Annotated in this window: 42 protein-coding genes and 1 pseudogene (1 of these 43 running past the window's edge); 26 read left to right on the top strand and 17 right to left on the bottom strand. The window is 63.2% G+C overall.

Features of this window, described 5'->3' with window-relative positions; translation table 11 throughout:
- Together VMJ11_RS06630 and VMJ11_RS06625 are read right to left on the bottom strand one after the other, a co-directional pair.
- On the bottom strand, positions 1-369 hold the 5' portion of the coding sequence (locus tag VMJ11_RS06630) for an AraC family transcriptional regulator (RefSeq protein ID WP_325618158.1). 243 nt of this gene lie to the left of the window's left edge; 369 of the gene's 612 nt are visible here — the first part of the coding sequence; its start codon is at positions 367-369; its stop codon lies off the left edge, out of view.
- A 6-nt stretch (positions 370-375) separates the two neighbouring features.
- The gene (locus VMJ11_RS06625) at positions 376-3,189 is read right to left on the bottom strand and encodes a 2-oxoglutarate dehydrogenase E1 component (RefSeq protein ID WP_325618157.1); all 2,814 of its coding nucleotides are present in this window, start codon (positions 3,187-3,189) and stop codon (positions 376-378) included.
- 493 nt (positions 3,190-3,682) lie between these two features.
- On the opposite strand from VMJ11_RS06625, the gene VMJ11_RS06620 reads away from it, so the two are divergent.
- Together VMJ11_RS06620 and mug are read left to right on the top strand one after the other, a co-directional pair.
- A complete protein-coding gene (locus VMJ11_RS06620; protein WP_325618155.1) occupies positions 3,683-4,711 on the top strand; it encodes a GlxA family transcriptional regulator in 1,029 nt (342 codons plus the stop codon).
- A 4-nt stretch (positions 4,712-4,715) separates the two neighbouring features.
- Positions 4,716-5,273 (top strand): G/U mismatch-specific DNA glycosylase, encoded by a 558-nt coding sequence (gene mug / locus VMJ11_RS06615; protein WP_325618153.1) that lies wholly within the window; start codon positions 4,716-4,718, stop codon positions 5,271-5,273.
- Positions 5,274-5,323: 50 nt separating this feature from the next.
- On the opposite strand, the gene VMJ11_RS06610 is transcribed toward mug, so the two are convergent.
- Entirely contained in the window at positions 5,324-6,262 is a 939-nt protein-coding gene (locus tag VMJ11_RS06610) for a LysR family transcriptional regulator (RefSeq protein WP_325618151.1), read from the bottom strand.
- Positions 6,263-6,881: 619 nt separating this feature from the next.
- Between VMJ11_RS06610 and VMJ11_RS06605 the strand changes: the two genes are divergently transcribed.
- From VMJ11_RS06605 to VMJ11_RS06580, 6 genes are all read left to right on the top strand, one after another.
- Entirely contained in the window at positions 6,882-7,556 is a 675-nt protein-coding gene (locus VMJ11_RS06605; protein WP_325618149.1) for an antibiotic biosynthesis monooxygenase, read from the top strand.
- 163 nt (positions 7,557-7,719) lie between these two features.
- Positions 7,720-9,348, top strand: a complete 1,629-nt coding sequence (locus tag VMJ11_RS06600) for an MFS transporter (protein ID WP_414694315.1) — start codon at positions 7,720-7,722, stop codon at positions 9,346-9,348.
- A gap of 12 nt (positions 9,349-9,360) precedes the next feature.
- Entirely contained in the window at positions 9,361-10,437 is a 1,077-nt protein-coding gene (locus VMJ11_RS06595) for an HlyD family secretion protein (RefSeq protein ID WP_325618147.1), read from the top strand.
- Positions 10,434-11,972, top strand: a complete 1,539-nt coding sequence (locus VMJ11_RS06590) for an efflux transporter outer membrane subunit (RefSeq protein WP_325618145.1) — start codon at positions 10,434-10,436, stop codon at positions 11,970-11,972. Before VMJ11_RS06595 ends, VMJ11_RS06590 begins: the two co-directional genes overlap by 4 nt.
- Positions 11,973-12,027: 55 nt before the next feature.
- Complete coding sequence (locus VMJ11_RS06585; RefSeq protein WP_325618143.1) at positions 12,028-13,023, top strand: hypothetical protein; 996 nt, start codon at positions 12,028-12,030, stop codon at positions 13,021-13,023.
- 435 nt (positions 13,024-13,458) lie between these two features.
- Positions 13,459-14,976, top strand: coding sequence for a CoA-acylating methylmalonate-semialdehyde dehydrogenase (locus VMJ11_RS06580; protein ID WP_325618141.1), 1,518 nt, complete (start codon positions 13,459-13,461; stop codon positions 14,974-14,976).
- Between the two features lie 670 nt (positions 14,977-15,646).
- On the opposite strand, the gene VMJ11_RS06575 is transcribed toward VMJ11_RS06580, so the two are convergent.
- Entirely contained in the window at positions 15,647-16,621 is a 975-nt protein-coding gene (locus VMJ11_RS06575) for an LLM class oxidoreductase (RefSeq protein WP_325618139.1), read from the bottom strand.
- Between the two features lie 254 nt (positions 16,622-16,875).
- Positions 16,876-17,775 carry a LysR family transcriptional regulator gene (locus VMJ11_RS06570; protein WP_325618137.1) on the bottom strand — a complete coding sequence of 300 codons (900 nt, stop codon included), beginning with the start codon at positions 17,773-17,775 and terminating at the stop codon, positions 16,876-16,878.
- A 209-nt stretch (positions 17,776-17,984) separates the two neighbouring features.
- Between VMJ11_RS06570 and VMJ11_RS06565 the strand changes: the two genes are divergently transcribed.
- The 10 genes from VMJ11_RS06565 (at position 17,985) to VMJ11_RS06520 (ending at position 31,012) form a co-directional block, all read left to right on the top strand.
- Complete coding sequence (locus VMJ11_RS06565; protein WP_325618135.1) at positions 17,985-19,187, top strand: MFS transporter; 1,203 nt, start codon at positions 17,985-17,987, stop codon at positions 19,185-19,187.
- A gap of 76 nt (positions 19,188-19,263) precedes the next feature.
- On the top strand, positions 19,264-22,455 hold the full coding sequence (locus VMJ11_RS06560) for an efflux RND transporter permease subunit (protein ID WP_325618133.1): 3,192 nt from the start codon (positions 19,264-19,266) through the stop codon (positions 22,453-22,455).
- Positions 22,445-23,623, top strand: coding sequence for an efflux RND transporter periplasmic adaptor subunit (locus VMJ11_RS06555; protein WP_325618132.1), 1,179 nt, complete (start codon positions 22,445-22,447; stop codon positions 23,621-23,623). The genes VMJ11_RS06560 and VMJ11_RS06555 overlap by 11 nt, the downstream gene beginning before the upstream one ends.
- Positions 23,616-25,040 carry an efflux transporter outer membrane subunit gene (locus VMJ11_RS06550; RefSeq protein ID WP_325618131.1) on the top strand — a complete coding sequence of 475 codons (1,425 nt, stop codon included), beginning with the start codon at positions 23,616-23,618 and terminating at the stop codon, positions 25,038-25,040. The genes VMJ11_RS06555 and VMJ11_RS06550 overlap by 8 nt, the downstream gene beginning before the upstream one ends.
- A 248-nt stretch (positions 25,041-25,288) precedes the next feature.
- Positions 25,289-25,477: a copper chaperone gene (locus VMJ11_RS06545; RefSeq protein WP_414694314.1), complete on the top strand. Its 189-nt coding sequence runs from the start codon at positions 25,289-25,291 to the stop codon at positions 25,475-25,477.
- Between the two features lie 312 nt (positions 25,478-25,789).
- Positions 25,790-27,655: a biosynthetic-type acetolactate synthase large subunit gene (gene ilvB, locus VMJ11_RS06540; protein WP_414694313.1), complete on the top strand. Its 1,866-nt coding sequence runs from the start codon at positions 25,790-25,792 to the stop codon at positions 27,653-27,655.
- Positions 27,656-27,768: 113 nt separating this feature from the next.
- A complete protein-coding gene (locus VMJ11_RS06535; RefSeq protein ID WP_325618127.1) occupies positions 27,769-28,473 on the top strand; it encodes a glutathione S-transferase family protein in 705 nt (234 codons plus the stop codon).
- 272 nt (positions 28,474-28,745) lie between these two features.
- Complete coding sequence (locus VMJ11_RS06530) at positions 28,746-29,387, top strand: DsbA family protein (RefSeq protein WP_325618125.1); 642 nt, start codon at positions 28,746-28,748, stop codon at positions 29,385-29,387.
- A 44-nt stretch (positions 29,388-29,431) separates the two neighbouring features.
- Positions 29,432-29,896, top strand: a complete 465-nt coding sequence (locus VMJ11_RS06525; RefSeq protein WP_325618123.1) for a nuclear transport factor 2 family protein — start codon at positions 29,432-29,434, stop codon at positions 29,894-29,896.
- 126 nt (positions 29,897-30,022) lie between these two features.
- On the top strand, positions 30,023-31,012 hold the full coding sequence (locus VMJ11_RS06520) for an LLM class oxidoreductase (protein WP_325618121.1): 990 nt from the start codon (positions 30,023-30,025) through the stop codon (positions 31,010-31,012).
- 45 nt (positions 31,013-31,057) lie between these two features.
- On the opposite strand, the gene VMJ11_RS06515 is transcribed toward VMJ11_RS06520, so the two are convergent.
- From VMJ11_RS06515 to VMJ11_RS06505, 3 genes are all read right to left on the bottom strand, one after another.
- On the bottom strand, positions 31,058-31,522 hold the full coding sequence (locus VMJ11_RS06515) for a RidA family protein (protein WP_325618119.1): 465 nt from the start codon (positions 31,520-31,522) through the stop codon (positions 31,058-31,060).
- 198 nt (positions 31,523-31,720) lie between these two features.
- Positions 31,721-32,428 (bottom strand): SDR family oxidoreductase, encoded by a 708-nt coding sequence (locus VMJ11_RS06510; RefSeq protein ID WP_325618117.1) that lies wholly within the window; start codon positions 32,426-32,428, stop codon positions 31,721-31,723.
- Between the two features lie 229 nt (positions 32,429-32,657).
- Entirely contained in the window at positions 32,658-33,686 is a 1,029-nt protein-coding gene (locus VMJ11_RS06505; protein WP_325618115.1) for a GlxA family transcriptional regulator, read from the bottom strand.
- Positions 33,687-34,226: 540 nt separating this feature from the next.
- Between VMJ11_RS06505 and VMJ11_RS06500 the strand changes: the two genes are divergently transcribed.
- Entirely contained in the window at positions 34,227-34,886 is a 660-nt protein-coding gene (locus VMJ11_RS06500; RefSeq protein WP_325618113.1) for a response regulator transcription factor, read from the top strand.
- A 93-nt stretch (positions 34,887-34,979) separates the two neighbouring features.
- On the opposite strand, the gene VMJ11_RS06495 is transcribed toward VMJ11_RS06500, so the two are convergent.
- Complete coding sequence (locus VMJ11_RS06495) at positions 34,980-36,578, bottom strand: FAD-dependent monooxygenase (RefSeq protein ID WP_325618112.1); 1,599 nt, start codon at positions 36,576-36,578, stop codon at positions 34,980-34,982.
- A 364-nt stretch (positions 36,579-36,942) separates the two neighbouring features.
- Here VMJ11_RS06495 and VMJ11_RS06490 point away from each other — a divergent pair, with 364 nt between their 5' ends.
- The gene (locus VMJ11_RS06490) at positions 36,943-37,287 is read left to right on the top strand and encodes a response regulator (protein WP_325618110.1); all 345 of its coding nucleotides are present in this window, start codon (positions 36,943-36,945) and stop codon (positions 37,285-37,287) included.
- A gap of 50 nt (positions 37,288-37,337) precedes the next feature.
- Here the strand turns inward: VMJ11_RS06490 and VMJ11_RS06485 are convergent, their stop codons facing one another.
- A complete protein-coding gene (locus VMJ11_RS06485; protein WP_325618108.1) occupies positions 37,338-42,830 on the bottom strand; it encodes a trifunctional serine/threonine-protein kinase/ATP-binding protein/sensor histidine kinase in 5,493 nt (1,830 codons plus the stop codon).
- Positions 42,831-43,229: 399 nt separating this feature from the next.
- Positions 43,230-43,910 carry a type 1 glutamine amidotransferase domain-containing protein gene (locus tag VMJ11_RS06480; RefSeq protein ID WP_325618106.1) on the bottom strand — a complete coding sequence of 227 codons (681 nt, stop codon included), beginning with the start codon at positions 43,908-43,910 and terminating at the stop codon, positions 43,230-43,232.
- A 929-nt stretch (positions 43,911-44,839) separates the two neighbouring features.
- Between VMJ11_RS06480 and VMJ11_RS06475 the strand changes: the two genes are divergently transcribed.
- Positions 44,840-45,064 carry a hypothetical protein gene (locus VMJ11_RS06475; RefSeq protein WP_325618104.1) on the top strand — a complete coding sequence of 75 codons (225 nt, stop codon included), beginning with the start codon at positions 44,840-44,842 and terminating at the stop codon, positions 45,062-45,064.
- A gap of 233 nt (positions 45,065-45,297) precedes the next feature.
- Here VMJ11_RS06475 and VMJ11_RS06470 read toward each other — a convergent pair whose 3' ends face one another.
- The 4 genes from VMJ11_RS06470 to VMJ11_RS06455 form a co-directional block, all read right to left on the bottom strand.
- Positions 45,298-45,888: a hypothetical protein gene (locus VMJ11_RS06470; protein WP_325618102.1), complete on the bottom strand. Its 591-nt coding sequence runs from the start codon at positions 45,886-45,888 to the stop codon at positions 45,298-45,300.
- Positions 45,889-46,510: 622 nt separating this feature from the next.
- A complete protein-coding gene (locus VMJ11_RS06465; RefSeq protein WP_325618100.1) occupies positions 46,511-47,767 on the bottom strand; it encodes a citrate synthase in 1,257 nt (418 codons plus the stop codon).
- Between the two features lie 96 nt (positions 47,768-47,863).
- A complete protein-coding gene (locus VMJ11_RS06460) occupies positions 47,864-49,183 on the bottom strand; it encodes an MFS transporter (RefSeq protein ID WP_325618098.1) in 1,320 nt (439 codons plus the stop codon).
- A 59-nt stretch (positions 49,184-49,242) separates the two neighbouring features.
- Positions 49,243-50,001, bottom strand: coding sequence for an SDR family oxidoreductase (locus VMJ11_RS06455; RefSeq protein WP_325618096.1), 759 nt, complete (start codon positions 49,999-50,001; stop codon positions 49,243-49,245).
- Between the two features lie 324 nt (positions 50,002-50,325).
- Here VMJ11_RS06455 and VMJ11_RS06450 point away from each other — a divergent pair, with 324 nt between their 5' ends.
- Positions 50,326-51,288, top strand: coding sequence for a D-glycerate dehydrogenase (locus VMJ11_RS06450; protein ID WP_325618095.1), 963 nt, complete (start codon positions 50,326-50,328; stop codon positions 51,286-51,288).
- A 63-nt stretch (positions 51,289-51,351) separates the two neighbouring features.
- On the opposite strand, the gene VMJ11_RS06445 is transcribed toward VMJ11_RS06450, so the two are convergent.
- Both VMJ11_RS06445 and VMJ11_RS06440 read right to left on the bottom strand, forming a co-directional pair.
- Positions 51,352-51,621 carry a hypothetical protein gene (locus tag VMJ11_RS06445; protein WP_325618092.1) on the bottom strand — a complete coding sequence of 90 codons (270 nt, stop codon included), beginning with the start codon at positions 51,619-51,621 and terminating at the stop codon, positions 51,352-51,354.
- Between the two features lie 458 nt (positions 51,622-52,079).
- The gene (locus VMJ11_RS06440) at positions 52,080-52,550 is read right to left on the bottom strand and encodes a PRC-barrel domain-containing protein (RefSeq protein ID WP_325618090.1); all 471 of its coding nucleotides are present in this window, start codon (positions 52,548-52,550) and stop codon (positions 52,080-52,082) included.
- A gap of 644 nt (positions 52,551-53,194) precedes the next feature.
- Here VMJ11_RS06440 and VMJ11_RS06435 point away from each other — a divergent pair.
- The 4 genes and pseudogenes from VMJ11_RS06435 to VMJ11_RS06420 all read left to right on the top strand — a co-directional run.
- A complete protein-coding gene (locus VMJ11_RS06435; RefSeq protein WP_325618088.1) occupies positions 53,195-55,084 on the top strand; it encodes a PAS domain S-box protein in 1,890 nt (629 codons plus the stop codon).
- A 385-nt stretch (positions 55,085-55,469) separates the two neighbouring features.
- Entirely contained in the window at positions 55,470-56,423 is a 954-nt protein-coding gene (locus VMJ11_RS06430; RefSeq protein WP_325618086.1) for a MurR/RpiR family transcriptional regulator, read from the top strand.
- Positions 56,420-57,403 (top strand): isoaspartyl peptidase/L-asparaginase, encoded by a 984-nt coding sequence (locus tag VMJ11_RS06425; protein ID WP_325618084.1) that lies wholly within the window; start codon positions 56,420-56,422, stop codon positions 57,401-57,403. Before VMJ11_RS06430 ends, VMJ11_RS06425 begins: the two co-directional genes overlap by 4 nt.
- A gap of 126 nt (positions 57,404-57,529) precedes the next feature.
- A pseudogene (locus VMJ11_RS06420) lies at positions 57,530-57,671 on the top strand (M55 family metallopeptidase); the annotation flags it as partial.

Below are 57,671 nucleotides of genomic sequence, written 5' to 3'. Positions count from 1 at the left end.
GAGCCAGCGGTGGTCCGCCAGTCCGGCACGCGCAAGCAGAAACGCACCGTTGGAAATGCACGCGAGCCTTGGCGTCCTGCGCCCGGCGTCGCTCAGCCAGTCCACGAGTTGCCGGTGCTCGCGCGCCGGGCTCGTGACCGGGGAGCCCGGCACCACGACGATGTCGAACGGCGGGCGCTTATCCAGCAGGCACGCGGTCGTGTCCACCGCGGTCCCGTTGGAAGACAAGACTGGCCCGGGCGACGGCCCGATCAGATATTGCTCATAAAAGGTGGCGCCGCACAGGCGGTTCGCCTCATGAAACACATCCATCGGGCCGCTCACTTCGAGCAGTTGAAATCCCGCGTACAGCATCATCGCGACACGCATGCGAAGTTACCCCGTGAACGCCTGCGAAACGAGCGCCGCTTGCTTGGCCACGTGCACCGAGTGGAACCCGGGCGCGGTCGACGCCGTGGCCTCAACTCCGGCGTAAAGCAAGGTCATGCCGGGAGGCAGCATGTCGCGCAGCACCGGCTCGATGTAGCTCCAGGCGCCCTGGTTGCGCGCTTCCTCCTGGCACCAAACCACTGTCTTCAGGTTCGGATAGCGGGCGAGTTCGGCGGCGAGTTGTGTGGAAGGAAACGGATAGAGCTGCTCCACGCGGATGATCGGCGTGTCGGTCATGCCCGATGTGCGGCGATGCTCGAGCAGCTCGAAGTAGACCTTGCCCGATGCCACGATGGCGCGCTCGACGCTCGCAGCCCGTGACGGCTCGATCTCGTGATCCGGGAGCACCGCGCGGAATTCGCCAGTGGCCAGTTCGTCGTACGTGCTGACCGCTTCGGGGTGCCGCAGCAGCGACTTGGGCGTCATCACGACAAGCGGGCGCGGCTCGGAAGCCTGGGCCTGCGAGCGCAGCAAATGGAACATCTGTGCGGGCGTCGTGGGTTGGGCGACCCGCATGTTGTCCTGCGCGCTCAGTTGCAGGTAGCGCTCGAGACGGGCCGAAGCGTGTTCCGGTCCTTGCCCTTCCTGCCCATGAGGCAGGAACAGCGTGAGGCCACTGCGTTGCCCCCACTTTGCGGTGCCCGACGCGATGAACTGGTCGATGACCACCTGTGCGCCATTGGCGAAGTCGCCGAACTGCGCTTCCCATATCACGAGCGCATTGCGGTTCACCGTCGAATAGCCGTACTCGAAGGCCAGCACTGCGGCCTCGGAGAGGATGGAGTTCGTCACGGTGAAGCGGCCTTGCGTGTTGCTCACGTGATCGAGCGCGATGTAGGTGCCGTCCGGACGATGCATGCGCTTCTGATCGTGCAGCACGGCATGGCGATGACTGAAGGTTCCGCGCGCGCTGTCCTGCCCGCTCAATCGAACGTCGACTCCCGCGCCGAGCAACGAGGCGAATGCGAGATGTTCCGCCATGCCCCAATCGATCGGCCGCTTTCCGGAGGCCATTTCCTGGCGGCCGCTCATCACCTTCTTCGCCAGCGTATGAAGCTCCATGCCCTCCGGGACAGTCGATATCCGCTGTGCGAGCTCGCGCAGTTGCTCAGCCGACGGTGCGCTGTCGCGCACCGGGCTCGTCGCTTCGGCCGCGGGCGCCGGCGAAGCCTCGGCGCTCGTGCTCTCTTGCGCTTGCTTCAGAATGTCACGACGCGCGTTCACGTAGCCCTCGACCTGCTCGGCCGTCACCACGCCTTGCTGAATCAGCTTGCGGGCATAGAGCGTCCGCACGCCCGGATGGAGCGAAATCGCGCGATACATGAGCGGCTGGGTGATGCCCGGCGTGTCCTGTTCCTGGTGCCCATACCGGCGGAAGCAGACGAGGTCGATGACCACGCTGCGGCTGAACGTGCTGCGGTAGTCGAGCGCGAGGCGCACGGCCATCGCCACGGCTTCGGGGTCGTCGGCATTGACGTGCAGGACCGGGGCTTCGATCATCTTCGCCACGTCCGTGGTGTAGAACGACGAACGCGTGTCGCGCGGATCGGAAGTCGTAAAGCCCACCTGATTGTTGACGACGACGTGGACGGTGCCGCCCGTGCCGTGTCCGCGCGTATAGGAAAGGCTCAGGGTTTCCATCACGACGCCCTGGCCCGACATCGCCGCATCGCCGTGAATTTCGACCGGGAGTACGTTGGCGCTGTCCATGCTTCCCGATGTTTCGGCCTTGGCGCGCGCCATGCCTTGCACGACCGGGTTCACGAATTCCAGGTGTGATGGGTTGAACGCGAGCGTGACTTCAACTGGCCCGAAGGCGGTCTCGATCGCGCTTGTGTAGCCCTTGTGATACTTGACGTCGGCCGCGAGAAGTTTTTCCGTATCCTTGCCTTCGAACTCATCGAACAGCGTACGCAATGGCTTGCCGGCGACGTTCACGAGAACGTTCAAACGTCCGCGGTGCGCCATGCCCATCACGACCTTGCGCACCTTCTTCGAGGCGCCGTACCGCACGAGTTCGTCGAGCAGCGCGATCAACGATTCGCCGCCTTCGAGCGAGAATCGCGTTTGCCCCACGTAGCGCGCGTGAAGGTGCTTCTCGAGCCCTTCGGCTGCGATGAGGCGTTCGAGAAGCCTGACTTTCTCCTCGGCCTGCAGCGAGGGCTTCGCCCGGGTGGCTTCGAGTTGCATCTGCCACCAGCGCCGTTGCTCGGCGTCGGTCAGGTGCATGAACTCGGCGCCGAGCGTGCCGGTATAGGTCTCTTCGAGGCCTGAAACGATGTCTGCGAGCGTGGCGTCGTCGTCGAAGAGGAACGTGTCGGCGGTGCTGAATTTTGTCGCCATGTCCGCGGCCGACAAGCCGTAGTAAGCCGGCGTCAGCTCAGCATAGGCGCGTGGCGGCGTCCACATCAGCGGGTCGAGATTGGCCTCGCGCGTGCCGATCATCCTGAACGCGGCGATGAGCGACTGCACGGCCACCTGCTTTCTCGCGAGGCCCAGGGCGTCGCCAGCCCCTGGCTCGGCCGGCACGACGGCGCGCGGTGGGCGCTTCGCGAGCTCGACGAAGTGCGAAATGACCGGCGCGTGCGGCTCGTCGTCGCGATCGCTGCCGTCGATGGCGGGCGTTTCGCGCAACGCATCGAACCACGCACGCCATTCACTCGTGACCGTTTCCGGGTCAGCGAGATACAGTTCATACTGCTCTTCGACGTACGGGGCGTTTCCCCCGAACAGGAATGAGGTTTGACGTTCCTTCAACATGATGAATCTGCCCTTACCCGGTGCGCGGTGTCATGTCGACCGCTGCACACATGGAGTGACGGGTGTCGTTCGATCCGGGCAGCTCGCGGTACAAACCAGGCGCCGACGTCCGTCACAAGCGTCGTCCTGAGCGGGAGACTTCCCGGTACGTCCGGGTCGTATTCCCAGTCGCATTCGTGAACACAGTCTAGTTAGCCCGCGCCGCCGAGCAAATGCGCGCATGGTGCCGTCGCCGGCCAATCAGTGGGCGTTTTGGGTCACGCGGGCTCTCACCCCCATGCCACGCGATGCGCGCGGTGCAAGCGGCCCGTTCGGCCCGCGCGGCCCGACCGGCGACTTGTTACACCAGCGAAAAACACTTTTACCGGGGACAGATTGCGCGCGGTGCCGATGACGCGATATGCTGCGCGCCAACAGCGTTGTTTGGGCCCGGTGCGTTCACCCGACCTGGACCGGCAACGAAAGCATTCTCACCACCAGTCAAGGTCACGGCATGAAAGTCGCCATTGTGGTGTTCGATGGTGCGCAGGCGCTCGATGTCGCAGGCCCGCTCGATGTATTCGCCGAAGCGAACACGTTTCTGCCCGAGCACCAGAGGTACGAGGTGTCTCTGCTGGGGCGCAAGGCCGGCAACGTCAGCTGCTCGAACGGCATGCAGCTTGCGGTCTCGTTCGGTTTCGCCGACCGTGACATTCAATGGGACCTGCTGCTGGTGGCGGGCGGCCCGCAACTGCCCGACTCGGAGCCGTGCGACGAATTTCTGACGTGGCTGCAAAGTCAGGCACGCGGCGCGAGCCGCTTTGGCTCCGTATGCAATGGCGCGTTCGTGCTTGCCCGTGCGGGCCTGCTCGACGGCAAGGAAGTGACGACGCACTGGTCGGACGCCGGCCGCCTCTCCAACGAGTTTCCCCACGCGAACGTGCAGCCGGACAGGATTTTCGTGCGCGACGGCAAGCTCTTCACTTCGGCCGGCGTGACTGCGGGCATCGATCTGTGTCTGGCGCTGGTTGCGGAAGACTGGGGGCATGAGCTGGCGGTTCGGGTTGCTAAACGACTGGTCGTGTATATCCAGCGCGAAGGCGGCCAGTCTCAGTACAGCCCGTATATCGGCGCCGGCAAGGACGAGGATCCGATACTCAGCAAGGTGTATCAATACGTGAGCGAGCATTTGACCGATACGCTTTCGGTCGAGGAACTCGCGAATGCGGCTTCGGTGAGCCGGCGAACGTTGTCGCGGGTATTCGCGAAGCATGCGAAGGTGACGCCTTCCGTATTCGTCGAGCAGGTTCGCGTCGATACGGCGAGGAAACTGCTCGAGGACTCCGATGCGCCGCTCAAGACCGTTGCATACAAGTGCGGCTTTCACAGCGCCACGCACATGCGGACCACGTTCTCGCGGCGGCTGAATGTTACGCCGCAGCAATATCGCCAGCGATTCAGAGGGGATGCGGCCGCATCGCAAGGGCCGCTCGGCGCGGCCGGCGAGCGTATCGGCCCGATGAGTCTGCAAGCGGCGGGCTAGCGCTTTGCAAACATCTGGTCCAACCGCGCCGCACGTCGATCCGGCTTTGTCTTTGCCCGACATTATCGAGCCCGGGTTGTCGATTCTGTTTTGTGGAATCAACCCGGGTATGCAGGCGGCCTCCACGGGGCGCCATTTCGCGGGCAGAGGCAACCGATTCTGGAAGGTCCTCCATCTCGCCGGTTTTACGAAGGAGGAGTTTCGCCCGGAAAACGACCGTCAGTTGTTGCAGTACGGCTATGGTCTGACGACGGCGGTCTCTCGCCCCACGGCACGCGCGGACGAGTTGACGAAGGCGGAGATTCAAGCCGCCGCATCGCAGTTTGAACTGAAGATTCAACGATACGCGCCGAGGTACATCGCGTTCCTCGGCAAGATGGCGCTTTCTGAAATGTCAGGAAAGCGCGATATTCAGTGGGGTCTGCAAGCGGCGGATTTCGGCGGCGCGCGCGCATGGGTTCTGCCGAACCCCAGCGGTCTGAATCGGGGGTTCAGTCTCGATGCGCTCGTGAGCGCTTACCGCGAACTGCGTATGGCGATTGCGGCTTCGAGCCGGGATTAGCGGGCAGCGTTGCTTGACGACGCGTAACAGGCGGCGTTCCTTCAGCCCGCCTACGGCTTGCAGTGGCCGTCGGGCGTGAGGCCGCCGGCGCATTGAAGCTGCGGATTGCTGCGCAGCGTATCGGTCACGAACTCCACGAAGGACCGGATCTTTCCGCTCGTACTGCGCCGCTCGACGTGAAGCAGATTGACGGGCGTCGACTCGGGCTCATAGGCTCTCAAGATCGGCAGCAGGTTGCCGGCCGACACCTCGGGGGCCGCCTGATAGGACAAGAGCTGCGTGATCCCCACGCCGTCCGCCGCGGCCAAAATGGCGGCGGGCGCTAGATTGACGATCATCCGCGGCTGCACGCGTACGGGCAATTTCGAGCCGTTTTCGTAAAAGGCCCAATCCAGGGGTTGCGACACGCCGGTAAACGAAACGCAATGGTGGTTGGTGAGTTCTTCAGGATGAATGGGTTCCCCGCGCTCGGCGAGATAGGCGGGCGACGCGAATGTCTGGCGGCGTACCGCTCCCAGCCGAACCGCGAACGTCGAGGAATCGCCGAGATGGCCGATACGAATGGCAACGTCCACGCCTTCTTCGAGAAGCCGTGTGGGACGATCGCTATAGACGGCGTTGACGCTGACGTCGGGGAAGTGCTGGGTGTACGCGTTGACGAGCGGGGCGATGAACTGCTGGCCCAATTGCACCGGCGCCGAAATGGTCAGCGTGCCGATGGGCTTCTCGGGATTCGCGGCGATATTCGATTCCGCGTCCGTGATACCGTCGAGCAGCTTTCGGCAGGCCTCGAGGTAAGCCACCCCGGCATCCGTTGCCCGGATCGAGCGCGTCGTGCGCGCCAACAACTGTGTACCCAGACGAGTTTCAAGCGAGTTGACTGCGCGCGAGACCGCCGCCCGCGACAAGCCGAATTTCTCGGACGCAGCGCTAAAGCTGCCTCGATCGATGATGGCTACAAAAACTTCCATCTCGCGTAATCTGTCCATCTTGATTCCTAACCCCGAGTCTCTCGCAATCGCCAGGCAATGGTAAAGAAACGTCCCGCAAAAAAGGCTTCGCGAAGACGTGCACGAGGACTCGACGCTCAGCCTGAATCCATACGGCGCGATTGTAAGCACCCTGTGCGGCCTGGTCATGCCGCGCGGCTGCGATTGGCTCAAAACAGCGCATGAATGGCGCGTGTCGAATCAGTTCGATCCTGGGTGGGGCGCGCTTTTATGCCTTTCACGTCATACGTAATCGCTTGAGCAAACGCTTGATTACCCGCGGGGAAAAGCGCGTGATAGCACGTACGAACGTTTTCAAGGTGTCGCCGGGCGGCCTGGCAAGATTCTCGTACTAGATGGCCCAAAATCCGACCAGCCGGCGCTTCAAGAATTTCGGCTCCTCTCTGACAATAAGGGACGCCATCAGATAGCAATGGGTAGCGCTGACCTGATGGAATGCTCATGCAAGGCGTGGCAGCGGGACTCCTGAACAATTGATTTATCCGGTCGCGATTCCTCGCTTCGTCTTTGATATGGGCAAGGGTGGCACCCACATTGCCACGGCGCCGTGGTAATTCCGGGTCACGAAGTCTAGCTAAGCGAAACGAGAGGGGTTGATATGTTTTCAGCAATGCTCGAAGTCAAACCCATACCCGACCAATTCGAGGCGTATCTCGGCATGGCAAAGATGCTGACGCCGGAACTCGAAAAAATCGAGGGCTTTATCGACAACGACCGTTATGCGAGTTTGACCCGCGACGGCTGGCTGCTCTCGTTGTCGAGCTGGCGCGACGAGAAGTCGCTCGTGCGCTGGCGAACGACGACGAAGCATCACAAGATCCAGCAAGCCGCGCGTGATCGCGTATTCTCAGATTATCAATTGCGTATTGGCCAGACAGTTGCGGACACCCGCCTTCCCGAAGGCGAAGCGCTGATCGAGCAACGCCTCGACGTCACCGAAGTGGGCGCCGGCACGGCGGTCACTCTGCTCGACGCCACGCGTGACCCCGATTGGGTCAGGCAAGGTGGCGCGGATGCCGTTCGGCAAGCGCTCGGGCTCGGATTGCAGGCGCCGGGTCTCGTTGCATGGGACGCATTCGACGCGCTGTTGACGCCGGGCAAGGTGATCGTGGTCGCCTCGTGGCGCGACATGGCGGCGGCCGAGGCGTTCGAGCGCGAGCTGAAGCTGCCCGAAGGCGTGCGTCTGCGGCACATCCGGATCATTCGCGAGTACGGGATGTTCGATCGCCGCGAAGCGCCGCAACATTTCGAGGAAATGGAGCGCCCGGTTTGAAGCGGCGACACGTCTGCACTGCCGAACGAATACAGGCTATTTCGTATGGCCGCCGTCTCGTTCGGCACGGTGAAGTTGGTGCGACCATCGGGCAAAGTGAGCCGGGTAGCCCGATGGTGATTTGCGGAAGCGATATCTCGCTGAATATGAGTAGCTGATACCTATGACGACCGCAAACTCTTTGACGACTGAAGCGCAAAGCCCGGGGGGCCCGCAATTGCCGGCCCGAAGTCCGGGGCCGGACGTGGCGGCAGCGCCGGCGAAGCCGGCTCCCGCACAACCTGATTTCACGTTCCGGCTTGCCATGGGGCTGGTTGGGATGCTGTGCGCGTCCCTGCTGGCCATTCTCAACGAGCAGGTGACCGCGGCCGCGATGAACGACATCCGGGGCGCCTTCTTGATCGGGTATGACGATGGGACCTGGCTCACTGCTCTGTTCGAAGCAGCCAACGTGGCGACGATGGTGTTTGCGCCGTGGTTCGGAATCACGTTCACGCTCAAGCGCTTCACGATCGGTGCCGTGCTCGCCACGATGTTCTTCGGGCTGCTTTGCCCCTTTGCCCCGAATCTGTTCACGCTCTACGCTTTGCGCATCCTTCAGGGGATCTCGGGGGGCTGCCTTCCTCCCATGCTGATCATCGTCGCGCTGCGTTATCTGCCGCCCCCATTCAAGCTCTATGGACTGGCCGGATACGCGATGACGGCGACCTTCGGGCCGGCCCTCGGCACGCCGCTCGCCGCCTTGTGGACGGAGTTCGTAAGCTGGCGAATGGCATTCTGGCAAATCATTCCGTTCGGCGTGCTGTGCTGTGTGGCGATTCAGCTAGGGCTGCCCGCCGATCCTCTGAAGCTCGAACGGCTTCGCTCGTTCAACTGGATCGGTTTCATAACGGGATTCCCGGCTGTCGCGATGCTTGTCACGGGTCTTTTGCAGGGAGACCGTCTCGACTGGTTCAATTCGGATTTCATTCGGGTCATGTTCTGCGGGGGAGTGGTGCTGGCCGTGGCATTCCTCGTCAACGAGTGGTATGCGCCCGTTCCGTTTTTCAAGCTGCAACTGCTTGCTCGCAGGAATTTTACGCATGGGCTTACGACATTGCTGGGCACCGTGATTCTGCTGGTCGGCGTCGCGGCCATCCCCGGGCAATTTCTCGCCGGAATTCATATGTACAGGCCGCTGCAGACGACGCCGCTCTCGTTGCTTCTTGCCATCCCGTTGTTGATTACGCTTCCTCTGACGGCTGCTTTGCTGAATCTGCGGCGTGTCGACCATCGCTGGGTGATGGCCGTGGGCCTTTCCCTGATGATCGTGACGTGCCTGATGGGCAGTTACATGGATTCCGAGTGGATTCGTGACAACTTCTATGCGCTGCAGTCGCTGCAAATCATTGCGCAGCCCATGGTGATCATGGCGATCCTGATGGGCGTCACGACAGGATTGCCGCCGACGGAAGGTCCGTTTGCTTCGGCGATGTTCAACACGGTCAAGACGTTTGCCGCCGCCGTGGCGACGGGTCTGATCGAAGGGGTCGGCACCGCGCGCGAGCACTTCCATTCGACGATGCTCGTGGATCAACTGGGTAACCGGGCGCTGGTGGCGAGCCAGAGCCCCGAGGCGTCCTTGGGTCTTGGCGCGCTCGCGCACCAGATCCACGAGCAGGCAGTCGTTCTCACTTCCGCCGATCTCTATCGCGTGTTGGCGTGCATAGCCGCCGCACTTCTTCTCCTTATTCCCGTGCTGCCGGTGCGTATCTATCCGCCGTGGAGCACGACACCGCCCTCTTCGCATTGAGGACAGATTGCCATGGCATCGATTACCCCATCCCAGTCGAAACTGTTGCGTATTGCTGCAGTCGTCGTCGTTGTCGCTATTGTTATATGGGCCTGTGTGCGGCTCCTTTATCGCCCGAATACGGAATCCACGAACGACGCCTACGTAACGGCGGATTTCACGCTCGTCGCGCCGCGTGTCCCGGGGCAAATTACGGAAGTCCCGGTGAACGACAACGAGGACGTAAAGGCCGGCCAACTGCTGGTACGCATCGATGACCGCGACTACCGCGCCGCATTGATGAGCGCGGAAGCGGAGGTGGCGGCCGCAAAGGCGTCGGTTGCGAACTATGACGCGGAGATCGCGCGTCAGCCGTCGCTGGTCGATCAGGCGCGCGCTACGTTGCAGGTCGACGGCGCGTCGATCGGATTTGCGCGGGCCAACGCCACGCGCTACCAGAATCTCTCCGTTACCGGCGCGGGAACGACGCAGGAACAACAGCAGGCGACGAGCACGCTTGCCGAGCAACTGGCGCAGCAGTCCCACGACCAGGCTGCGTTGTCGGCGACCGAGCAGAATCTGGAGGTCCTGCGTACCGAACGCGACAAGGCCGCTGGTGCGCTGCAGCACGCCGAAGCGGTGCTCGAGCAGGCGAAGCTCAATCTCTCCTATACGGAGATCCGTGCGGCGGTGGACGGCAAGATTGGCCGCCGTTCGGCGCGCGTTGGCGCGTACGTGACACCCGGCACGCCGATCATGGCGATCGTGCCGCTCTCGGAAGCGTATGTCGTTGCCAACTTCGAGGAAAGCCAGATCACCAACATGCGACCGGGTGAAAGCGTGCGCGTGACGGTCGACAGCCTTCCGGGCGTGGTGATTCGAGGCCGTGTAGACAGTCTTGCGCCGGCAACCGGCGTGAGCTTCGCGCCGATCGCACCCGACAACGCAACGGGTAACTTCACGAAGATCGTCCAGCGTGTCCCCGTGAAGATCACGATCGACCGTGGGCAGCCGGCAGCATCTGCATTGAGTGTTGGGCTTTCCGTCGAAGCGGAAGTGGCCGTTGGTCGAGATGCCGCGACGACCGATGACGGAGCGCAAAGAAAATGAACCCGACCGAAAATTCTATGCGTGTGATCGTCCCGGCGGTGCTGGCGAGCCTTGCCATGACGGGCTGCATGCTCGGACCGAATTTCGAACACCCGCAGACGTCGACGCCGGAGGTGTTCAACCGCACGCAAGCGGCGCAGGCGCAGAGCAAGCCTGTGGAAGCGCCGTTGGATCAGGACTGGTGGACGCTGTTCAACGATCCGATACTGGACGATCTGGAAAAGCAGCTGGCCGACGCGAACCTGGACGTGGCAGCGGCGTCGGCACGCCTGCTGCAGAGCCGCGCCGAACGGCGCGTTGCGGGTGCCGCCGAACTTCCCACCATCGACGGAGCCGCATCGTATAACCGCGAGCGCGGGAGCGAGAACGGCATTCTGTCGCTGCTCGGCGTGACGCCGACGCAAACCCAGACGCAATCGGCTGCGGGCAACACGCCGCTGGGCGTGGCCGCGATGCCGGGCTCCAAGGGGTCGCCTGCCTACAACCTGTACCAGTTCGGTTTCGACGCCTCATGGGAGGTCGACATCTGGGGGCGCGTGAGGCGCAGCGTCGAAGCGGCGACGGCGCAGTCCGAGGCTTCGTGGGAGGACCGCAACGCAATCTTGCTGAGCGCGCGTGCGGAGCTCGCGCGGGACTATATCGAGCTGCGCGACACGCAGGCGCTGCTGAAGATCGCGAAGGAAAACCTCGATATCGCCAACGACTCGCTGAAGCTCACACAGGTACGCGTGCGTGAAGGTGTCACGACGGATCTCGACGTCGCCAACGCATCGGCACTGGTGGACAACATCGAAAGCCTGATTCCGACGCTGGAGTCGCAGTCCGAGACGCTGATCAATGCGATCGGGCTGCTGCTTGCAGAGGAACCGGGTGCGCTGCAGCAGACGCTGGCAGACCCGCATGACGTGCCCGTGCTTCCGGCGCAGGTGCCTGTCGGCTTCCCATCGGAACTGGTGGAACGCAGGCCGGACATCCGCAGGGCGGAAGCGGACCTGCACGCGGCGACGGCTTCGATCGGCGTGGCGAAGGCCGACTTTTATCCGCGCATCACGCTGAACGGCAGCGCGGGTTTCCAGAGCCTTCAGCTCTCGAATCTCGCCACCTGGGAGTCGGGGCAATACGTCCTCGGCCCCTCGATTACGCTGCCCATCTTCGAGGGCGGGCGCCTGAAGGGAACGCTCCAGCTGCGTGAGGCGCAACAGAAGGAAGCGGCGATCGTCTACAAGCAGACGGTTCTCGAGGCGTGGAAGGAAGTGGACGATGCGCTAGTCACATACGATGCCGAACAACGGCGGCGCGACCGGCTGATCGCGGCCGTGAGCATGAACCAGCGCGGGCTTGAGGTTGCGCAGCAACGGTACAAGGCGGGCGCGCTCACTTATCTCGACGTGTTGAACGTGCAAAGGCAGCTGCTCGAAACGCAAAGCAGTCTCGAGCAGAGCAAGGCCAAGGCCGCGACCAATCTCGTCACGCTGTTCAAAGCCCTGGGAGGCGGCTGGGAGTCGACATACGGCGAGCAGGCGGCCGCGCGTTGACGCGAGGCGCGCCGCGCCTCGCCACGCGCATTCGACGACTGTTGAAAGACAATTCATGTTCAATCGCGAAGACTATTTAAACGACGAATATGTAGAAGGTTTTGTGGCCTGGTTGTCGAAGATTCTGGCGGGGGATATTGGCATAGCATTCTCGACCGGTTTTCCGCGCGACATGCTGCCCGATAACTACGGAAGCCGCTGCCGCGGAAGGCTGGAGCGAGACGCGCACGGCGCCGTCTACGTCGTCAAGGTCGATACCCTGGAGCAACTGTTCGGCTATTACTGGTGGGGCCGCGATTTTTACGACGGCAACAAACGAGAGGTGGATCGGGTCCGCGAGGTCGTGCAACAGGCGATTGCCGCGGAAGACAGCGAGTCCGCTCTCGAACTCACGCGCCGCGCTTGCCGGCATGTCATGGACTGGGGATTCGGGCGCGGTACGCGCGCAAGCGAGAGTAACGTCTCCTGGGCGATGGGGTTGGACTCATCGCTCGTTCAGGTGCTGCGAAACGGACGTGAAGCGCTGCTATCGGATGTGCCGGATCTCTCGGTGTTCGGCCGCAGCGCGGACCCGTCCATACCCTCGTCGAAAATGAACTCGGGATGGACGAAATATTATTCGTTCGCGCTGCCCGCGCACGTGATTTACGACAGCCGTGTTGGCGCCGCGCTGTGCTTTCTCGTCAGACGTTACCTGGAAGCGCTGAGCACGACGCGGCGAGTCGATGGCGTTCCTGCAAGCCTCGCGTTTCGCTGGGCGCCCGGTCAGGCTCAAAGGGTCGTGCGCGACCCGTCCCGTTGGCCATACCGGTTCGCCCGTCTTCTGGGAGGCGCGTCCGGGTCTCGCGAGTGGGCCCGCGTCAACATCCAGGCAAACTGGATTCTTGCTGCGGCTATCGAAAAAGCCGGCGCCAGCTGGTGCTCTGGAGCGGACGGCTTCCGGCGGGTGGAGGGCGCGCTGTTCCTGCTCGGTTATGACTTGAGCCGTGCAGGGGAGCTCGATCAACCGGCTGGTGCGATGGCGGGACAGTTGGCGCTGGGCATTGCGTGACGCCGCCCGGGTTGAAAGTCGCGAATCGGCGCATTTCGATCCGATGGCCGGAAACGAACCGGGAATGTCCCCAAACCGCTTCAGCGAGACCATCAGGGAAAACCCATAGAAAGTAGACTGTTTTGGTCGGCGGTCGGACGATTGCTGATCCTGGCGAGCGCGGAAACACGGTGGTATCGGTCACCGGTTTCGGCGCAAGTTGACGCGGACTGGACTCGATGTGTGCTGTCACATGCTGGTTTCCCGATTCGCGTACAGGCTTTTTCTAACCTCGCGCTGAAACTCATTCGGTTACCGAACGGGGTGCGATGCGCGGCCAGTCACGTCACACCTGGCACAGAGCGGGTGCGCACCGTTGGCTGTATGAGGACGCGTGGTGCGCGCGGCGGTTGAGAACGTCGCGGCAGCGCTCGCATCCGCTGATAGGAAGGACGTATGAGCGAAGCTAATCAAGGCGCTGTGCGCCAGTTGAGTCATTTCATCGACGGTCAACGTGCCGCTGGCGCGAGCGGGCGGTTCGACGACGTTTTCGATCCCGCCGAGGGCCGTGTATCCGCCCGTGTGCCGATCGCTGATGCGGCGGATGTCGACGCGGCAGTCGCGTCCGCAAAAGCCGCGTTTCCGGCGTGGAGCGAGACCCCGCCGCTGAAGCGCGCGCGTTTGATGTTCAAGTTCAAGGAGCTGCTCGAGGCGCACCAGGACGAACTGGCCGAGCTGATCACGCGCGATCACGGCAAGCTGTTTTCCGACGCGAAGGGTGAGGTGGTGCGCGGTATCGAGATCGTCGAATTCGCGTGCGGCATTCCGAATCTGCTCAAGACGGATTTCACCGATCAGATCGTAGGCGGCATGGACGCCTGGAACATGCGTCAGCCCGTTGGCGTGGCCGCGGGTGTCACGCCGTTCAATTTCCCGATGGTCGTGCCGTGCTGGATGTTCGTGATGGCGGCCGTGTGCGGCAACACGTTCGTGCTCAAGCCTTCTTCGCGCACGCCTTCGGCTTCGATCCGGCTTGCCGAGCTCTTCATCGAAGCGGGCTTTCCCAAAGGCGTATTCAATGTCGTGCAAGGCCACAAAGAGGCCGTTGACGAGCTGATCGCGCACCCCGACGTGGCTGCGATTTCCGTGGTCGCCTCGACGCCGGTGGCCGAATACATCTACGCAGAAGGCGCAAAGCGCGGCAAGCGCGTGCAGGCGCTCGGCAGTGCGAAGAATCATCTGATTGTGATGCCCGACGCCAATCTCGATCAGACCGTCGAGGCCGTGATCAACTCGGCATATGGATCGGCCGGCGAGCGCTGCATGGCTACCTCGGTGGTGGTCGCGGTGGGGCGTGTTGCCGATGATCTGCTCGAGCGTCTCGTGCCGCGTGTGCGTTCGCTGAGGATTGGCGGCGGCATGGAGCCCGATCTGGACATGGGGCCGCTCATCGACGAGGCCCACCGCACGAAGGTACTGGGTTATATCGATTCGGGCGTCGCGGAAGGCGCGAAGCTCGTCGTCGATGGCCGCGGCCATACCGTGCAGGGCCGCGAAGAGGGCTTCTTCCTTGGCGGCTCGCTCTTCGACGATGTGAAGCCGAACATGCGCATCTACCGTGAAGAGATTTTCGGGCCGGTGCTGTCGATCGTGCGCGTGCCCGATTTCGCGAGTGCGGTGGCGCTCGTCAATGCGCACGAACTGGCGAACTGCGTGTCACTCTACACATCCGACGGCAGCACGGCCCGCGCCTTCGCGCGGCAGATCCAGGTGGGCATGGTGGGCATCAACGTGCCGAGCCCGGTGCCTTCGGCATGGCATTCGTTCGGTGGCTGGAAGCGCTCGTTGTTCGGCGACCATCACGCGTACGGGGAGGAAGCCGTGCGCTTCTACACGCGCTACAAGAGCATCATGCAGCGCTGGCCCGACAGTATCGACAAAGGCCCTGAATTTACGATGCCGGTGGTGAATTAAGCCTCTGCGTGCGTTGACGCGCTTTTGATGCAGCGAGCCCGCGCAGACATTGAATCGATGTCTGCGCGGGCATTTTTGTGTCCAGCCAAAACGGGCGAACCGGCGCGGCGTGAATCGACCCTTACGTGCAGGGTTCGCGCAGCAGGCGGGGACTCGGGAAGAAACGGGCAAGTTTGCGCACGGCGCAGCCGCGCGAACCGTATGGTGCCGGATCGCAAACCCCGGTGTTTCCATGACTGTGTTGAATACGGCAACTGTCAATTCCGCGTGGCAGCGTTGATGCTCTGTGCAGGAAGCTTAATCTTGAGGCTACGGTTACGTTATCAACGCTGATGGCCGGGCGAGGGGGCTTGAATGCCGATGCCCCGAATGCTTCGGCGACACGCATTATGCAAGGTGAAGGACGATGAGATACGACGCTTCGAATAGTTGCAATGCCGGTGGACAGGGCGGAGCCAATGAACGGCTCGATACGGCAGCCGTGCCGCGTGGGGAGGCTCAGGCAGCGGGCGCAGCGAAAGCGCCAGCGAGAAATTGGGCGTGGGCACACCAAAGCGAGTCATACGACTGGATGGACTCGCATGTGCTTCTTCCCACTACGGACTTACCGTCGCTGGACGGCTCGATTCGCACGCCGAAATGAATTCGATGCCGGTGTGATAACGGGGCGTCAAAAATACGGAAGCACCTCACTGTGCAACTCGTCCAGTATTTCGGTGTACGGGCGCGGCGTGACTTTCGGATTCAGGGCGACATGGCTCACGCCCGCTTCGCGGGCCTGTTCGAGAAAACGCCTGAGCGCGCGGCTGCCGATTGCGAATCCGCCCTTGATCGCCCGGAACGGGTAGTCGGGGTTGCGATGCAGATAGAGGAAGCCACCAAAGGCGGCCGGTTTGAACGCATCGCTTCCCATCGACTGCGCCACCTGCTCCTTCCAGTCGCGGGCAAACTGATCGAGATTGGCGGGGCCGGGGACGAAACCGAGGTAGGCGTCCATATTAGTCGCGATCCATTCGAGGCTCTGCTGGGCCCGGCCCACGGCAATCGTCGGCGTGCGCCCATAGGGCGGCTTGGGCAGCAGGTCGAGCGTGCCGGCCGACTTGCCGAAACGGGAAGACGCGAAAACGGGAAAGTGCTGCTCGCTCACCGTCCTGTAGGTCTGGTACGCGTCGCGAAACCGCTCGCCACGCGTATCGAAGTCGATGCCGAAGAGGGGATACTCGGACGGTCTGTCTCCCGAGGACATCCCTAGCAAGAGCCTGCCGCCGGTCAGCTGGTCCAGAGAATTCACCTGCTTGGCCAATATGTGCGGCTCGCGCATGGGCAGCACGATCCCCGTCGTTCCGAGCGCGATTTTCTTCGTCACGGCCGCGAGGCTGGCGATATAGACCAGCGGTTCGAAGATCTGGCCGACATCGCCATATGAAGGATCGTAGAAAGGGATGTCGCGCATCCACAGTGCGGCCACGCCCATCGCCTCGGCGCGTTGCGCCATTTCGGCGTGATCGCGCATGGTCGGCATGGGCGAATCCGGATGAGTCTCGAGCGGAAGGATCAGCCCGATGCTGAGCGCGTCCTTGCGAAACACGCTGCGGTAAGCGGGATGTTCCCAAAGCTCGTGCGTGACGGGGGCAGATGCCCTCATTGCCGTGATCGCTGACATGTCCATTGCGTTTCCCCTTTGAGAAGCGAAGGTTACGCACGATCCACGGTGGCAAAAACCACCCGCGGCGAACAAGTGTTGATACTCGCGGTCAATAACGCAGGTTCCGGCGGTCCATCAATCGTCGGAATGGATCGGCTGTCTCTGCTTCATCTGCAACACGCCCGCGGCTCACGCGGCTTGCAGTGTGTTGCATCGGCCGGTTGAATCCGCAGGGTGTAGCGCCACTCCCGCAATCAAGCGGGGGCGATACGAGCCTTGAGGCGCGGTGACATGAAGTCGAGAAAGGCGCGCAGCTTCAACGGCAGCGGCGCTTGTCCCTTATGCACGAGACTCACGGGCAACGGCGCGGACTCGAACGTGTCGAGCACGATGCGTAGTTCGTTGGCCCGTATCGCGTCCTCGACCTGGTAGGACAGCACACGGATGAGTCCCACGCCGAGCGTCGCGGCCGCGATGGCGGCTTCCGCCGTGTTGACGGCAAGCCGCGAGCGGATCGGCACGGATATCTCCGACTTGCCGTTGCCGAAAACCCACGCACGCATGGACGCGAGGACTTCGAAGGTCACGCACTGGTGGTTCGCGAGAGCCTCGGGTTTTTCCGGCGCGCCGTGCGTTGCCAGATAGTCGGGGCTCGCGCAGATGACCCGGCGCACGGCGCCGACGCGCGTCGCGACCAACGTGCTGTCGGGCAACTCGCCAATGCGGATCGCGACGTCGGTGTGCTCGTCCATCAGATGCACGACGCGATCCGTGAGGACGAGGTTGATGTCGATCTCGGGATAGTGCGCGAGAAAATCCGCAACCACCGGCACGATGTGCATGCGCCCGAAAGCGACGGGCGCGGTGACGATCAGTTCGCCCTTGGGCGAGGCGTATTCGCCTGTCGCGGCGCGCTCGGCCTCGCCAATCTCTTCGAGAACGCGCCGGCACGCGGCCACATACGAGGCCCCGGATTCCGTGAGCGAAAGCTTTCGCGTCGTGCGGTGAAGCAGGCGCGTTTTCAGGTGCGATTCCAGTTCCCCGACCTTGCGGCTGACCGTTGCCAGCGGCATGTCGAGGCGCCGCGCGGCAGCCGAAAGGCTGCCCGCATCGACGACGGCGATGAGGATGGACATGGCTTCGAGGCGATCCATGGACCTTACCAATTGGTGGAAGGATGAATCTTGATCGTGAGGGATTCTCTTCGCAAATGCAAGCGCGTAACGTTGCCACCTGAATCCGGGAGAGCGGCATGTCGCTGCCAATACCGGAAGCTCAATAAAAGGAGAACACCTTGAGCGGCCGAACCACCACCTCTGAGAGTGCAGCCCCGCCCGTGGTAGCGTCTCGCGGCAGGATCGTCATGATGGCGATCGTCGCCGGAGCCGTGATTACTAACATCTACTGCACCCAGCCGATCCTGCCGTTGATCGCGGCGGGTCTGCGCGTGAACCTGACGTCGGTCGATCTCGTCGCCGCGGCGGCGCTGCTCGGCTTCTCGACGGGTCTCGGGCTGTTGTTGCCGCTCGGCGACCGCTACGACCGGCGCAAGCTCGTACTCGCCCAGATCGCGCTTGCCTTCGTTTTTGCGGGCGCGGCGGCGGTTGCGCCCGGTATCTGGGCGCTCATCGGGGCTTCCTTCGCGCTTGGCGTCGTCAGCTGCGTTCCACAGCAGCTCGTGCCCTTCGCGGCTGTCATGTCGTTGCCGAGCGAGCGAGGGCGTTCGGTCGGGACGGTCGTGAGCGGGATCATGGTGGGCATCCTGGTCGGCCGCACGATTGCCGGCGTGATCGGCGCAGCTTATGGCTGGCGCGCGGTTTATGGCGCCGAGGCGGCGTTCATGGTGCCCGTGTGGTTCGCTGCAGCGCGCCTGCTGCCGCGCGGCGTGCCCTCCACGAATCTTTCGTATGGGCGCCTGCTCGCTTCGCTGTGGCCGCTGGCGCGCCAAAATCGTCCGATTCGTGAATCGATGATGATCCAGGCGTTGCTGTGGGCCTGCTTCAACGCGTTCTGGGTCAATCTGGCCGCGCTCCTTGCGAGCGGACCGTGGCACCTCGGCAGTGCGTGGGCAGGCGGCTTTGGCCTCATCGGCGCAGCCGGTGCGTTTGCCGCTTCACTCAGTGGCCATGGCTGCGACCGTATCGGCTTCCGCCGCGTCATCGGGATCAGCATCGGCGTCGTGACGCTTGCCTACGTGGTGCTCGCGGGCGCCAGTACTTCGATGACCTTGCTCGTCGTCGGCGTCATCGTGCTCGATATCGGGGTGCAGGCCGGCCTCGTTTCCAACCAGACTCGCGCCTTTTCCGTGGATCCGAAAGCGCAGGGCCGCATCAACAGCCTCTACATGACTGCCACCTTCTTCGGCGGCGCAGTCGGAACGACGGTCAGCGGCTGGCTGATGACCCGCTTCGGCTGGTCGGGCATTGTCGCCTTCGGTATCGTGCTCGGGCTCCTCGCTGCCGTAATCCACTTGATCGGCGCCCGCCATCACCACCACGGCAAGCGTTCGAGTCAGCTTGCCGACGCGCCGGTCGCGGCGGGCCGGATCTCCTCAAACCCGGACTAGAGCGAGTCAAGGGAATCTGGCAACTGGGGGCGGCCGCGTCGCGGTTGGCCCCCGGCGTTGAAATTCTGGAATTGTTATGATTGGCATTGTGCGCGTTGCGCTGAAAAGGCCTTATACCTTCGTTGTACTGGCCGTTTTTATCCTGATCGTCGGCTTCCTGGCGGCATTTCGTACACCTACGGATATTTTTCCTCCGATCAATATCCCGGTCATCAGTGTCGTCTGGCAGTACACGGGGCTTTCGCCCGACCAGATGGAAGGTCGCGTCATGGCTCCGTACGAGCGCGTGTTGACGACGACCGTGAACGGCGTTGAACACATCGAAGGAACCTCGCTCACCGGTTACGGCATCGTCAAGATCTTCTTTCAGCCGGGCACCAATATTGCCACGGCGAATGCGCAGGTGACTGCGATTTCACAGCAGATCCTGAAGCAGCTGCCGCCTTCGGCCACGCCGCCATTCATCATCAATTACAACGCGTCGACGGTTCCCATCATCCAACTCGCCCTTTCCGGAAAGGGGCTTTCCGAGCAGAATCTGGCGGACCTCGGCAAGAACCAGCTGCGCCCGATTCTGGCCACGGTGGCCGGCGCCGCCATTCCGTTTCCGTTCGGCGGCAAAGACCGTCAGGTTCAGATCAACGTCAAGCCGTCCGCGCTCGAAGCGCGCTCGTTATCGGCCGAGGATGTGCTCAACGCGCTGGCGGCGCAGAACCTCGTCACGCCGGTTGGCACCGAAAAGATCGGCAATTACGAGTACACGCTGCAGTTGAACGATGCGCCGCCGACGATCGCGGCCATCGCGAGATTGCCCATCAAATCGGCCAACGGCACGGTCGTTCATATGAGCGACGTCGCCGATGTGACCGACGGCAGTCCTCCCCAGCCGAACATCGTTCACGTGGAAGGCAAGCGTTCTGTTCTGCTAACTGTGTACAAGAACGGTTCGGCGTCCACGCTGGCCATCATCGACGGGATCCGTCACAAGGCCGCCGATGCGAAGGCCTCGTTGCCGGACGCGCTTCAGATCGACCCGATCGGCGACCAGTCCATCTTCGTTCGTTCGGCCATTACGGGCGTGGCCCGCGAAGGCGTGATCGCTGCGGTGCTCACGAGCGTGATGATCCTGCTGTTCCTCGGCAGCTGGCGCTCTACCGTCATTATCGCGACCTCCATTCCGCTCGCTATTCTGGGGTCGATTTCGCTGCTGGCGGCACTCGGCGAGACGCTGAACATCATGACGCTCGGGGGGCTCGCGCTCGCGGTGGGGATTCTCGTCGACGACGCCACGGTGACGATCGAAAACATCAACTGGCACCTGGAGCAAGGCAAGGATGTCGAGCGCGCCATTCTCGACGGCGCCGCGCAAATCGTGACGCCTGCGTTCGTTTCGCTGCTTTGCATTTGCATCGTGTTCGTGCCGATGTTCTTCCTGGACGGCGTGGCGAAGTTCCTCTTCGTGCCGATGGCGGAAGCGGTGATCTTCGCGATGGTTTCCTCGTTCATCCTCTCGCGCACGCTCGTGCCGACGATGGCCAAATATCTGCTGAAGCCGCACGCGCACGCCGACGAGCAGCATGGCCGCGAGCCTGCCAGTGCGTTGGCGCGCTTTCACCGCGGATTCGAGCGCGGATTCGAACGCGTTCGTTCGAACTACAGTGCCATGCTCGAACTGGTGTTGATGCGGCGTCGCGGATTCGTGATTGGGTTCTTCGCATTCGTTGCGTTGTCGTTCGCGTTGATGCCGCTGCTCGGGCGCAACTTCTTCCCCGACGTCGACGCCGGCCAGATCCTGCTGCACGTGCGTGCGCCGGTTGGCACGCGTGTCGAACGCACGGCCGAGATTTTCGCCGAGGTGCAGGCGCAGGTTCGCGCGACGATTCCGCCATCGGAGCTGGGCACCGTGGTCGACAACATCGGGCTTTCGACCAGCTCGATCAACACGGCCTACAACAACACCGGCACGATCGGCCCGCAGGACGGCGATATCCAGATCTCGCTCAAGGAGGGTCACGGGCCCACCGCCGCCTACGTGCGCAAGTTGCGCGAAACGCTGCCGCGCGCGTTTCCGGGCGTCACGTTCTCGTTCCCGCCTGCTGACATCGTCAGTCAGATTCTGAACTTCGGCTCTCCCGCGCCCATCGATCTGCAGATTCGCGGCAACAATCTGCCGGCCAACTTCGCGTATGCAAACCTGCTGCTGCGCCAGATCCGCCATGTTCCGGGCGTGGTCGATGCGCGCATCGAGCAATCCCAGGCCAATCCGCAATTCAATATCGATGTGGACCGCGACCGCGCGTCGCTGCAGGGCCTGACCGAACGCGACGTCACCAATAGCCTCGTCGTGCACATGGCGGGATCGAGCCAGATCGACCCGACGTACTGGCTCAACGCGGCAAACGGCGTGGAATATTCGATCGTTCTCCAGACGCCGCAATACAGCCTCGATTCGCTTGCTTCGCTGGTGAATCTGCCTGTCACGGGCGGTGGCGCGGCAAACGACGGGCAGATACTCGGCGGCGTGGCCAGCATTCACCGCACGGCCAGCAACGAAGTGGTCAGCAACTACAACGTGCAGCCGATGGTCGAGATTTTCGCCACGACCCAAGGTCGCGATCTCGGTGCGGTGGCCGGCGATATCCGGCACATCGTTTCCGCCAACGCGAAGGGGGCGCCGAAGGGCGCGAAGGTCGTCCTGCTCGGCCAGGCGCAGACGATGAACAACGCCTTCGCGGGCCTCTCCTTCGGGCTGCTCGGGGCGGTCGTGCTGATCTACCTGCTTATCGTCGTCAACTTCCAGTCGTGGGCCGATCCGCTCGTGATCGTGGCCGCGTTGCCCGGCGCGCTGGCCGGCATCGTGTGGATGCTGTTCGCGACGGACACCACACTGTCGGTTCCCGCGTTGACGGGCGCCATCATGTGCATGGGCGTGGCGACGGCCAATTCCATCCTGGTGGTGAGCTTCTGCCGCGAACGTCTGGCCGAACACGGCGACGCGTTCAAGGCAGCACTCGAAGCCGGCGCGACCCGGTTTCGTCCGGTGCTGATGACGGCGCTCTCGATGATCATCGGCATGGCGCCCATGGCATTGAGTCTTGGCGAGGGCGCAGAGCAGAACGCGCCGCTGGGCCGGGCAGTGATCGGTGGACTGCTGTTCGCCACTGCCGCCACGCTGTTCCTCGTGCCCGCCGTTTTTTGCATGGTCCATTCGCGTACGGGGCGCACTGCGACCACACCGATTTCCGGAGATTCGATTCATGTCGTCTGAACCCACATCGCGCAGCGCAAACGCGCAGCGCCAGCTTTCGTTTGCAGGGATGGTCGGAGGGGCGCTCGCCGTCGTGATCGTCGTTGCCGGCACCACGCTTCGCGTGAGACACGAGCACCAGCTCAAGGACTGGACGCAGGCACAAGCCATCCCCTCGGTGAATGTCGTGGTGCCGGTTCCCGAGGCGCCAGGCGGCTCGCTGGACCTGCCTGGCCGGCTGGAGGCCTTCGAGAGCGCGCCCATCTATGCGCGGGTGAGCGGCTACCTGAAATCGTGGAGTGTCGACATCGGCAGCCAGGTGAAGGCCGGTCAAACGCTCGCCGAGATCGACACGCCCGAACTCGATCAGCAGTTGGTCCAGGCGAAGGCGGACCTCGCGAGCGCGAAAGCGGATGCCGTACTCGCCAAAACGACTGCCGCGCGCTGGCAGAGCCTTCTGGACTCCGATTCCGTGTCACGCCAGGAGGTCGATGAGCGCACGCAGGACTCCGCGGCGAAGGCGGCGCGCGTGGACGCGGCTCAGGCCAACCTCGACAGGCTCGTCGCGACCAAGGCTTTCGCGAAGATCGTCGCGCCGTTCGACGGCGTGATCACCGCGCGCGACACCGACGTCGGCGCATTGATCAATGCGGGCAGCGGCGCTGGAGCGCAGCTCTTCTCCGTTTCGAGCGTGGACAAGCTGCGGGTGTACGTGCGTGTGCCGCAGGAATACGCACCGGTCATCAAACCTGGCGGGACGGGGACCTTCACCGTGCCGGAGTATCCCGGCAAGCGCTTCACGGCCACGGTGGTGGGGCTGGCCGACTCCGTGAACGCGGCGTCGGGAACGTCGCTCGTGCAGTTGCTGGTCGACAATCCCGGTCACCTGCTGCTGCCGGGCGATTTCGTGAATCTGCACTTTACGCTGCCGGCGCGCGCCGGCGCGCTGCGGGTGCCGGCCAGCGCACTGATATTCGACAACCGCGGGCTGCGGCTCGCCACGGTCGATCGCGGCGGCGCGGTCCGGTTCAAGTCGGTTGCGATTTTGCAGGACCTCGGAAACGCGGTCGATATCGGTTCGGGACTCGCCGGCGACGACCGCGTGATCGATGCCCCGCCCGATGGCCTCGTGGAGGGCGATCGCGTTCAGATCGTGAGCCCCGCGGCCAAGGTTGCAAGTCATGGCTAAGTACCGGACATTGGCTTCGATCGCGAGTGCCGTGGCGCTCGCTGCGTGCTCGCTCGCGCCGCACTATGAAGTGCCGGATGCACCCGTTGCGGCGCAGTACCGGTCTCAGGGGCCGTGGTCACTGGCCAGCCCGGCCGACCAGCTCGACCGTGCGGGATGGTGGAAGCTGTACCAGCAGCCCGAACTCGACGACCTCGAACAACGGCTGATCGCGAACAATCCCGATCTGCGCGCCGCATTGTTCCACTACGAGCAGGCCGAGGCGTACATCAGGCAGGTCAGCGCGCAACAGTATCCTCAGGTCAGCGCCGCCGGCAACGTGCAGCGCGAGCGCGAGTCGGACACGAGGCCGTTGCGCTCCGCCACGGGGCCGACCGACTACAACTCGGCGACGCTCGGCCTCGAAGTCGATTACGAAGTCGACCTTTGGGGGCGTGTGCGCGATTCCGTTGCGGCTAGCAAGGACGAGGGACAGGCGGCACATGCGGATCTCGCCTCCACGCAGTTGAGCCTCGAAATCGAGCTGGCGCGAAGCTACATCAACCTGCGCGGCCTCGATCAGCAAATCCAGCTTATCGAAGGCACTGAAGCGGCGTACCAGAAGGCACTCGATCTGACGCGCAGCCGGCATGGCGCGGGCATCGTCTCGGGTCTCGACGTGGCGCGCGCGAGCAACCAGTTGTCGTCGGCGCAGTCCGAGCTCACCCAGGTCAGGGCGAAGCGAGCATTGCTCGAACACGCGGTGGCCGTGCTGGTTGGCGCGTCGCCGTCGGAGTTCCAGATTGCGCCGGGCGTCGAACCCATCCCGTTGCCCGCGATCCCGGTTGGCGTGCCGTCGGATCTGCTGCAAAGGCGGCCGGATGTCGCCGCAGCCGAGCGGCGCGTGGCGGAGGCCAATTCACGCATTGGGGTGGCGCGCGCGGCGTACTTCCCGACACTCACGCTCAGCGCACAGGGCGGCGTGCAAAGCTCGGTGCTGGGGGACCTGCTGAGCCTCCCCAGTTCGTACTGGGCGATCGGGCCCTCGCTCGCGGTGTACCTGATGGACGGCGGCAAGCGGCGGGCGCAGCTGGACTCCGCGAAGGAGGCAACGGCTGAGGCCGGAGCGCGCTACCGCAGCGTGGTGCTGGCCTCGTTCAGGGAAGTGGAAGACAACCTCACGCTGCTCGACGACCTGGGCACCGCAACGGATCAGCAGCAGGACGCAGCCAATGCGGCGCAGACCTCGGAGAACCTTGCGCTCTCACGCTACCGGCGCGGTGCGTCGAGTTATCTGGACGTGGTCGAGGCGCAATCCTCAGCGCTCGAGGCGCAGCGCAGCGTGATCGAGCTTCGAACGCAGCAGCTGGATGCGAATGTGGACCTCATTCGCGCGCTCGGCGGTGGCTGGACCACAGATGATCTGAAGCACGGGTAAGGGAATCAGACAGCCGCACCGGCGTGCGCCTGGGTGACGCGAGGTCTGATTACGCGGTGTAAAGAGTGAATTGAGGCTGGCATGGTTGGTGGCGTCGAAGGTTGATCTTATAGTGTTTCAGCTAGATGCAAGCAGATGATGCATCAGGATTTTGATGCACCGGCGCGGGCCGTTGCCGTGTCGATGAGTCGGTAAGTGCTGCTCGATTCGCAGCGTCGTTGACTGGAGAAGCGAAAGTGAAATTCTCGATGAAAACCGAAATCCGCACGGGCGATCTTTCGACGATCGAGCATGCGATGAAGAGCGTCGACGCCGACGCGAAGGTCGAGGTGGACGTTGGCGCGCAGACGGTGAGCGTCGACTCGTGGCTGATGCCCGAGGAGTTTCTCGTCGCCTTCTACGACGAAGACCTCGACGTCGCCATTGCTGAGTGGTAACGCGCGAGAGAGTCGACCCGTAGCCGTGGGCCGCCGGGGTGGCCCAGATGTCACCCATCCTGGCCCATATCCAGCCTTTCTGGCGGGCCAGACAGCTTCAATCGTTGTCAGAATCATCGGAAGCATTTCTCACGATTCTTCCAGCAGCACACCAAAAAGGTGCTGATTGGGCCGTGTTCCTTACGGAGAACCCGTTGGAGCCTTGGTCCATACGCTGGTACGGAACATACGCTGTTCTCGAGTTGGAAGGGAAATCCATCCTTTGACTGTGGCCGCCGATCGTTTCGGCGCCCATTTCCATGCGAGCCAGCCATGACCCGAAATCCGAAAACCAATGTGGATGTCTCCCCTAAACCGCCGCATGCCGGCGAAGTGATGTCGGGTGCCGACATCATCCTGCGCGTACTGAGCGAGCAGGGCGTGGACACCGTGTTCGGCTATAGCGGCGGCGCGATCTTGCCGACGTACGACGCCGTGTTTCGATTCAACGAAATGCACGCGGACCAGCCCGAGCGACAGATCAACCTCGTGGTACCCGCCAACGAACAGACCGCCGGCTTCATGGCCGCCGGCTATGCGCGCGCGAGCGGCAAGGTTGGCGTATTCATGGTGACGTCGGGGCCCGGGGCGACGAACGCCGTGACGCCGATCGCCGACTGCTACGGCGATTCGGTTCCCGTCGTCCTCATCAGCGGGCAGGTGCCGCGCGCCGCGATTGGCAGCGATGCGTTCCAGGAAGCGCCCGTATTCAACATCATGTCGGCGTGCGCGAAGCAGGTGTTTCTCGTCACCGACCCCGAAAAGCTCGAGCAGACGCTGCGCACCGCGTTCGAAGTCGCGCGCACCGGCCGTCCCGGCCCGGTTGTGGTGGACGTGCCCAAAGACATCCAGAACTGGACCGGCGCCTGGCAAGGGCAAGGCACGTTGGCGTTTCGCGGCTACACCGACCGTCTTCGCAAGGTGGCCAAGGGCGCGCGTCTCGGCGACGACAAGCGCAGTGAATTTTTCCGCCTGCTCGCCCAAAGCAAGCGACCGCTGCTGTATGTCGGCGGCGGCATCGTTACGGCCGGCGCCACCGCGGAGCTGCGCGAATTCGCCGAACGCTACCGCATTCCCGTGGTGAGCACACTGATGGGGCTCGGCACCCTCTCAGTGCGGCACGAGTTGGGACTTGGCATGCTGGGCATGCACGGCGCAGCCTGCGCCAACTACGCGGTGGAAGATTGCGATTTCCTGATCGCGGTGGGCGCGCGATTCGACGACCGCGTCGCCGGTGGCCGCCCGCATGCGTTTGCGCCGCGCGCGCAATACGTCGCGCACATCGACATCGACGAGGCTGAGATCAACAAGGTCAAGCGCGCGCACTGGACCCACGTGGGCGATGCCAGGGAGACCTTGATTTCGCTGATGAAGCACGATGCGCAAGTGCAGGCGCCGTCGGCCTGGTTCGACCATATCCAGGAGCTGAAGCGGCGCTACGGCATGAACTACGACCGCAACAGCCCTCTCATTCAACCGCAGTTCGTGGTCGAAAAGCTCAGTGAAATCACCGGCGGACGAGCCATCGTCACCACGGGCGTTGGCCAGCACCAGATGTGGGCCGCACAGTTCTTCGATTTCGTCGAGCCGCGCAGCTTTCTCACGTCGGGCAGCATGGGGACGATGGGGTTCGGGCTGCCCGCGGCGATCGGGGCGCAAATGGGGCGACCCGATGCGCTCGTGATCGACATCGATGGCGACGGCAGCATCCGCATGAACATGGGCGACATGGAGACGGTGACCACCTACGGGGTGCCGGTCAAAGTGCTGCTGCTCAACAACGTCGGCGACGGGATGATCCGCCAGTGGCAGCGCCTCTTTTACGACGGGCGGCTGTGCGTAAGCGACAAGTCGCTTCATCGAAAGGATTTCGTCATGGCCGCAAAGGCCGACGGGTTCGAATTCGCGCAACGTGTCGAAAAGCTCAACGAGCTCGAAGAGAAGCTCAGGGCTTTCGTGGAATACGAGGGACCGGCGTTCCTCGAAGTCATGATCGATCAGGATGCCGACGTGTTCCCGATGGTCGGGCCGGGCCAGAGCTATTCGGAAATGATCACCGGACCGTTCATCCCTTCGCGGGATGAGCGCCAATCCGGCGGTAAAAGTGCAGGGCAACAAGCGGCTACAGACATGTTCTAGGTCGGCACGGGGGGCCCTGGCTGGCGTCCATTCGGGACGCCAGCCAGCAGCACTTTCGATCGCAGAACATGGCATCCCTGCTATTTTTTGTATGTCAAATTTAGGAAACCTACATGCTTCAGTTTTATTTTCATCCGACGCCGAATCCCACCAAAGTGGCACTCCTGCTCGAAGAACTCGAACTGCCGTTCGAGGTCGTTGCCGTCGACACCTTCAAGGGAGAGCAGCACACGCCCGAATATCGTGCGATCAATCCGAATGGGAAAGTGCCGGCCATTGTGGATGAAGGCGTCACCGTGTTCGATTCGCACGCCATCTTGCTGCACCTGAGCGCAAAGCACGGCAAGTTCGTGCCGTCCGCGCCGCAGGAGCATGCGCAAATGCTTTCGTGGCTGATGTTCGTCGGCACCGGCCTCTCGCCGTTCTCGGGCCAGGCCGTGCACTTCCTGCACCACGCGGCGCACTTGCTGCACCATGCGCCGGAGGCGCTGCCGTACGCCACGCAGCGCTACGTGAAGGAAGTGGATCGCCACTACCGCGTGCTCGATGCGCGTCTCGCGACTTCGAGGTATCTGGCCGGCGAGACTTATTCCATCGCCGACATGGCGCTGTGGGGCTGGGCCCGTTCCGCCGGCTATGTGTACGGCGAGAAGGGGCTGGCGGACTATCCGAACGTCAAGCGCCTCGTCGATGAAATTTCGGCACGCCCGGCGGCCGTCCGCGCCGCTGCGCTGCAGGAGCGGCTCACGTTCAAGTCCGACTTCGACGAAGAAACCCGCCGCGCACTGTTCCCGCTGAACACCTCGGCTGCGGCTTGAGCAAGCGATGAAAGCTCTCGCGCTGGCCGTATTGGAAACGGCCGGCGCGAAGGCGCAGACCGAACCGCAAGCCGGTATTGGGCTGGTACCGGTGCAATATGGCGTCACGCGACTTTCCGAGTGACGCCATGTAACAAAAGATGTTCTGCCCACTGCATTTATCGAGCCGGGCGCGGATCGTATAGTCGTTCGCGTGGGTGCGGGGTTGCTGCGGAGATGGAGCCGCGCGGCCAACACGTGCCGCGGTGGCATCACATTTTGAGCGAGATTATATGAAATTGATTTATGTTGGTGATCCGATGTGTTCCTGGTGCTACGGGTTCGGAAAGGAGCTTTCAGCGCTCACCGCGCGCCTGCCGGATCTAGACCTGGAGATTGTCGTGGGCGGCATTCGCGCCGGGGCGACAGACGTGCTCGACGCAACCGGAAAGCGCTTCCGCTTGCAGCATTGGCAACGCGTCGAGGCGCTGAGCGGGTTGCCGTTCAACCGCCAGGCATTCATGGCGCGCGAAGGCTTTGTCTACGATACGGAGCCGGTTTGCCGTGCGGTTGTCGCGGCTCGCCGCATCGCCGGCGAAGAGGGGTTGCTCAAGGTCTTCCGTGCACTTCAGAACGCGTTTTACGTTGAAGGGCTCGACACGACCGACGGTCACGTGCTGAGCGATGTCGCGGTGAAGGCGCTCGACGCCATGGGCGTTGCAGTTAGCGCCGACGAGTTCTACCAGACCTGGGCAGCGGCAGAAACGAAAGACGAGACGCAGCAGGATTTCGCACGTGCCAGAGCGCTTGGCGTCGCATCGTTCCCGACGGTGCTTCTGGAGACGCAAGGACGCATCGTCACGATCCAGTCTGGGTACGCGGGCGTGGACGAACTCGAGCATCGGCTCAGCCAGTTCGCGGGGCTTGCCGCTTGATCGGGCAGTGAGTTCGCGCTGTCAAGCGGGCCGCGCGCTCAATCGTGCGGCCCGAGCCCGGCTGGCTGGCCGGGCGCGCAAGCCGTGAATGCGCTTTGGCGAAGGAAGTGCATGCCGAAGCGGGAGTCAATGAGGAGTGCGATTCAATGAGCGATACCAACGAAGTTGTCGAACTCGTCCAGCGCTATTTCGATGCGACCTGGCGAGGCGACGTCGCGCAGCTGAGAACCGTGTTCGACCCGCGCGCAATCGTGGCCGGCGAGGTGAACGGTCAACCCTATTACAAGACCATTGACGAGTATCTGGCCGGCGTGGCAAGCAGAAAATCGCCGGCTGAGCGGGGCGAGAAGGCCGAGATGGAACTCCTCATGCTCGATGTCCAGCACAACATCGCCACAGCGAAATTGCACGTGCGCATGCTTGGGTTCAACTATTACAACTACTTTTCCATCATGCGCCAGCAGGATAAGTGGCTCGTCATTACAAAGACGCTGACGAACGTGCAGTGAGCGTTTGCAGCAGCCAATCGCGCATGCCATCGCGGCATGCGCGTATTCGCGCTTAAGGCGCGATCTTTCAATGCGCCCGTCGCCCGGCCTCTCGGGCGTGGCTCAATCGTTCTGAACTGGTATGTCATGCTGAATCCATCCACGGGCGGCTCGCCGCAATCCAATGCAGGTTTTTCGCGCATGTTCGCGCGCGACCGTCTAACCCTCGGTCTGTTGTTTGCAATCGAATCGTATCCGGGGGATGCGCCTACCATGCGCAATCAGATCGCGCTTGCGCGCCGTGCCGAGCAGGCCGGCTTCGCCGCGCTCGGCGTGCGCGACGTGCCGCTGCGCGATCCGCGATTCGGTGATCTGGGCCAAATTTTCGATCCGTGGACGTGGCTCGGATACGTAGCAGGGCAAACCGAATCGATCGCGCTGTTTTCGGCTGCGATCGTCTTGCCTTTGCGTCATCCGCTGCATACCGCGAAAGCGGCAGCGAGTGTCGATCAGTTGAGTGGCGGGCGGTTCGTGCTCGGCGTTGCATCGGGCGACCGGCCCGTCGAATTTCCGGCATTCGCCGTCGATCGGGAAGAGCGTGGCGCGATGTTTCGCGAGCAGGTGGAGTATCTGAAGCTAGTGTGGGGCAGCGCATTTCCGGCGATCAAGAGCCGCTATGGCGTGCTGAGTGAAGCCGATCTCGTGCCCAAGCCTGTTGCGGAGCGTGTGCCGCTCTTCGTGACCGGCAACAGCGGACAGTCGATCGAGTGGATCGCGCAGCACGCCGACGGGTGGATCACGTATCACCGCCCGCTGCACAGCCAGGTGCAGTTGATCCGGAGTTGGCACGACACCGTGCAGGCCGTTTCACCGGGAAGCTTCAAGCCATTTGCCCAGCCCTGGCACATCGATCTCGCAGCCGATCCGGACGAGGCGCCCTCGCCGATTCACAACGGGCATCGTCTTGGCCGCAACCGGCTGATGCAGATGCTGGAGACGCTGGAGCAAGCGGGCGCCAACCACGTGCTGTTCAACCTCAAGTATGGAAGCCGCCCCGCGGACGAAGTGATCGAGGAACTGGCGACTCATATCGTGCCGCGATTCCCGGCACACGAAATGGTGCAAGCCATCGCATGATGGCGCGCGCCGCGAATGGCTCGCGGCGCGCGAAAAGCCTCTCGATTACTCGGGCAGAATCTGCGCGATGACGACGAGGATGACGGCCGAATTGGCCGGCAGCTGGCTATGCGAGAACGCCGAGCGTGCGTGACCGGCCTTTTCGCCGAGCACGGTGGCGAACAGTTCCGATGCCGCGTCGATGACGGCAGGCTGATCGTAGAATCCGTCGGCGCAGCTCACGTGGCCTTCGACACGGACGATGTGATGCAGGCGCTCGAAGCCGCCGAGGTGCCGCTCGATCTGCGCGAGCACGTTCAGCGCGGTGACGCGGGCGGCATTGCGGCCGTCTTCGAGCGTCAACGTTTCACCGACGCGCCCCGCGTAGGCGACCTTGCCGTCGACGAGCGGCACCTGGCCGGAGATGAAGAGCAGGTTGCCTGCTTCGCTGACGGCGGTATAGGCGCCAAGCGGCTGCGGCGCAACGGGCAATTCGAGGCCGAGTTCCGCGAGTTTTTGTTTGACGGTCATATTTGACTCCTTGAGCATGCTGTCGCGCACGTCAGTCAGATCGCGCGCAGCGTGTGCGTGTATCCGCACGAATGTTTCCTGTCGTCGGGCGGGGCCATTCGTCGAGTGTCTCGTCGAAAAGCCTGCGCCCGCCGGTCAGGCGGGCACGCCCCCCCGGGCAAACAATTGCTGCGCGGGGGGGAGGCGACGTTCGATGGCTTAGTGACCGGCGCTCTGGCCGCCGTCGACGTGCAGGATCTCGCCCGTCACGAACTGTGCCGAGTCGAGATAGAGGATCGCGTCGACGATGTCGCTCATCTCGCCCATGCGACCCACCGGGTGCATTGCGTCGAGCGTGGCGTGCGTTTCGACCGGGTGCATCGGCGACTTCATGATGCCCGGCGAAATGGCGTTCGCACGGATGCCGGACTTCGCATACTCGATGGCGAGCGACTTCGTTGCGGAGTTCAGGCCGCCCTTGGTGAGCGAGGCGAGCACCGAAGGCACCTTGCTGTTCGCCTGATCGGCGAGCGTGGTCGTGATGGTGACGATGTGGCCGCTGTTGTTCTTCAGCATCTGCTCGATGGCGAGCTGCGTGATGTTGAAGAAGCCATTCAGATTCACGTTGAGGATCGACGTGTAGTCTTCGGCGGTGTATTTCGTGAACGGCTTCGCAATGAAAATGCCCGCGTTGTTGATGAGCGTATCGACGCGGCCAAACTTGGCGACGGCGGCCTCGACCACGCGACGCGCCGTCTCCGGCTCACCGATGTCGCCGGCGACGGTCACGAGGTTGGGGTTGTCCGAAGGCTTGATCGAGCGCGACGTGGCGACGACGCGATGGCCGCGCGCGAGGAACGCCTTGACGGTTTCCGCGCCGAAGCCTTGGGATGCGCCGGTAACGATGACGACTTTCGAATTGCTCATGGTTTGACTCTCCAACTTGAAGGTTTCCGGCCGGGTTTGCTCCTGCTCGCCGGTCGAATCAACGGATCCGATGGATGCAGACTGTAGGCGCATCTCGCCCGATTTCGAACACCCGCCGTGGACAAAGAGTCTTGCGTCGCAAGAACAAATGGCGGTGCGAAGCGGCGTGGTGTGCGGCGGGGTGGGGGGGATCCGCCTGCACATTCAGCCGTGTTGATGAAACGCTCTCTCAGGCGGTGGCCTCGATGTCGGCACACAAGGCGTTCGCCTGACCGCCATAGGCAAACCCTGGTGGACATGGGGCACACTCGCTATCGTGGAACTGTTGACGGTATTGCCTGGGCGTCACGTTCAGGCACCTCTGAAATACCATGCGCATATGCGTGGCGTTGTGAAAACCGCATTTGAAAGCCACGGTCTTCATGGGCATGCTGTGTCCCTCCAGCAGCTTTCTCGCGGCGCTTACACGGACCTGATCCACGAATGCCGATGGCGTCGTCTGAAGATACTTCGAGAAAAGCCTCGACAAGGTTCGCCTGCTGACGAAGACGGCGTCGGCAAGCTGCTCTATCGAGAGGACATCGGAAAGATGGTCGTTGATATATCGCTGTACCTTTCCGATGATCGAACTCTCGTCCATTAGCGTTGCAACGTAAGGGTTGCGTTGATGGGGTTCGCTCTGCACGTCGGTGCCGAGGCGCCTCGCCAACTGATCGGCCAGGCGCTGGCCCCAATCCTCGGCGACGAGAGACAGGCAAAGATCCAGTCCCGCGCTCGCACCGGCCGATGAAATCAGGCGCCCGTCGCGTATCAGGTGTTTGTCGGGGCGTATTCGGGCGCGTGGAAATGCTCTGGACATGGGGCTTGCGTCTGCCCAGCGCGTGGCGACCTCCTTTCCGTCGAGCAGGCCTGCGTACCCAAGCAACCAGGCGCCATTGCAAACTGAACCGAATCGCTTCGAATCGGGCGCGCGAGCGCGCAGCCAATCCACCAGGTCGTGCTTCGGTCTCTGGTTGGACAGGTTTGCTCCGCTCGTCACCAGCAAGATGTCCGGGGTGGCCCGAAAATCGGCATAGGCCAATGGCACGCAAAGCTGCATCGCGTTCGAACATGCGACGTGGCCGGCGTGTTCGCCAATGAGTGTCACCTGGTACTGCTGATTATCAGTGAGGAACGTGTTCGCTTCGGAAAGCACATCGAGCAGGCCGGCAACATCCATGGCCTGCACACCATCGAGCACCACGATTGCGACTTTCATTTTGCGCACCCAGACTGACCAATGATCCAGATAGCTCAGCGGCGGCAGGAAATTGGTGTTCCAGCACCATGACCGACATCGTCCGGAATGGACGCGTATATGCGCGCGTCGGATCCCATTGAAAAAAGGGTACGCGGGCGACGTTGAATTGGCCATTCTACGAATGGCTGCCGCTTCGACGTGACGGCATGCGGTTCGTCATCCGTCGGTATAGGTGGGGTAGTACGTAGGGCTGGCTTGATGAGCGATGTGCCCAATGTGTGCGCTGTCCGCAGGGGTGCAAGGCGAAAGCGCGAGGGCAGCGCAAGCCCCGAATTTGCCACCGAATCGGCATGTTGCGCGATTCGTCGGGAGATACGCGTGGATGTGCCCTGTCGCGGCTCTGCATGCCAGGTGACGATGCGCCTTAATGCACGATGACCTCGCGAATGGCCGTGCGCCACGGGTACGAACAACAGGTGGCGATACGCGCAGCCATTGCTTACCATACGAAGCGTATCGGCGTTATCTTGCCGTCACGAACCTTTCAAAGACCGAGCGATGAAAGACGACAGCGTTGGGGCGGGAAGCGAACCATTGCCGGACTCGCTCGTCTATGTGATCGACGACGACGAGTCGATTCGAGGCGCGCTGACCAGCCTGCTCATGTCGGTCGGCATTCAGGTGCGGACGTTCGAATCGGCCGACGATTTTCTGGCCGCGGAAATACTGGATGTGCCGAGCTGTCTCATTCTCGACGTCCGGCTGCGCGGTACGAGCGGCCTGACGCTGCAGCAGGAGCTATGCAAGGAGAACGTGCGCTTTCCGGTCATATTCCTGACCGGGTACGGCGACATCGACATGTCCGTCAAGGCTATGAAGGCGGGTGCTTTCGATTTCATGACAAAGCCGTTCAAGGACCAGGATCTGCTCGATTCGATCGCCGCGGCCCTGAAAAGGGACGGCGAATTGAAGCGCCAGGAACGGCTCGTTGCGGGTATCCGTCAAGCGTACGATTCGCTTACGGCGCGCGAGCGGGAAGTCATCAGTCTGGTGACCGATGGCCTGTTGAACAAGCAGATCGCCGACCTCCTGTGTCTTAGCGAAGTGACGGTCAAGATTCATCGCGCGCAAGCCATGCACAAGCTGAAAGCCCGGTCAGTGGCCGAGCTCATCAAGAAGTTGCAGCAGGTGCTGCCGGTGCAGCACGGTGCCAGGTGAGGGTTCTGTGCGCGGGGCGTCGTGTCTTGAGTATTCACGACCCGCAAGGGGCAGTCGGGTATCTCCGAGCCGGCCGTTCGCCAGCGTCCGATATCACGCCGATTTACAGCTGGCGCGTCTCAACCAGCTTTCCATGTCGTCAATCGAGCAACGGTCAGTTCGCCATCCGATATGACCATCTGGCCTCGCGATCCATGCGGCACCTCCGGTAGGACGATACGCGGCTGTGAATTCACCCGCCGCATCCGTCAATGTCGCCATGAGTTCGGAGTCTGGCGTTTCAAAACCCTGTGCCGTGACCAGCACTGCTGACCTGGCGTCACCTGACCACGCGGCGAACGCTCGACAGAGTTCAATGAAGGCGCCAAATTGCTGTTCCATCGTGTCGACATAGCCAACAAGCGTATACCGGCCACGGCCGATAAATTCATGCAGTCGTCTTGCATGTCCGACGAAACGTTGCGACAGACCACCCGCATCCGGAAGCCGGTCACCCGGTGCGGGCGACAGAGGGTCTGCGTCGGTCCAACCATCGGCGACGATAGGGCTTCCGCGATACGTAATCAGCAGCTGGGTTTCGCGCATTGCCGGATTGGCAGCCTGCTGCGCGAGAACGGCATTGAGCGCCTCGCTCGTCGACTTGACGACATCGACGCCGACGGGATGTCGTTCCGCCTGATAGCTATCGAGCAGCGCAGGCCCTGCGAGACCCTTCGCGACATGGGCGAGCTTCCATGCGAGATTATGAACATCCTGCAGGCCGGTGTTCATGCCCTGACCGCCTACGGGAGGATGAATGTGCGCCGCGTCGCCAGCAATAAACACCCGGCCGCGCCCATAAGCCGATGCGATGCGATGGCTCACTCGATAGACCGACGACCATCGCATTGACGACAGTTGCACGCCTTCTGGCAGTGACGGCAACAGCAGAGCGCACATCGTGTCGAAGTCGGGTGCGCCAATGGCCGCAAGCGAGGAAGCCCGGTCTTCGGGCACGATCATCGAGAGCCGGTAGCGCCGCGCCGAGCCGCGAATGGGTACAGCAACCGCACTCGTCTTCGCGTGCGTCGAACCGGTCCTTTCGAATCGGTACATGGACCCGCGCGGCAATGTCCAGTCCACGTCCACGTCGGCGAGCGCGAAGGTCTGCGGATACTGCTCGCCTTCGAACGACAAACCGAGTGCGGTGCGCACCTTGCTGTGGGCTCCGTCGCACCCCACCAGCCACTTGCAACGTACGACGTGAGCGTCGCCCTGAGCGTCGGTTAGATGCGCCTTAACGCAATCCACGTCTTCCTCGAACCGGTCCAGCATAAAGCCGTAGTTGACCCAGCCGCCGTGTTCTGCGAATGCTGCCTCGAGTAGCCGCTCCGTTTCGTACTGCGCGAGCGAGAGTGATCCGTAAGGCAGGCCGTGGTCCGGCACGCGCATGCTGCGCTCCGGCACCATCACGCCATCGACTCGCGTCTCGACGCCGGTCAGCCATACCCCGGCGTCGATTGCGCGATCCACGATGCCGAGATCGCCGAATATCTCGAGCGTCCGTGGCGTAATGCCCAGTGCTTTGCAGAAAAATCCCCTCGCGGGTATCTTGTCTATCACGCTTACGGCGACACCCGCGCGCTGCAATTCGGCGCCGAGCAGCAGGCCGACCGGTCCCGCACCGACGATCAGCACATCCACGTCTTCCATGCCTTGCTCCTGACGGATTCGCTGCATCGTTCGCGAAGATGCACAAAAGCATAGTCCGGAACTGTTCGTGCCCGTACAAAAGAGCATGAAACGCCAGGCACTGGGTGCTACGCGAAGATTCCGGACGTGAGGCCGACTGCGCACGTGCGCTGAGTCACGCCTTGACGAAGCAAGGCAGGCCTTGCTCCCTCCGGATACGCAGTCCCACAGCCGCCTAATACGAACTACCGCAAGAATCATCCGAACGTATGATTGCTGGCCAGTCTGCGCGCCTGTAACTTACAAAAAGATTCAATCCTTCTGAATCATTTAAATGGCCAGCGGACTCCGGACAAAACCCAAGCGCTCCTCCGCCGTAATTGGAATGGTGGACGACGACGAATCCGTCCGGATGGCGCTATCCAGTTCGCTTCGTTCGGCAAACTGGAAGGTCATTGCCTATGCGTCCGCCACCCATCTGCTAGGCGATACGCGCCGCTCGGAACTGACGCTTGTCATCGCCGATATCCAGATGCCGGGCGTGGACGGGTTCGAGCTGCTCGAGTCGATCAAACAGTGGAAGCAGCCCGTCCCAGTCATTTTCATTACCGCCCACGCAACCGAGGAAATTATCGAGCGGGCCAAAACGGGGGGAGCCGCCGGCTTCTTCTCGAAGCCCGTGGACGACGCGCGGCTGCTTGCGTTGATTGGCCAGATACTCAAGCAGTAGTCGGAAGCGAAATTCTGCGCGCTGTCCCGCGAAAGGCTGGCGAGAAGCCGTCAGGCATCGGCTTGCAGCGGCAGCGTGAACTGGAAGGTGGCGCCGCGTGGCGGGCGCGACGTCACCCATAACCTTCCTCCGTGCCTTTCCACGATCGAGCGGCAGATCGGCAGCCCCATGCCGAGGCCGCTCGGTTTGGTCGTAAAGAACGCCTCGAAAACGCGTTCCTGGTGCCCGGCATCCAGCCCAGGCCCGCAATCCTGCACGGCAACGCAAAGTTCGCTTTCTTCGGTCTTGCTGGTTCGGATCGTGAGCGTTCGTTCGCCGATGTTCGTTGTGCTCATCGCTTCGATGGCATTGATCATCAGATTGAGGATCACCTGCTGCAACTGCACCCGGTCGCCGTATATGCGCGGCAGTCCTTCGACCAACTGAACGATGAGCTCCACCCCCGACTTGCTGGCTTCACCCCGCATGACCGCTATCAATTCATGAATCGTTTCGTTGAGGTCGAGGCTGTCTTTGCGCAACGGCTCTTTCCGGAAGAAGGCGCGGGTCCGGTCGATGATGCCATTGGCGCGCTCGCTAGCCGCGACGATCCGATTGAGCGCCTCGCGCGCTTCGTCGAGATTGGGCGGCCGCGCCGCCAGCCAGCGCAACGCCGCGCTCGCGTAGGCAGCGGTTGCGGTGATCGGCTGCTTCACTTCGTGCGCAATCGATGCCGATAGCTGGCCCATCGTCGCTACGCGGTTCGCGTGCGCCAGCTCCGCCTGCACTTCGCGATAGCGCCGCTCGCTTTGACGCGCTTCTTCCTCCGCCCGCTTGCGCTCGGTCAGGTCGAGCACGAACGCCACGCCTTCATTGCGGCCTGCTTCGAGAGTGGCGAGGCCGACTATGACGGGAACACGGCTGCCGTCCTTCCTGATGTACTCCTTTTCGTAGGGCTGGGCGCGACCCGTCTGCATGGTCTCCGCCAGGGCCCGTTCGCTGCTCTGGCGCCATTCCGCCGGCGTCAGGTCTTTCCAGCACACGCGGCCCGAGAGGACATCCTCGCGGTCGTAGCCGAGCATGCGCAGAAACGCGTCGTTGGCTTCAAGGACCTCACCATTCGCACTCCATACGGTCACGCCGATGATGTTGGCCTCGACGAGGCGCCGGATCCTCGCTTCGCGTTCCGCAAGGTCGCGGTACAAGCGGGCGTTCTCCAGCGAGATCGCCGCCTGCGAGGCCACCAGCTTCAGCACGGAGATGCGCGTGGGGCTGAACACGCGCGCCGTCAGGTTGTTCTCGAGGTAGAGCGCGCCAGTGAGCTTGGCCTGATTCATCAATGGCAGGCACAGAATCGAGCGGGCGTGATGCTGGCGAATGTAGCTATCGTCGGAAAACGGCGCCTCGGCCTGCGCATCGTCGAGAAAGACACTCTCCTGCGTGCGCAGGACGTGATAGAGGATCGACTCCGGCAGCATTGTCGCGCTCACGGGCACGTCGCGTAGCTGCACCTGGGCAGCCGATGTCGCTTCCGCCGCGACACGTTGCTGGCCGCCGGCCGACAGAACGAGCAGACCGCGTTCGGCACCGGCCTGCTCGATGGCCGTCCGCAACACCATATCGATGAGCTTTTCGAGCACGATGTCGCCCGAGGCGGCTTGCGACACCTTGATCACGGTCGCAAGGTCGAGATGTTCGAGCGGTGTTGCGATCGTGGTTGTCGCGCCGGGCGCGGCCTCCCCTGTATTCAGGTCGGGATAGCGCTCCTCGAGTTGCCGCACCTTGCCTTCGGCGCGCCAGCGCAGGTAGCCGTAGCGGGCGTCCTGCAGATACACGCGGGCGATCTTCTCGAAACCGCGCGCCGCGTAAAACCGCGACGCGAGTTCGTTGGCGAGCGCCTCGGTGTGAACGAAGCCACTTTCCTGGGCGAGCTGGATGGCCCGCTCATAAAGGTGCTCGGCATCGACCACGCGGTCTTCGATACGCGCGATCTCGGCACCGACCAGCGTGGCGCGGTCCGCGAAATTCTCCGGGCAGTTTTCTGCCCAGACCTGGAGCTGCCGGTGATGCGCGGCCACGGCGGCCAGGTGCTGCGACCGCTCGCCGGCCGGGGCGGCGTCGCACCACGCGGCCGCAGCCAGCGCGCCATAAAAGCGATATTCGGCTTCCTCGATGAACGACGACGAGGTCCATAGCAGCCGTTGCGCCTGCGCGGCAGCTTCCATGGCCGCAGCATGGTCGCCGGCAAGATAGCGCGCCTGCAATTTCCGTATCCAGTAGTAGCACGCCGGGACCGCCAGGGATGGATTGCCGGACAAGTGGCGTTCGATGCGAAGCTCGCTGAACCGCCCGTCATCGAAGCAGCCGAATGTCGGCGTCAAGCCGCGCAGCATGCGGATCAGCGCGAGTTGCGTGGCAATGAAATCGATCACATGGCCGAACCGCACCTTCTCCGCGAACGCCAGGCCGTGTTCGGCTTCGGCTTGCACCGCGGGCAGCGGGTCGCCCGCGAAGAGCTGATCCGAGTAAAGATTCGTGCACGCGAAGGCCCCATACATGACGTCGCCTATGCGGTTCGCGGCCTCGAACGCCCGGCGCAGCAAATCACGGCCCGCACGCACGTGCTTCATCCAGCGCACCGAAAACAGCTCGAAACACAGATAGGTGTTCGCCTCGAAGCGTCTGAGCCCGCGTTGTTCGACGAGGTCATAGCCGAGCTGGCCGAACCGGAATCCGAGCGGATAGTCGCCGAAACGCGGCCCGGCGACCCTGCTGAGCATGACATAGGCGAAACATGACGCGTCGCAGTTGCCGTGCGAGAGGCTCAAATTGATCGCCTTGCAGGTCATCAGGGCTGCCAGGTTTGCATCCGTCTGCAAGGCCGGGGCGAAGAGCTTGCTCAGCACCTCGGCGGTCGCGAGCGACGCTTCGTCCTCCATGAGCGGCAAATCGATGAGGGTGTCGAACGGCCTGCCCGCCAGCAGCAACCCGATGCGCTTGTATTCGAGCCGCACCTCCTCGTCGTCCGGATGCGGCGACCACTCGATACCGGCATGGCGCAGGTAGTCGAGACACACGGTGACCGCACGGCCGCTCTGATCGAGGGTCGTGCAGACATCCGTGCGCAGGCACGCGACGCTGGCCTGCTCGACCCGCGTCGCGGCGCGCTTCGAGAGCGCCGCGAGGCGCTCGTCGGCGGCCGATAACTGGCCGGTCAGAAACTCGCATGCGGCCCGGTTCAGTTCGAGCGCGAAGGCCAGCTCATGCCGGCGTTCCCAGCAATCGTCGCTGAGGAGTTGCGCACCGGTCACGAGATAGGTGAGCGCCGATGCAAAGGCGGTCGACGCCCTGGCGCGCTGGCCGGCGAGCAGATTGAAGCCGGCCAGTTGCTCGCGTTCGTCCCGTTCGGTGATCAGCGCGGCGCCGCGGTTGAGCTGGCCCGCAATCTCGAAGACCGCCTCCTCCAGCTTTTCGCGAGGCGTTTGCGCGGCGAGCAGCCGGCCGATGCGCAGATGCGTTTCGGAGCGCGAAGCCTCCGGAATCAGCGAATAGGCGGCTTCGTGAACGCGGTCGTGCACGAACGCGTAGGCGCCGTCCAGCCGCTCGACCAGCTCCTGCCGCACGGCCTCCCACAAGACCGTGTGGACTTGAGCTTCGGGCATGTCGAGAACGGTCGCGAGATTGCGCAAGCCGGCGAGGTTGCCGAGGCAGGCGAGCTGCTGCAACGCACGCTGCGCCTCGCCCGGCAGGCGAATCAACTTGCCGGCCATCAGGTCCACGACGTTGTCGGTGTAGACCTTGGCATGGATGCGATCGGGGTCCCAGCACCAGTGGCCCGCTTCATGATCGAAGGCCAGTAAATCCTCGTCGACGAGCGCGTGCAGAAACTGGATGACGAAGAAGGGGTTGCCGGCGGTCTTGTCGTGCACGAGTTGTGCGAGTGCTGCAATACGCTCTGGCTCGCAATGAAGCGCTTCTGTGACCAATTGCCTGATGTGCTCGCTGGCTAGCGGCGTCAGCTTGATTTCGTCGATCCGTACGCCCGCGTTGCGGATGGCCTCGAGCTTGACCACCAGCGGATGCGCGGCATCGACTTCGTTGTCGCGGTAGGCGCCGACCAGCATCAGGTGCCGCAGATCCGATTGGGTCAGCAGGTTCTCGAGCAGGTCGAGCGTCGCCGCGTCGAGCCATTGCAGATCGTCGAGAAAGAGTGCGAGCGGATGTTCCTCGCGGGCGAATACGCCGATGAAGCGCTGGAACACCAGCATGAAACGGCGTTGCGCGAGTTGGGGCGAAAGCTCGGGGACCGGTGGCGGCTCGCCGATGATGAACTTCAGCTCAGGGATGAGGTCGGTCATGAGCTGCGCGTTGGCGCCGAGCGCCTCCAGCAGCGCATCGCGCCAGCTCGCCAGCTCCGTGTCGCGCTTGCCAAGCAGCGGCCGCACCAGGCTCCGAAATGCCTGCACGAGCGTCGAATAGGGAACGTTCCGCTTGTACTGGTCGAACTTGCCGGTCACGAAAAGCCCGCGCGGGGGCACCAGTACCTTGTGAAGCTCATTGACGACCGACGATTTGCCGATGCCGGAATAACCGGAAACCAGCACCAGCTCCGGCGGCCCGTGTTCGACGATTCGATCAAATGCGGCGACGAGCGTGTCGACCTCGTGCTCGCGCCCGTAGAGCTTCTCGGGAATGCGCAGCCGGTCGGGCGTGCCGTGCTTGTCCAGCGGGAAGTCGTCGATGCGGCGCTCACGCTGCCAGTCTTCGAGGCAGCGCTGCAGATCATGTTCGACACCGGCGGCAGTCTGGTAACGTTCCTCGGCGGTCTTGGCAAGCAGCTTCATGACGATGCGCGAGAGCGCATCCGGCACGGACGCCACGCGCGCGCCGGGCGGCACGGGCTTCCTCGCGATATGGCAGTGCATCCATTCCATCGGGTCGGCAGCCGTGAACGGCAGGACTCCAGTCAGCATCTCGTAGAGCGTGACGCCCATCGCATAGAGGTCGCTGCGCGCATCGATCGAGCGATTCATTCGGCCGGTCTGCTCGGGCGCCATATACGCGAGCGTGCCGGCGATGGTCTCGGGCGGCTCGGGCGCCTGCCGCTCGCGCGGCAACCGCGAGGCGAGGCCGAATCCGGTCAGCCGCGCCTGTCCGTCCGCGCAGTTCACCAGAATGTGGGTGGGCTTGAGATCCTTGTGAACGAGGCCGCGCTGGTGAAGCTTGCCCAGTGCCGCGGCGATGCCTGCCGCGAGTTCCAGAAACGTGCCTGTTTCCACCGGCGCGTCGAGTAGCCGCGCGAGCGGCTCACCGCCGGGGTCCTCGAGCACCAGCAACGTGCGGCCGTGTTCGCGCACCAGTTCGAGCGGCCGCACAGCCCACGCCGCGTCGAGCTCGTCCCTCAGGGCGAACTCGTGAGCGAGCCGATCGAGGCTGGCGGGCGACGGATGTTCGACGGGGGGGCGCGCGATCAGAACATCGCGCACCGCGCCCTCGCTCTCACGCCGCTCGCGAGAGAAGACGCGTTCGCCATCGTCCCACAAGATCTGGAGTCTATTGTCCATCGGCGCCGGAACCCTATGCAGGCCTTCAACTGCCGCACTGTGCCGCACGATGCCGTTAGGCCGCCGCCCACCGTTGGGCTGGACGCTACATTCGTCCGCTGTGTCTGGGGAGGGTACCCCTGGGAACGCGAGTGACAACGCGGCATTTCCGCGATTGGCAACACTGCGGAAGCAGGCGTTTCAGGATACACCTCGGCCGCCGTGTTGCCACCGGAAGTGGCTGAAGCGGCCTGAGGAACGCGCCGATACGGCGCAAAAGATACGCGCCTGTAGTCTGATGAAAGGCGGTGGGTCGCGGACCCACGAACTGGTCCGCAGCAGGCTTCGGCTGCGTGCTGCGGGTTGGCTTCGACTAGCGCGTATCAGGCGTGGCGCGGGTGTGGGGCGCGCGCCGGAATGTCAACGGGACTGCAGGACCTTGAGCAGTTCCATTGCAGTCGGGCCGGACGAGGCGGGGTTCTGGCCCGTGATCAGCTGCCCATCGACGATCGCATAGGCCGACCAGTCCGGGCCTTTTTCGTAGAGGCCGCCCAGACGCTTCAATTCATCTTCTACAAGGAACGGCACGACCTTGGTGAGTTGTACGGCTTCCTCTTCGCTGTTGGCAAAGCCCGTGACGCGCTTTCCCTTGACGATGGGCTGCCCGTGATGCGTGACGTTCTTGAAGACCGCGGGCGCGTGACACACGGCGGCAACGGGCTTGCCCGCGTCATAGAACGCTTCGATCAAGGCAATCGAATTCCTGTCATCCACCAGGTCCCACAATGGGCCGTGGCCACCAGGATAGAAGACCGTGTCATAGTCCTTCGAATTTGCTTCGGATAGCTTGATGGTATTGGCGAGCACCTTTTGGGTTGCCGCGTCTTTCTTGAAGCGCTCCATCGACTCAGTCTGGTTGCCCGGATCGTCGCTCTTGGGGTCGATCGGTGGCTGGCCGCCCTTGACCGAAGCCACCGTGACCTGCGCGCCGGCGTCTGCGAAGGCGTAGTAGGGCGCGGTGAACTCTTCAAGCCAGAAGCCGGTCGGCTTGCCGGTGTTTCCCAGTACGTTATGCGAAGTCAAAACCATCAAAATCTTCATCGTCAGTCTCCGTTCGTTGAGACGGGTGCCCGGAGGGGGCATCGGCTGGATGCTCTCGAAATGAATGCCTCGGCTCGGTTGAGACGCTTGAGGCCTTCAACGAAAAATGGCTTGGGCAGCGTGAGCAACCATACTTCGAATGGCGTCGGCAGGCCATACTTCGAAGGGATGCAAGATAGCCGCCCTTCGGTTCAGCGAACCATACCAAGGTATTAGCGAGCGCGGCACGGCCGCATGTGATTGCTGACCGCGCGACGTACGCGGGCCACTCGCATGGATATGCGCCAGAACGACCGCGATCCAGTGGGTTACGCCGCCGTATGAGTTCCGCACGCCTTTTCGGAGCCCCGGTCAGTCGTTCGCACAATGGCTTTCTCAGGTTGGAACCTCTAACCTTGAACTCATGAGTCGGGCAGAACTCGTGATGCCCGGAACGGGCCGTCCTGTTTTTTCCGGGCGCGCTTCGCGCGCAAGACGCTTCCCTGGCCCGCAGTGCGGGCGTGTGGGCCACGGTGTGCGGACTACCGGTAAATTAGAAGGAATCCTTAACAACGTAAGCAATCCGGTAGCTATCTCGATGCGATCCGGTTGCGCGTCGATGCACCTGTTGGACGAGGCGGCTATGTTTTACGTATTGCACAACTGGATATTCGTTGGCAGTCGCCTACGACGAATACACCTTCATCCCGTGGCTCAACAAGAACGTGTATCGACGCACGGTGGACCTGAGTCGCGTTTGCATGTTGTGAATGTTCATGAACGTTAGTGCACGCGAAAAAGCAGGCGACCACGCCAGTCGTTTGAATGCTTCCAGGCAATGGAAGGATCATTCCCGATGCAGGGGGATTCTCCTAATTGCGGTGGACACGTACTCTTGCGCTGTCGGTTCCGGAACCACACTTTTCCTTACTTGAACTAGAGAGACTGAGATGAAACTGCTTTCCGCTGTTCTTATCGCCTGCACGCTGACCGCTAGCGTCGCCGTTCACGCAGAAACTGTCACCCGCACCCCGGCGGATTCTCAACAACTGGCTCAGGCGAATGTGCCGCCTGCCACGAGTTACGAGTCGCAACGTCCGGCTACGAAGACGGACAGGCACGCCGATGAATGCGTCGGCCCGGTGAGTTTCTGCAACCTGTACTTCGGCAGCTAAGTTTGTTTTCGCACGGTCTGGCTCCATTGGAAACCCCGCTGAAAATCCGCCCACTCGATGATTTCGTCCACCCGGGGGGGCCGCGCAATGCGATACCCCCGATCGGCAGCACGGGCCTTCCCGTAACGGAAGCGACGGTGAGCGGCAGGGTGAGGATTTGAGCCGCCAACACAAGATGAACAACGGGATCGACCGCTACAAGATGAGTGGCAGTGGCAACATGCCGCCTGGGTTCAGGCTAGCTTAAGGATAGTGATCGTGCCCTGGAGGCAGCGGGTTTGGTTGTTTTGCGTCTCGGCTACCTTGGAATACCCGAGCCATAGTGGGACGCCCGCACCCCAACCAAGAGTGGTTCCAGTGAGACTGATCGAACCGAGATTCGATGCGCCCTGTGTGGATACGGCCGGGCTCGGCCAGGACTGGACGGCGTATTGATATACGCCTGGCCACGCGTAATTCATCCCGATAGCCAGCATCACCTGTGCGGGAATCTGGAACGTATCGCTACCGTCGGGAGAAATGATATGTGCATAGCCATAGGCTTGATACACCCCATTTTGACCGAGCGTGACCGTGCCGTCAGTGTTGGCGGTGTATGAAAAGCCATTGAAAGGGCGTGCGCCAATTCGACAGTCCACTTGATAGTAATTGCCGTAGTCTATGCCGCGCCCATTGTTTGGCTGCTGCGAATGTCCAAGTTCGATGGTTAGGCCCGGAAGGCCGGAGCTGGCCGATTGGGCATGACTGTCTTTGCTGCTGGGCGCAAGCCCCATTGCCAACGGGATAGCGGAATTGGCGACGAATTTTCTGCGACCGTTTTCCATGCGTGTCCTCAAGGGTGTTTGGTAGAAATCTGATTGGCGCTGGAACTGCCGAATGGAGGCCAATCTCTCCGATGGCGCTCCGCTGAGAGTCTATTTCGTGCACAGCGATGGCCAAAATCATAGTATTCCTAAATAATCTATCGACCGACCTCACGCGTGCGAGCGTAATGCTTCGTCCTTCTGGTTTCGAATATGCAAGGTGCATGTCCAGATGGCGCAACGCCTCGACGGCGTGCGAGGACGTCCCATTGACCGGCTCGTTGATGGACTTGAGTCCCTTCGTTGGTATCGGGGCCGCCCGCTTGTGCACGTAGCCGCGAGGCAGCCCACGCTGGCAATCCGTATCGTGTGCGCGCGGTCGATCATGCAGCCGTGGGAGCGGTTCAGGAGCTTCGCCACGGCGGCTTGAGTCGGGCGAAACGGTTCGTCGCGGGGGAGCGCGTGTATCAGGTAATGCTTCGAGAACGGTGCGGAGTGGGTCCTGTTGTTCCCCACGTGGACCGGCGCCGACAACCAGGGGAATCGAAGCACGGGCCGGAAGGCATCCAGCGATTGCAGTTTGCCCCATGAAAAATAGGGCGATTCAACGAAGTCTCAATTCGGCCGCGTCAGCGTGGCCGTTTCAGCGCCCCACAGACTTGAAAAGCCGGTTCTTTTCGAGCGTCGCCGCATCGGGCGTCTTGTCGTTGTCTTCCGTGGCCGCGGCCAAGTGGGCGTCTTCTAGCGCGGGCCCAGTGTAGCGGCCTCGCGGCCGGATGACCTTGCCCACCCTGAGCTGCTCGATGCAATGCGCGAGCAGTCCCACACTGCGCGCCGTGGCGAACAGCGCGAAGGAAGCGTCGCGCGGCAGCTTCAACTGCGCCGCGAGCGTGGCGATCGCGACATCGATATTCGGCCGAAGTCCCGTGAGCGCCACGACCTTTTCGATGAATGAGGCGAGTTCCGCGGGCGGGTCCAGCACTTCGAGCAACGCGTCCGCGCGCGGATCGCCGTCCGGATACAGATGGTGTCCAAACCCCGGAATCGGAATGGCCGACTGCAGATGGTGCGCCACGACGTGCTGTGCGCCAAGTCTGCCCACGTCATCGAACACGGCGCGCACGCGGCCCGATGCGTCGCCGTGCAGCGGGCCCGAGAGCGTGGAGAGTCCCGTGAGCAGGCAGCCCGGTAGCGATGCGCCGGTCGACGCCGTGATTCTCGCCGCGAATGCCGAGCTCGTGATCTCGTGATCGGCCACGAGCACCATCGCCCGGCGGATCAGCTCGGCGGCCTCGCTGCCCTGGCCCCAGCCGAGCGCGAGCCGTTCGTGAACGGGCTGTGCCGCGCTGCCGACACGAGCATCGCAGCGTGCGCCGAATGCATGCGCGATGACCGCCACGAGCCGTCCGGCCTCGACATGCAACGCATGGTCGGTGCGCCCCAGCGTGGAGTGACCGCAGGCGGCGAGCGCCGCGAGCGATGTGAACGCACTTTGCCGACCGCGCTCGTCGCCCTGCAAGGGCACGTCCGCGGCTTCGAACGTGACGTTGGCGCGCGCATTCCAGAGCAGGGTGGCCACGTCTTCGAGCGTCGCCGTTTGCGCAAGGCGAATGCTGTCCCGGCCCCGGTAATACAGGCGGCCCTTCGAGAAGGTGGTGATGCCGCTGTAGATGCAAGGCTCCGCGCCGAAGATCGTACCGGCGGCGAGCGCCTCGCGCTTGCGGCCCACCTGCTTCTTGCGGCACAGGCCGGCGACATCTTCGGCGCGGTAGAGGCTCTTTCGCGGGTCTTGCGGGTCGGGCATGACGGCGATATTGCCCCGGCTTGCGTACGCGTAGACGGTCTGCGCTTGCACGCCGAGTTGTCGAGCGGCTTCGACCAGGGTGATCCAGTTTGGCATGGCGTGGCGGGCAAGGCGCTAGGGGTGTGGAGCGTCAATATTGAAGGCTTTTCACCGAAAAGTCATCCAGGCGCCCGCGCCGCAAGAGAGTGAGTGTCAGAGTTCGATACGCGAGAGCTTGCCGAGCAGCACCGAATACGAGAGCGTGCCGAGCAGGCAGATCGCGCCCATCAGGTTGAGGGCCCAGTAGAAGTGGCCGGTGTGCTGCGTGATGTAGCCGATCATGAGCGGCGTGGTGACTCCCGCAATGTTGGCCGCGAGGCTCGTGATGCTGCTGGTGAGGCCGACATACTGCCGGGGCGCGATTTCGGAAACGGCGGCCCACGACATGGAACCGATGCCCTGGGCGAAGAACGCGATGGTGAGGATGGCGATCACGACCTCGTTCGACTCGACGAAGTTCACGAGCACGATGGAAGCGCCGAGCAAGGTGCCGATGATGAGCGGCGCCTTGCGCGCGGCCGAGATCGACACGCCGCGCCGGATGAAGAAGTCCGAGAGGAAGCCCGCGGCGAGAATGCCGACTGTCGCGCCGAGGAAAGGCATGGCCTGGAAAATGCCCACCTTGATCATCGACATGTGACGCGCTTCGATCAGATAGGTCATGAACCACGTGGTGAAGAAAACGAGCAGCGTGTTGTTGCAGAACTTGCCGAGGCAGAGTGCGAGGATCTGGCGGTAGCTCAGCAGCTTGAGCGCCATGCGCCAGTCGAACTTCTCGCGCGGCTTGCGCGAGGCGGCCGTGGCGCCTTCGTTGATGTACTGCAGTTCGGCGGCATTCACCGAGGGGTGCTTGTGCGGATCGCGGTACACGCGGAACCAGATCATGCTGAAGAGCAGGCCGAAGCCGCCCGTCACGAAAAACACCGTACGCCATCCGTAGGCTGCGGATATCCACAACAGCAGACCGGTGAAGAGGGGCGTGCCCACGTATTGCCCCATTACGTACACACTCGTTGCAAAGCCGCGTTCCTGCACGGGGAACCACAGCGTCACGGCGCGCGTGTTCGAAGGGAAGGCCGGGGCTTCGAGCGCGCCCATCGTGAGGCGCGAGCCGAGCAGCATGTGATAGCCGCTCGCGAGGCCTTGCGTGAGCGTCGCAATCGACCAGCCGACGAGCGAGAGTGCGTAGGCCACGCGCGAGCCGAGCACGTCGGTGAGGATGCCGCCCGGCAACAGGGCGATCGAATAGGCGAGACCGAACGCCGCGAATAGCTCGCCCATCTGCATCCTGGTGAGCGCGAGGTCCTTCGACAGACCCGGCGCGACGATGCCGAGCGCCGAGCGGTCGACGAAGTTGAGCACGGTGGCCACGAGCAGCATCGAGAGCACGACGTATCGCACCCTGGAGCGTTTCGCGCTTTCGGCGTAGGCCGCGGGCTGCGCGGGCAACGCATGTTCCTCTACGACTTTCATCGGTGTCTCCGTATCAGTTCGATGGACTGTTTTTTATTATTGTGGGCAGCAATGCTGCGCTATCCGCGGCCAACGAAGGGCATCGCGCTCGCCATGATGGTCATGTTAAGCACATTGGCTTCGAGTGGGAGGCTCGCCATGTGCACGACCGCATTCGCCACGTGTGCGACGTCCATCCGCGCTTCGGGTGCGATGCGCCCGTCGGCCTGGAGGACGCCTTTGTTCATGCGCTCGGTGAGCGGCGTGACGGCGTTGCCGATGTCGATCTGGCTGCACGCGATGTTGTACGCGCGGCCGTCCAGCGCGATCGATTTCGTGATGCCGGTCACGGCGTGTTTCGTCGCCGAGTAGGCGATCGTATGCGGCCGTGGCGAATGCGCGGAGATCGAGCCGTTGTTGATGATGCGGCCGCCTTGCGGAGTCTGCGCCTTCATCAGACGATACGCCGCGCGCGCGCACAGGAAGACGCCGGTGAGATTGGTGGCGACGACATCGTTCCAGAAGTCGACCTCGTAGTCTTCCAGCGGCACGGCCCCCGCGTTGCGGCCCGCGTTGTTGAACAGCACGTCGAGGCGGCCGAACGTTTGCGAGATTTGCGAGAACGCGTGCTCGACCGATGCCGCATCGGCCACGTCGGCCGGGAACGTATGGGCTTCGCCGCCCGCATTGCCGATGATCTCCCTTGTGTCCAGCAGCGGCTCGATTCTGCGTCCGAGCAGCGCGACGGTGAATCCTGCATGGGCGAGCGCCACGGCGGCGGCGCGGCCAATGCCGGAGCCCGCTCCCGTTACTGCTGCAAACTTCTTCGATGCTGACATTTCCCTTCCTCTCGACGATTCCATGGGTCACGGGAAAAGAATTGCACTCGCATGAGGCGCGCAGCAATCTTGATTCGTTGAATCAACATCCGTGGCCTTGATGGCCGGGCGCCGCATCAGGGTTTTCCTGATACGCCGGACGCGCGCAGCGGCGCGGGAAAGGGATGATTGGGCCGCGCAGCAGCGCGCGCCGGCGTTCAAAGCGAATACGCCGGGAATACAGGGCCAAAGCGTTTGCTTGAAGTTGATTCGGCGAATCAACATTGACCGGACCGCAGGCGCTTTCGTAGTCTCTCGACGTCTGCCGAACCCAAGGAAAACACCATGCCGGAAAATCATCGCACCAGGCTGTTGATTGCGCGAAAGGTGCCCACTGCCGTGGCGAATCGCGCCGTAGCCGAATTCCACGCCTTCGTAACCGACGCCGATATGGACGCGTGGTCCGTGGTCGACTTCTGCAAGCAGCACGAGGTGCCGGCCGTGCTAGTCGGAAAGAAGTCGGGCCTGCAGGCGGAGCACATCGCCGCGCTGCCTGCGTCGGTCAGGATCATTGCGAACGCGAGCGCGGGCGTCGATCACATGGATGTGGCCTTTGCGCGCGAGCGCGGCATCGTCGTCACGAACGCACCCGATGCGCTGACCGAATGCACGGCCGACTTTTCCATGCTGCTCGTGCTGGCCGCCTGCCGGCGTGCATCGGAGTACGAACGGATCATGCGCGACGGATGGGGTAAATCGTTCGGCATGACCGCAATGCTCGGCACGCGCGTGAACGGCAAGACGCTCGGCATTATGGGTTTCGGGCGCATTGGCCGGGCGGTGGCGCGGCGCGCGCAGGGGTTCGGCATGCGCGTGATCTACACCGACATGCATCGCGCGGCGCCCGCAGTTGAAAACGGTGCGACGTTCTACGCGAGTTTCGAAGCGATGCTGCCGCATTGCGAGGTGCTCACGCTGCACGTGCCGGGCGGCGGCGCGCCCTTGATGACGAAAAAGGAGTTCGGACTCCTACCGAAGGGCGCGGTTTTCGTCAATGCGGCGCGCGGCGGCCTCGTGGACGAAGACGCCCTGTACGAGGCCTTGACCTCGGGGCATCTGTTCGCCGCGGGCCTCGACGTATATCGGAACGAGCCCAATGTGGACCCACGCTTCGCGAGCCTCGACAACGTGTTTCTCACACCGCACATGGCGAGCGCCACGGTGGAAACACGTGACCAGATGGGCTTCACGGCGCTGGATAACGTCGTGGCCGTGCTGGATGGGCGGCCCGCGTTGAACCCGGTTTGAATCGCGGTTGAAATGGATTTGAGGTGGGTCTGCGGCGGGGGTGTTGCGGGCCGGCGCCGCGTATCAACTGCGTCCCGAATGCCGCAAGCGCTTGAGCACGAGCACGCAGAGCGCGGGCAAATGGACGACGCCCATGCCGCTCGCCACCACCACCCACGGCGGCGCGGCCGGCCCGGACAGCATCGCGCTGACCACGCCGAAGCCAAGGCCCGCCGCCAGCAGCGTGGCGTGGGCCGCGAGGCGCTTCGGACCCCTGGCCGTGAAGCGCGGGAGGTGCGCATGGACATACACCACGATCAGCAAGGCGACGGTGGCAATGGCGGGAAACAGCATGTTCGAATCCTCGGGTCCAACGATGACGGGAGTCTTCGACTGTAGTGGAGGATTGCCGTTACGTCGATGGCTGCCGGCAACGGCCGGCCGGCGAACCTCGTGCGCTAGTGGACGAGCCTCAGCACCAGACCACGCTTTCATAGGCAACCGTGCGGCGATAGACGCTCCTGCCGCGCCAGGTCGAAAACTCCATATACGCGCATTCCAGCACCAGAATCCAGTTCGTGACTCGCATCGCCGCCCCCGTTGTTCGTTCGACCGCGAAGCCAGTCTACGGGGCATGGTTGCGTGGCAATGCGGCGAGCAGGGCGCGATATCGCGTCCAGTTCGCCGCATTGCCGGGGCACGGCGTAGGGCGCTGGCCGCAGCATGGAAGTCGGGCGCCGACAGCACGTACCTTGCGCCAATCGCCGCGGATCGCCTGGCATCGCCTGGCGTCGGAGCCCAGCCCGCGTGCATCAGCCCAGATCGTCGCGACGCGGCGTGACGGGTTCGACGGCGGCCCAATAAGGCTCGGCGCCGTAATACGCGTGCAGCGTGCTGCCCCAGGTGGCGTCGGCCATGGCGGGCCAGCTGTCCTTGTCGAAGCCCGGCGCTTCCTTCACGCGTTCGGACGAGACATTGAGCAGAAAACACTTGCGGCTCGTATCGAGCATCAGCGCGTTCCAGGGAATGGCGAGCAGCTTGTCGCCGATGCCGAGAAATCCGCCGCTCGACATCACCACGTAGGCCACGCGCCCGCTTTGCACGTCGAGCATGATCTCCTTGATCTTGCCGACTTCTTCGCCATCGGAGCTGAGCACGCGATCGCTGTCGAGGGTGCTGGCGGCCATGACGTCGGGGCCCGGCCCCGGGGCGCTCACGCGGCCCTTGCCGACGATGCGCGCGCCATTGCCCCTGGGCATGGGAGGAGGAGGGAAGGTGGGCATGAGGGTCTCCTTGATGGAGGGAACGACATTGAGCCAGGCCAGACAACGACGGTTCCCGTTTCCCGTTGCCGGCGATGCCGCAGCGGTTCTGGCCGCATGCCTGCGATACAGCAAACGGCGTACCGCAGCGCGCCGACGTTTTTGTCGTTGCGTTGCTCGCGTGCACCAGCGCGCGGCGCATTGAGGCGCTGTCGCCAACTCGAAAGGCAGCACGCGTAAGGGCGTCAGTGCGCAGCGCAAATCGAGCTCGTCTTCCGGAAAAGCGTCCTCATGTGAGTGGACTGAGGTCACGGAATGGAACGAACGTTCATATGCAATTGCATTTACTTCGCATAACGAATCAAAAGATGGCCGACGAAAATTAGGGATTGGATGTGAATCCCCCTTCACACGGGGCTTGCCCAGCAACGCTGGGCGGCCGCGGCGGCAATCGGCGTAGTGGAAAAGCGCGCGAAGTGCACGATCGTGCGCTTCGCGCGGGTCGCCCGCATACGCGAAATGCCTGATCAGGACTTCTCACCGAGCCTCGTCCGTGCGAGTATTGCGCGCTTCAGTTTTTGCCGCGCATTGCCGATAACCCGCTTCAGGCGCGCCGTTGCGGCAAGCGCCGCGCAACCGTTTCCGTTCTGGCTTGAACTCACGCGATGATCACTGCTCCGCTTCCTCTGGACGAGGATGCTCGCCTCAGGGCGTTGCAGCAACTCGACATACTCGATACCGGTCCTGAAGAGGCGTTCGACCGTATCGCGCGGCTCGCCGCGTTCGCGTTCGAGGTGCCGATCGCACTGATCTCGCTCGTCGACGAAGACCGCCAGTGGTTCAAGTCGCATCACGGGCTCGCGGCCTGCGAAACGCCGCGCAGCATGTCGTTCTGCGCGCACGCCGTGTTGAGCAAGTGCTTGCTCGTGGTCGAGGACGCGCTCGACGACGAGCGGTTCTTCGACAATCCGCTCGTGACGCAAGCGCCGAACATCCGCTTCTATGCGGGCTCGCCGCTGCGCCTCGCCGATGGCCAGGTGGTCGGCACGCTGTGCCTGATCGATACGAAGCCGCGCGCGTTCGACGAGGCCGAGGGCGCCATGCTCGCGGATTTCGCGCGTCTCGTGGAGCGCGAGCTGGAACTGCGCCAGCAGCTGATCCGCGCGCGCACGGCGCACGAACGCGACCGTCGCTCGCTCGCGGTCAGCGAGGCGCGCTTTCGAACGGTGTTCGAGCAGACGCCCATCGGCAAAGCCGTGGTCGATCTCGACGGCCGCTTTCTCGACGTGAACCAGAAGTTCTCGGAGATCACCGGCTATGACGAGAGCGAGTTGCGCAAGCGCACGTTCGCTTCGGTCACGCATCCGGCCGATATCGCCGCCGATCTCGCGCTCGCGTCCGAACTGATCGCGGGCCGGCAGGTGTCGTACGGGATCGAGAAGCGCTATCTGCGCCCCGACGGCACGGCGGTATGGGTCAATCTCGCCGTTTCGCTCGTCCGCGACGTGTCGGGCACGCCGCTGCATTTCATCGCGGCCGTGCAGGACATCGGCGGTCGCAAGAAGAGCGAGGAGGCGCTGCGCAACTATCACGTCGAGCTCGAGGAACGCGTGCGCGAGCGCACGGCGGAGCTGCGCCGCAGCCGCGACGCGCTGCAGACCATCACCGACAATCTGCCCGCGCTGATCGCCATGGTCGATCGCAACCTCTGCTATCAGTTCAACAACGAGGCGTTCCAGAGCGTCTTCGCCGCCGACCCGGCGACGCTGCGTGGGCGCAGCCTGCGCGAGTCGCTGGGGCCGGAGCTGTTCGAGCAGATGGAGCCGCTTTTTACGCGCGCGCTGGCCGGCGAACGCGTGACCTGCGACGAGGTGCGCTACGTGGCCGACACGGAGCGCGTGTGGCAGGCCACTTACATTCCCGCCGAGCGCGACGGCAAGGTAACGGGCTTCTACGTGATGTCGCACGACGTGACCGAGCAGCGCCGCACCGAACAGCGCTTGCGCGAGAGCGCGCTCGTCGACCCGCTCACGGGGCTCGCGAACCGTCGCGCGTTGCAGGAGTCGCTGGGTGAACTGCGCGCGGGCGGCGACCCGTTCGCGCTTTTCTTCATCGACATGGACGGCTTCAAGGCCATCAACGACCGCTACGGCCACGACACGGGCGACACCCTGCTCAAGGAGGTCGCGCGCCGGCTCACGGCCACCGTGCGTACGGGCGATGTGGTGAGCCGCCTTGGCGGCGACGAATTCGTCGTGGCGAGCCACGGCGTGAACGATGCGCGCACCGGGGAGCGCATCGCGGCGGCCATCTGCCGGGAGGTGTCCAGGCCGCTCGTCGTGGCCGGTCGCGTGATCAAGACGAGCGCGAGCGTGGGCGTCGTGCTGACTGGAGCTGCGGGCGCCGCGGGGGCAGCGGGTGCAGCGAGCGTGGCGCTGCCGGCCGAGGCGGAGGGCGAGGCGCTGGCCGACGACCCGCTTTGTCTCGCCGACGCCGCGATGTACGAAGCCAAGCGCGCGGGGCGCAACACCTGGCGCGTCGCGTCGGGCGCATGAGGCCTTTTGACGCTGCTGCCTGCGTAATGCAGCGGACGTGATGTTCCTTTATCGCCGTTAGCACCTTGCTGACGGCAAGCGTGACTCAGTAACGCATCTTCTTTACCGGGGGAGACCGCGCCTTGTCGTGGGCGGGCAATCCTCTCGATCCTGGCCGCTTTGGCCGGCTTCTTCATTCAAAACCTTTGTAACGCCTTCCGGGCCCGGTGCTTCGCGCTTTGTCGCGTGCGCAGGCGTGACATGCCAGCGTTCGGGTTTGCGCGCAATCTGGCACCTGATATATCTCATTCAGGGGAAACCCTCAGTTATCTGAAAATAAATTTTCAAGATAATCGTTCCATGTAATTCAATTTACTCTTTCATTACTCTTACGCTGACCCATCGCATGGCAAACCGACCGTCCAGCCCCGACACCGCCGAAGCCGAGATCGTCGCGCGCATCGCCGCCGCGATGCCCGATCTCACGCCAGGGCACCGGCGCATGGCCGAATACGTGCTCGCGAACCTGTTCCATGCCGCCACCATGCGCATCGACGAACTGGCCAGCGCGGTGGGCGCTTCGGTGGCCACGGCCAACCGGTTTGCGCGCGCGCTCGGGTTCGACGGGTATCCGCAGTTTCGCGAGGCGCTCGTGCGCGGCTTCGAGGCCACGCTCGCGCCGGTGGAGCGCCTGCGCAGCGCGCAAGAGTCGCCCGCGAGCGGCGCGGAACCGTTCGGCGCTTCGCTTGAGCAGGCCGAACTGAACCTGAGGTCGTCGCGCCAGTCGATCGACAGCGCCGCAGCCACCGCGGCCGTCGAAGCCATTCTCTCGGCGCGCCGCGTGTTTCTGATCGGCTCCGGCACCAGCGCATTTCTCGCCGGGTTGATGGAGAACTCGCTGTTGCCGTATCTGGACAACGTGCAGGCGCTCAACGCGATCGGCGGGCCCACGCACGCGGCGCGACGCCTCTTTGGCGTGAACCGCGACGATCTCGTGATCGGCATCGCCTTCCCGCGTTACGTGGACGACACGATCAAGCTCACGCGCCACGCCGCGAACCAGGGCGCGCGCGTGCTCGCGCTGACCGACAGCGCCGATTCGCCGCTCGCGCGCATTGCCGACCTCACGCTGCTGATTCGCTCCGAGCGGCGTCTCGCCGCGAACTCCGAGGCTGCCGTGCTGGCCGTCATCGAAGCGCTTTGCGATGCCGTTGCGTTGCGCACGAAACATTCCGTCGAAGCCGCGGCGGCCATCACCGAATCGGTGCTGCCGTGGCTTTCTTCGACTGCCACGCCGTCCACCCGGCACGCGCCTGTCGAGCCTTCGAACCCGTCTTCCCAAACGAAAAAGAAGTCATGAAATCCAACGCAGTCATCGCCATTCACGGCGGCGCCGGCACGATCCTGCGTGCCTCGATGGCGCCCGAAGTCGAAGCCCAGTATCTCGAAGCGCTGCGCCGCGTGCTCGCGGCCGGCCAGCGCGTTTTGGCCGAAGGCGGCAGCGCGCTCGACGCGGTTCAGGAGGCAGTGCGCCTGCTCGAAGACTGCCCGTTCTTCAACGCGGGCCACGGCTCGGTCTTCACGGCCGCAGGCACGCACGAGCTCGACGCTTCGATCATGGACGGCCGCACGCTCGAAGCGGGCGCGGTATGCTGCGTGAAACGCGTGCGTAACCCGGTGCTGGCGGCGCGCCGCGTGCTCGAGCACAGCGAGCACGTGCTCTTCACCGGCGAAGGCGCGGAAGCGTTCGCGGCAGCGCAGGGCCTCGAATTCGTCGAGCCCGGCTATTTCCATACCGACGCGCGTTACCGCCAGTGGCAGCTTGCACGCGGCGAGGCGCGCGCGATGCTCGACCACGACGGCGCGACGCTCGCGGCAAAGGCGGAGCAGGAAAGCCTGCCGCACGAGCCGATCGACCCGAACCGCAAGTTCGGCACGGTGGGCGCGGTGGCGCTCGACACTCACGGCCACCTGGCGGCGGCGACGTCGACGGGCGGCATCACGAACAAGCAGGTGGGCCGCGTGGGCGACGCCCCGCTGATCGGCGCGGGCTGCTACGCCGACGACGCCACCTGCGCCGTTTCCACCACGGGCTCGGGCGAGATGTTCATGCGCATGGTCGCCGCTTACGACGTGGCCGCGCAGATGAAGTATCGCGGCGTGTCGCTCGCCGAAGCGGCAACGAATGTCGTGATGGAGCAACTGCCGCGCATCGACGGCCGCGGTGGCCTCGTCGCCGTGGACGCGCAAGGCAATGTCGTCCTGCCGTTCAATACCGAAGGCATGTATCGCGGTTACGCACGCGTGGGCGAAGCGCCCATTGCGTCGATCTACGCTTGAGCGGCGCATCGCTTTGCACTTTAAACGAAGGAGTCCTCATCGTACAGATGTCCTCGCTCTCTCCTGAAATCGCGGCTACGTCAGCCGGCGCGCCGCCGGCGAGCCGCGTGATCGAAGTCCGCGATCTTGCTCGCGCACACGATCAATAGCTTTGCGTTCGCACGCGTGCTCGTGGATGGCACGGATACTGGCGAAGCGGGATTGTATGGCGCGCTGGCAAACGAGTATGGCGCGCGCGTGGCGCTGCTGAGCGGCGATGACGTGTTCG

It is taken from the genome of Paraburkholderia sp., assembly GCF_035501035.1.
Classification (GTDB): domain Bacteria; phylum Pseudomonadota; class Gammaproteobacteria; order Burkholderiales; family Burkholderiaceae; genus Paraburkholderia.
This window is presented reverse-complemented; position numbering and strand designations above follow the sequence as displayed.

Bases quoted from the DNA above. Each gene is read 5' to 3' on its own strand.
- VMJ11_RS06580 (WP_325618141.1), top strand. From the start codon at position 13,459: ATGAGCGAAGCTAATCAAGGCGCTGTGCGCCAGTTGAGTCATTTCATC.
- VMJ11_RS06605 (WP_325618149.1), top strand. From the start codon at position 6,882: ATGTTTTCAGCAATGCTCGAAGTCAAACCCATACCCGACCAATTCGAG.
- VMJ11_RS06480 (WP_325618106.1), bottom strand. From the start codon at position 43,910: ATGAAGATTTTGATGGTTTTGACTTCGCATAACGTACTGGGAAACACC.
- VMJ11_RS06440 (WP_325618090.1), bottom strand. From the start codon at position 52,550: ATGCCCACCTTCCCTCCTCCTCCCATGCCCAGGGGCAATGGCGCGCGC.
- VMJ11_RS06455 (WP_325618096.1), bottom strand. From the start codon at position 50,001: ATGTCAGCATCGAAGAAGTTTGCAGCAGTAACGGGAGCGGGCTCCGGC.
- VMJ11_RS06535 (WP_325618127.1), top strand. From the start codon at position 27,769: ATGCTTCAGTTTTATTTTCATCCGACGCCGAATCCCACCAAAGTGGCA.
- VMJ11_RS06485 (WP_325618108.1), bottom strand. From the start codon at position 42,830: ATGGACAATAGACTCCAGATCTTGTGGGACGATGGCGAACGCGTCTTC.
- VMJ11_RS06595 (WP_325618147.1), top strand. From the start codon at position 9,361: ATGGCATCGATTACCCCATCCCAGTCGAAACTGTTGCGTATTGCTGCA.
- ilvB (WP_414694313.1), top strand. From the start codon at position 25,790: ATGACCCGAAATCCGAAAACCAATGTGGATGTCTCCCCTAAACCGCCG.
- VMJ11_RS06575 (WP_325618139.1), bottom strand. From the start codon at position 16,621: ATGAGGGCATCTGCCCCCGTCACGCACGAGCTTTGGGAACATCCCGCT.
- VMJ11_RS06425 (WP_325618084.1), top strand. From the start codon at position 56,420: ATGAAATCCAACGCAGTCATCGCCATTCACGGCGGCGCCGGCACGATC.
- VMJ11_RS06590 (WP_325618145.1), top strand. From the start codon at position 10,434: ATGAACCCGACCGAAAATTCTATGCGTGTGATCGTCCCGGCGGTGCTG.
- VMJ11_RS06585 (WP_325618143.1), top strand. From the start codon at position 12,028: ATGTTCAATCGCGAAGACTATTTAAACGACGAATATGTAGAAGGTTTT.
- VMJ11_RS06620 (WP_325618155.1), top strand. From the start codon at position 3,683: ATGAAAGTCGCCATTGTGGTGTTCGATGGTGCGCAGGCGCTCGATGTC.
- VMJ11_RS06625 (WP_325618157.1), bottom strand. From the start codon at position 3,189: ATGTTGAAGGAACGTCAAACCTCATTCCTGTTCGGGGGAAACGCCCCG.
- VMJ11_RS06560 (WP_325618133.1), top strand. From the start codon at position 19,264: ATGATTGGCATTGTGCGCGTTGCGCTGAAAAGGCCTTATACCTTCGTT.
- VMJ11_RS06550 (WP_325618131.1), top strand. From the start codon at position 23,616: ATGGCTAAGTACCGGACATTGGCTTCGATCGCGAGTGCCGTGGCGCTC.
- VMJ11_RS06475 (WP_325618104.1), top strand. From the start codon at position 44,840: ATGAAACTGCTTTCCGCTGTTCTTATCGCCTGCACGCTGACCGCTAGC.
- VMJ11_RS06490 (WP_325618110.1), top strand. From the start codon at position 36,943: ATGGTGGACGACGACGAATCCGTCCGGATGGCGCTATCCAGTTCGCTT.
- VMJ11_RS06465 (WP_325618100.1), bottom strand. From the start codon at position 47,767: ATGCCAAACTGGATCACCCTGGTCGAAGCCGCTCGACAACTCGGCGTG.
- VMJ11_RS06510 (WP_325618117.1), bottom strand. From the start codon at position 32,428: ATGAGCAATTCGAAAGTCGTCATCGTTACCGGCGCATCCCAAGGCTTC.
- VMJ11_RS06445 (WP_325618092.1), bottom strand. From the start codon at position 51,621: ATGCTGTTTCCCGCCATTGCCACCGTCGCCTTGCTGATCGTGGTGTAT.
- VMJ11_RS06530 (WP_325618125.1), top strand. From the start codon at position 28,746: ATGAAATTGATTTATGTTGGTGATCCGATGTGTTCCTGGTGCTACGGG.
- VMJ11_RS06450 (WP_325618095.1), top strand. From the start codon at position 50,326: ATGCCGGAAAATCATCGCACCAGGCTGTTGATTGCGCGAAAGGTGCCC.
- VMJ11_RS06460 (WP_325618098.1), bottom strand. From the start codon at position 49,183: ATGAAAGTCGTAGAGGAACATGCGTTGCCCGCGCAGCCCGCGGCCTAC.
- VMJ11_RS06555 (WP_325618132.1), top strand. From the start codon at position 22,445: ATGTCGTCTGAACCCACATCGCGCAGCGCAAACGCGCAGCGCCAGCTT.
- VMJ11_RS06565 (WP_325618135.1), top strand. From the start codon at position 17,985: ATGATGGCGATCGTCGCCGGAGCCGTGATTACTAACATCTACTGCACC.
- VMJ11_RS06610 (WP_325618151.1), bottom strand. From the start codon at position 6,262: ATGGACAGATTACGCGAGATGGAAGTTTTTGTAGCCATCATCGATCGA.
- VMJ11_RS06515 (WP_325618119.1), bottom strand. From the start codon at position 31,522: ATGACCGTCAAACAAAAACTCGCGGAACTCGGCCTCGAATTGCCCGTT.
- VMJ11_RS06495 (WP_325618112.1), bottom strand. From the start codon at position 36,578: ATGGAAGACGTGGATGTGCTGATCGTCGGTGCGGGACCGGTCGGCCTG.
- VMJ11_RS06470 (WP_325618102.1), bottom strand. From the start codon at position 45,888: ATGGAAAACGGTCGCAGAAAATTCGTCGCCAATTCCGCTATCCCGTTG.
- VMJ11_RS06600 (WP_414694315.1), top strand. From the start codon at position 7,720: ATGACGACCGCAAACTCTTTGACGACTGAAGCGCAAAGCCCGGGGGGC.
- VMJ11_RS06430 (WP_325618086.1), top strand. From the start codon at position 55,470: ATGGCAAACCGACCGTCCAGCCCCGACACCGCCGAAGCCGAGATCGTC.
- VMJ11_RS06520 (WP_325618121.1), top strand. From the start codon at position 30,023: ATGCTGAATCCATCCACGGGCGGCTCGCCGCAATCCAATGCAGGTTTT.
- VMJ11_RS06570 (WP_325618137.1), bottom strand. From the start codon at position 17,775: ATGGATCGCCTCGAAGCCATGTCCATCCTCATCGCCGTCGTCGATGCG.
- VMJ11_RS06505 (WP_325618115.1), bottom strand. From the start codon at position 33,686: ATGAAAGTCGCAATCGTGGTGCTCGATGGTGTGCAGGCCATGGATGTT.
- VMJ11_RS06500 (WP_325618113.1), top strand. From the start codon at position 34,227: ATGAAAGACGACAGCGTTGGGGCGGGAAGCGAACCATTGCCGGACTCG.
- VMJ11_RS06435 (WP_325618088.1), top strand. From the start codon at position 53,195: ATGATCACTGCTCCGCTTCCTCTGGACGAGGATGCTCGCCTCAGGGCG.
- VMJ11_RS06545 (WP_414694314.1), top strand. From the start codon at position 25,289: ATGAAAACCGAAATCCGCACGGGCGATCTTTCGACGATCGAGCATGCG.